General features: G+C 69.8%; 57 protein-coding genes, 4 tRNA genes and 2 pseudogenes (2 of these 63 cut by a window edge). 33 read left to right on the forward strand and 30 right to left on the reverse strand.

All coding sequences use genetic code 11. The annotated features are described in order from the left end of the window. Positions 1–267, reverse strand: partial view of a hypothetical protein gene (locus AC0L5F_RS00470; RefSeq protein ID WP_473314643.1) — the 5' portion only. It extends 138 nt beyond the left edge of the window; 267 of the gene's 405 nt are visible here — the first part of the coding sequence; its start codon is at positions 265–267; its stop codon lies beyond the left edge, outside the window. A gap of 364 nt (positions 268–631) precedes the next feature. Beyond that, a pseudogene (locus AC0L5F_RS00475) lies at positions 632–1,114 on the reverse strand (NAD(P)/FAD-dependent oxidoreductase); the annotation flags it as partial. A 65-nt stretch (positions 1,115–1,179) separates the two neighbouring features. On the opposite strand from AC0L5F_RS00475, the gene AC0L5F_RS00480 reads away from it, so the two are divergent. Then, on the forward strand, positions 1,180–1,893 hold the full coding sequence (locus AC0L5F_RS00480) for a queuosine precursor transporter (protein WP_473314645.1): 714 nt from the start codon (positions 1,180–1,182) through the stop codon (positions 1,891–1,893). 104 nt (positions 1,894–1,997) lie between these two features. Here AC0L5F_RS00480 and tgt read toward each other — a convergent pair whose 3' ends face one another. Both tgt and AC0L5F_RS00490 read right to left on the reverse strand, forming a co-directional pair. Then, positions 1,998–3,185 carry a tRNA guanosine(34) transglycosylase Tgt gene (tgt, locus tag AC0L5F_RS00485; protein ID WP_473314646.1) on the reverse strand — a complete coding sequence of 396 codons (1,188 nt, stop codon included), beginning with the start codon at positions 3,183–3,185 and terminating at the stop codon, positions 1,998–2,000. A 4-nt stretch (positions 3,186–3,189) separates the two neighbouring features. Then, positions 3,190–3,864 (reverse strand): M50 family metallopeptidase, encoded by a 675-nt coding sequence (locus AC0L5F_RS00490; RefSeq protein WP_473314647.1) that lies wholly within the window; start codon positions 3,862–3,864, stop codon positions 3,190–3,192. Between the two features lie 87 nt (positions 3,865–3,951). On the opposite strand from AC0L5F_RS00490, the gene AC0L5F_RS00495 reads away from it, so the two are divergent. From AC0L5F_RS00495 to AC0L5F_RS00510, 4 genes are all read left to right on the forward strand, one after another. Continuing rightward, positions 3,952–5,334, forward strand: coding sequence for a DNA recombination protein RmuC (locus tag AC0L5F_RS00495; protein ID WP_473314648.1), 1,383 nt, complete (start codon positions 3,952–3,954; stop codon positions 5,332–5,334). Positions 5,335–5,368: 34 nt separating this feature from the next. After that, the gene (locus tag AC0L5F_RS00500; protein WP_473314649.1) at positions 5,369–7,051 is read left to right on the forward strand and encodes an NAD(P)/FAD-dependent oxidoreductase; all 1,683 of its coding nucleotides are present in this window, start codon (positions 5,369–5,371) and stop codon (positions 7,049–7,051) included. A gap of 93 nt (positions 7,052–7,144) precedes the next feature. After that, a complete protein-coding gene (locus tag AC0L5F_RS00505; RefSeq protein WP_473314650.1) occupies positions 7,145–8,632 on the forward strand; it encodes an APC family permease in 1,488 nt (495 codons plus the stop codon). Position 8,633: 1 nt separating this feature from the next. Further along, positions 8,634–9,050, forward strand: a complete 417-nt coding sequence (locus AC0L5F_RS00510; RefSeq protein WP_473314651.1) for a universal stress protein — start codon at positions 8,634–8,636, stop codon at positions 9,048–9,050. 28 nt (positions 9,051–9,078) lie between these two features. Here the strand turns inward: AC0L5F_RS00510 and AC0L5F_RS00515 are convergent, their stop codons facing one another. From AC0L5F_RS00515 to AC0L5F_RS00545, 7 genes are all read right to left on the reverse strand, one after another. Beyond that, entirely contained in the window at positions 9,079–10,248 is a 1,170-nt protein-coding gene (locus tag AC0L5F_RS00515; RefSeq protein ID WP_473314652.1) for a cystathionine gamma-synthase, read from the reverse strand. Continuing rightward, positions 10,245–11,618: a cystathionine beta-synthase gene (locus AC0L5F_RS00520; RefSeq protein ID WP_473314653.1), complete on the reverse strand. Its 1,374-nt coding sequence runs from the start codon at positions 11,616–11,618 to the stop codon at positions 10,245–10,247. The genes AC0L5F_RS00515 and AC0L5F_RS00520 overlap by 4 nt, the downstream gene beginning before the upstream one ends. Positions 11,619–11,648: 30 nt before the next feature. Then, positions 11,649–12,365 (reverse strand): hypothetical protein, encoded by a 717-nt coding sequence (locus tag AC0L5F_RS00525; RefSeq protein WP_473314654.1) that lies wholly within the window; start codon positions 12,363–12,365, stop codon positions 11,649–11,651. Next, a complete protein-coding gene (locus tag AC0L5F_RS00530; RefSeq protein WP_473314655.1) occupies positions 12,362–12,898 on the reverse strand; it encodes a DUF6318 family protein in 537 nt (178 codons plus the stop codon). The genes AC0L5F_RS00525 and AC0L5F_RS00530 overlap by 4 nt, the downstream gene beginning before the upstream one ends. Positions 12,899–12,962: 64 nt before the next feature. Next, positions 12,963–13,445: a TM2 domain-containing protein gene (locus tag AC0L5F_RS00535; RefSeq protein ID WP_473314656.1), complete on the reverse strand. Its 483-nt coding sequence runs from the start codon at positions 13,443–13,445 to the stop codon at positions 12,963–12,965. 31 nt (positions 13,446–13,476) lie between these two features. Then, the gene (gene secD, locus AC0L5F_RS00540) at positions 13,477–15,771 is read right to left on the reverse strand and encodes a protein translocase subunit SecD (RefSeq protein ID WP_473314657.1); all 2,295 of its coding nucleotides are present in this window, start codon (positions 15,769–15,771) and stop codon (positions 13,477–13,479) included. A gap of 55 nt (positions 15,772–15,826) precedes the next feature. Then, positions 15,827–16,183, reverse strand: coding sequence for a hypothetical protein (locus tag AC0L5F_RS00545; protein WP_473314658.1), 357 nt, complete (start codon positions 16,181–16,183; stop codon positions 15,827–15,829). Between the two features lie 273 nt (positions 16,184–16,456). On the opposite strand from AC0L5F_RS00545, the gene AC0L5F_RS00550 reads away from it, so the two are divergent. After that, positions 16,457–17,416, forward strand: coding sequence for an aldo/keto reductase (locus AC0L5F_RS00550; RefSeq protein ID WP_473314659.1), 960 nt, complete (start codon positions 16,457–16,459; stop codon positions 17,414–17,416). A gap of 193 nt (positions 17,417–17,609) precedes the next feature. On the opposite strand, the gene AC0L5F_RS00555 is transcribed toward AC0L5F_RS00550, so the two are convergent. The 4 genes from AC0L5F_RS00555 to AC0L5F_RS00570 all read right to left on the reverse strand — a co-directional run bounded on the left by AC0L5F_RS00555 (position 17,610) and on the right by AC0L5F_RS00570 (position 21,324). After that, on the reverse strand, positions 17,610–18,200 hold the full coding sequence (locus AC0L5F_RS00555; RefSeq protein WP_473314660.1) for a hypothetical protein: 591 nt from the start codon (positions 18,198–18,200) through the stop codon (positions 17,610–17,612). After that, positions 18,197–19,390: a serine hydrolase domain-containing protein gene (locus AC0L5F_RS00560; protein WP_473314661.1), complete on the reverse strand. Its 1,194-nt coding sequence runs from the start codon at positions 19,388–19,390 to the stop codon at positions 18,197–18,199. Before AC0L5F_RS00560 ends, AC0L5F_RS00555 begins: the two co-directional genes overlap by 4 nt. Before the next feature lie 96 nt (positions 19,391–19,486). Next, positions 19,487–20,749 carry an HRDC domain-containing protein gene (locus AC0L5F_RS00565; protein WP_473314662.1) on the reverse strand — a complete coding sequence of 421 codons (1,263 nt, stop codon included), beginning with the start codon at positions 20,747–20,749 and terminating at the stop codon, positions 19,487–19,489. Further along, entirely contained in the window at positions 20,746–21,324 is a 579-nt protein-coding gene (locus AC0L5F_RS00570) for a DUF3000 domain-containing protein (RefSeq protein ID WP_473314663.1), read from the reverse strand. The genes AC0L5F_RS00565 and AC0L5F_RS00570 overlap by 4 nt, the downstream gene beginning before the upstream one ends. Positions 21,325–21,420: 96 nt before the next feature. Between AC0L5F_RS00570 and hemE the strand changes: the two genes are divergently transcribed. From hemE to hemQ, 3 genes and pseudogenes are all read left to right on the forward strand, one after another. Beyond that, on the forward strand, positions 21,421–22,476 hold the full coding sequence (hemE, locus tag AC0L5F_RS00575) for a uroporphyrinogen decarboxylase (protein ID WP_473314664.1): 1,056 nt from the start codon (positions 21,421–21,423) through the stop codon (positions 22,474–22,476). Continuing rightward, positions 22,473–23,834, forward strand: a complete 1,362-nt coding sequence (gene hemG / locus AC0L5F_RS00580; RefSeq protein WP_473314665.1) for a protoporphyrinogen oxidase — start codon at positions 22,473–22,475, stop codon at positions 23,832–23,834. The genes hemE and hemG overlap by 4 nt, the downstream gene beginning before the upstream one ends. A gap of 59 nt (positions 23,835–23,893) precedes the next feature. After that, a pseudogene (gene hemQ / locus AC0L5F_RS00585) lies at positions 23,894–24,472 on the forward strand (hydrogen peroxide-dependent heme synthase); the annotation flags it as partial. A 101-nt stretch (positions 24,473–24,573) separates the two neighbouring features. Here the strand turns inward: hemQ and msrB are convergent. Further along, positions 24,574–24,978, reverse strand: coding sequence for a peptide-methionine (R)-S-oxide reductase MsrB (msrB, locus tag AC0L5F_RS00590; protein WP_473314666.1), 405 nt, complete (start codon positions 24,976–24,978; stop codon positions 24,574–24,576). Positions 24,979–25,046: 68 nt separating this feature from the next. After that, complete coding sequence (locus AC0L5F_RS00595; protein ID WP_473314667.1) at positions 25,047–25,391, reverse strand: hypothetical protein; 345 nt, start codon at positions 25,389–25,391, stop codon at positions 25,047–25,049. On the opposite strand from AC0L5F_RS00595, the gene AC0L5F_RS00600 reads away from it, so the two are divergent. Together AC0L5F_RS00600 and AC0L5F_RS00605 are read left to right on the forward strand one after the other, a co-directional pair. Next, the gene (locus tag AC0L5F_RS00600) at positions 25,390–25,593 is read left to right on the forward strand and encodes a hypothetical protein (protein ID WP_473314668.1); all 204 of its coding nucleotides are present in this window, start codon (positions 25,390–25,392) and stop codon (positions 25,591–25,593) included. The genes AC0L5F_RS00595 and AC0L5F_RS00600 overlap by 2 nt on opposite strands. Before the next feature lie 9 nt (positions 25,594–25,602). Then, on the forward strand, positions 25,603–26,442 hold the full coding sequence (locus tag AC0L5F_RS00605; RefSeq protein WP_473314669.1) for a PPK2 family polyphosphate kinase: 840 nt from the start codon (positions 25,603–25,605) through the stop codon (positions 26,440–26,442). Between the two features lie 20 nt (positions 26,443–26,462). Here the strand turns inward: AC0L5F_RS00605 and AC0L5F_RS00610 are convergent, their stop codons facing one another. Beyond that, a complete protein-coding gene (locus AC0L5F_RS00610; protein WP_473314670.1) occupies positions 26,463–27,206 on the reverse strand; it encodes a sirohydrochlorin chelatase in 744 nt (247 codons plus the stop codon). A 291-nt stretch (positions 27,207–27,497) separates the two neighbouring features. Beyond that, the gene (locus AC0L5F_RS00615; protein ID WP_473314671.1) at positions 27,498–28,124 is read right to left on the reverse strand and encodes a hypothetical protein; all 627 of its coding nucleotides are present in this window, start codon (positions 28,122–28,124) and stop codon (positions 27,498–27,500) included. 110 nt (positions 28,125–28,234) lie between these two features. Here AC0L5F_RS00615 and AC0L5F_RS00620 point away from each other — a divergent pair, with 110 nt between their 5' ends. Both AC0L5F_RS00620 and AC0L5F_RS00625 read left to right on the forward strand, forming a co-directional pair. Next, the gene (locus AC0L5F_RS00620; protein ID WP_473314672.1) at positions 28,235–29,137 is read left to right on the forward strand and encodes a YihY/virulence factor BrkB family protein; all 903 of its coding nucleotides are present in this window, start codon (positions 28,235–28,237) and stop codon (positions 29,135–29,137) included. Then, positions 29,134–29,535: a DUF4333 domain-containing protein gene (locus tag AC0L5F_RS00625; RefSeq protein WP_473314673.1), complete on the forward strand. Its 402-nt coding sequence runs from the start codon at positions 29,134–29,136 to the stop codon at positions 29,533–29,535. Before AC0L5F_RS00620 ends, AC0L5F_RS00625 begins: the two co-directional genes overlap by 4 nt. A gap of 40 nt (positions 29,536–29,575) precedes the next feature. On the opposite strand, the gene AC0L5F_RS00630 is transcribed toward AC0L5F_RS00625, so the two are convergent. The 3 genes from AC0L5F_RS00630 to AC0L5F_RS00640 form a co-directional block, all read right to left on the reverse strand. Continuing rightward, a tRNA-Val gene (locus tag AC0L5F_RS00630) sits at positions 29,576–29,650 on the reverse strand. Positions 29,651–29,696: 46 nt separating this feature from the next. Then, positions 29,697–29,767 (reverse strand) — tRNA-Cys (locus tag AC0L5F_RS00635). A gap of 27 nt (positions 29,768–29,794) precedes the next feature. Next, positions 29,795–29,866: transfer RNA gene (locus AC0L5F_RS00640), tRNA-Gly, on the reverse strand. Between the two features lie 81 nt (positions 29,867–29,947). Between AC0L5F_RS00640 and AC0L5F_RS00645 the strand changes: the two genes are divergently transcribed. Both AC0L5F_RS00645 and AC0L5F_RS00650 read left to right on the forward strand, forming a co-directional pair. Further along, positions 29,948–30,781: an aminotransferase class IV gene (locus tag AC0L5F_RS00645; protein ID WP_473314674.1), complete on the forward strand. Its 834-nt coding sequence runs from the start codon at positions 29,948–29,950 to the stop codon at positions 30,779–30,781. Between the two features lie 56 nt (positions 30,782–30,837). Further along, positions 30,838–30,909: transfer RNA gene (locus tag AC0L5F_RS00650), tRNA-Val, on the forward strand. A gap of 50 nt (positions 30,910–30,959) precedes the next feature. Here the strand turns inward: AC0L5F_RS00650 and AC0L5F_RS00655 are convergent. Then, entirely contained in the window at positions 30,960–31,136 is a 177-nt protein-coding gene (locus tag AC0L5F_RS00655) for a hypothetical protein (protein ID WP_473314675.1), read from the reverse strand. Between the two features lie 117 nt (positions 31,137–31,253). Here AC0L5F_RS00655 and AC0L5F_RS00660 point away from each other — a divergent pair, with 117 nt between their 5' ends. After that, the gene (locus tag AC0L5F_RS00660; protein WP_473314676.1) at positions 31,254–32,351 is read left to right on the forward strand and encodes an acyltransferase family protein; all 1,098 of its coding nucleotides are present in this window, start codon (positions 31,254–31,256) and stop codon (positions 32,349–32,351) included. Positions 32,352–32,398: 47 nt separating this feature from the next. Next, positions 32,399–33,193: a potassium channel family protein gene (locus AC0L5F_RS00665; RefSeq protein ID WP_473314677.1), complete on the forward strand. Its 795-nt coding sequence runs from the start codon at positions 32,399–32,401 to the stop codon at positions 33,191–33,193. Between the two features lie 7 nt (positions 33,194–33,200). On the opposite strand, the gene AC0L5F_RS00670 is transcribed toward AC0L5F_RS00665, so the two are convergent. From AC0L5F_RS00670 to AC0L5F_RS00690, 5 genes are all read right to left on the reverse strand, one after another. Further along, complete coding sequence (locus AC0L5F_RS00670; RefSeq protein WP_473314678.1) at positions 33,201–33,632, reverse strand: hypothetical protein; 432 nt, start codon at positions 33,630–33,632, stop codon at positions 33,201–33,203. Positions 33,633–33,722: 90 nt separating this feature from the next. Further along, positions 33,723–34,133 carry a hypothetical protein gene (locus tag AC0L5F_RS00675; protein ID WP_473314679.1) on the reverse strand — a complete coding sequence of 137 codons (411 nt, stop codon included), beginning with the start codon at positions 34,131–34,133 and terminating at the stop codon, positions 33,723–33,725. Positions 34,134–34,154: 21 nt separating this feature from the next. After that, the gene (locus AC0L5F_RS00680; protein ID WP_473314680.1) at positions 34,155–34,769 is read right to left on the reverse strand and encodes an acetoacetate decarboxylase family protein; all 615 of its coding nucleotides are present in this window, start codon (positions 34,767–34,769) and stop codon (positions 34,155–34,157) included. A 29-nt stretch (positions 34,770–34,798) separates the two neighbouring features. Then, positions 34,799–36,232: a flavin-containing monooxygenase gene (locus tag AC0L5F_RS00685; protein WP_473314681.1), complete on the reverse strand. Its 1,434-nt coding sequence runs from the start codon at positions 36,230–36,232 to the stop codon at positions 34,799–34,801. Next, positions 36,229–36,822, reverse strand: a complete 594-nt coding sequence (locus tag AC0L5F_RS00690; RefSeq protein ID WP_473314682.1) for a TetR/AcrR family transcriptional regulator — start codon at positions 36,820–36,822, stop codon at positions 36,229–36,231. The genes AC0L5F_RS00685 and AC0L5F_RS00690 overlap by 4 nt, the downstream gene beginning before the upstream one ends. Before the next feature lie 55 nt (positions 36,823–36,877). Between AC0L5F_RS00690 and AC0L5F_RS00695 the strand changes: the two genes are divergently transcribed. Continuing rightward, on the forward strand, positions 36,878–38,605 hold the full coding sequence (locus AC0L5F_RS00695) for an FAD-dependent oxidoreductase (RefSeq protein ID WP_473314683.1): 1,728 nt from the start codon (positions 36,878–36,880) through the stop codon (positions 38,603–38,605). Here the strand turns inward: AC0L5F_RS00695 and AC0L5F_RS00700 are convergent. Then, a complete protein-coding gene (locus AC0L5F_RS00700; protein WP_473314684.1) occupies positions 38,598–40,067 on the reverse strand; it encodes an APC family permease in 1,470 nt (489 codons plus the stop codon). The genes AC0L5F_RS00695 and AC0L5F_RS00700 overlap by 8 nt on opposite strands. Next, positions 40,042–40,602, reverse strand: a complete 561-nt coding sequence (locus AC0L5F_RS00705) for a hypothetical protein (RefSeq protein WP_473314685.1) — start codon at positions 40,600–40,602, stop codon at positions 40,042–40,044. Before AC0L5F_RS00705 ends, AC0L5F_RS00700 begins: the two co-directional genes overlap by 26 nt. Positions 40,603–40,710: 108 nt before the next feature. Between AC0L5F_RS00705 and thrS the strand changes: the two genes are divergently transcribed. The 15 genes from thrS to ruvA all read left to right on the forward strand — a co-directional run. Beyond that, positions 40,711–42,699 carry a threonine--tRNA ligase gene (gene thrS, locus AC0L5F_RS00710; protein ID WP_473314686.1) on the forward strand — a complete coding sequence of 663 codons (1,989 nt, stop codon included), beginning with the start codon at positions 40,711–40,713 and terminating at the stop codon, positions 42,697–42,699. 2 nt (positions 42,700–42,701) lie between these two features. Continuing rightward, complete coding sequence (locus AC0L5F_RS00715; RefSeq protein ID WP_473314687.1) at positions 42,702–43,277, forward strand: HIT family protein; 576 nt, start codon at positions 42,702–42,704, stop codon at positions 43,275–43,277. After that, the gene (gene pgsA / locus AC0L5F_RS00720; RefSeq protein ID WP_473314688.1) at positions 43,277–43,915 is read left to right on the forward strand and encodes a phosphatidylinositol phosphate synthase; all 639 of its coding nucleotides are present in this window, start codon (positions 43,277–43,279) and stop codon (positions 43,913–43,915) included. Before AC0L5F_RS00715 ends, pgsA begins: the two co-directional genes overlap by 1 nt. 91 nt (positions 43,916–44,006) lie before the next feature. After that, entirely contained in the window at positions 44,007–45,071 is a 1,065-nt protein-coding gene (locus AC0L5F_RS00725; protein WP_473314689.1) for an AurF N-oxygenase family protein, read from the forward strand. Positions 45,072–45,074: 3 nt separating this feature from the next. Then, positions 45,075–46,733 carry an FAD-dependent oxidoreductase gene (locus AC0L5F_RS00730; RefSeq protein ID WP_473314690.1) on the forward strand — a complete coding sequence of 553 codons (1,659 nt, stop codon included), beginning with the start codon at positions 45,075–45,077 and terminating at the stop codon, positions 46,731–46,733. A gap of 155 nt (positions 46,734–46,888) precedes the next feature. Continuing rightward, a complete protein-coding gene (gene pdxS, locus AC0L5F_RS00735) occupies positions 46,889–47,737 on the forward strand; it encodes a pyridoxal 5'-phosphate synthase lyase subunit PdxS (protein WP_473316226.1) in 849 nt (282 codons plus the stop codon). Between the two features lie 791 nt (positions 47,738–48,528). Next, positions 48,529–49,116, forward strand: a complete 588-nt coding sequence (locus AC0L5F_RS00740; protein ID WP_473314691.1) for an alternate-type signal peptide domain-containing protein — start codon at positions 48,529–48,531, stop codon at positions 49,114–49,116. A gap of 112 nt (positions 49,117–49,228) precedes the next feature. Then, positions 49,229–49,831: a signal peptidase I gene (locus AC0L5F_RS00745; RefSeq protein ID WP_473314692.1), complete on the forward strand. Its 603-nt coding sequence runs from the start codon at positions 49,229–49,231 to the stop codon at positions 49,829–49,831. Continuing rightward, positions 49,828–50,529 carry an LPXTG cell wall anchor domain-containing protein gene (locus tag AC0L5F_RS00750; protein WP_473314693.1) on the forward strand — a complete coding sequence of 234 codons (702 nt, stop codon included), beginning with the start codon at positions 49,828–49,830 and terminating at the stop codon, positions 50,527–50,529. The genes AC0L5F_RS00745 and AC0L5F_RS00750 overlap by 4 nt, the downstream gene beginning before the upstream one ends. Beyond that, positions 50,516–51,142, forward strand: a complete 627-nt coding sequence (locus AC0L5F_RS00755; RefSeq protein ID WP_473314694.1) for a TasA family protein — start codon at positions 50,516–50,518, stop codon at positions 51,140–51,142. Before AC0L5F_RS00750 ends, AC0L5F_RS00755 begins: the two co-directional genes overlap by 14 nt. Then, positions 51,139–52,245, forward strand: a complete 1,107-nt coding sequence (locus AC0L5F_RS00760) for a signal peptidase I (protein WP_473314695.1) — start codon at positions 51,139–51,141, stop codon at positions 52,243–52,245. The genes AC0L5F_RS00755 and AC0L5F_RS00760 overlap by 4 nt, the downstream gene beginning before the upstream one ends. Before the next feature lie 412 nt (positions 52,246–52,657). After that, a complete protein-coding gene (pdxT, locus tag AC0L5F_RS00765; protein ID WP_473314696.1) occupies positions 52,658–53,266 on the forward strand; it encodes a pyridoxal 5'-phosphate synthase glutaminase subunit PdxT in 609 nt (202 codons plus the stop codon). Positions 53,267–53,311: 45 nt separating this feature from the next. Beyond that, a complete protein-coding gene (locus tag AC0L5F_RS00770; RefSeq protein ID WP_473314697.1) occupies positions 53,312–54,040 on the forward strand; it encodes a YebC/PmpR family DNA-binding transcriptional regulator in 729 nt (242 codons plus the stop codon). Between the two features lie 438 nt (positions 54,041–54,478). Next, positions 54,479–55,000: a crossover junction endodeoxyribonuclease RuvC gene (gene ruvC / locus AC0L5F_RS00775; RefSeq protein ID WP_473316227.1), complete on the forward strand. Its 522-nt coding sequence runs from the start codon at positions 54,479–54,481 to the stop codon at positions 54,998–55,000. Continuing rightward, a protein-coding gene (gene ruvA / locus AC0L5F_RS00780) for a Holliday junction branch migration protein RuvA (RefSeq protein WP_473314698.1) crosses the window boundary here: on the forward strand, positions 54,997–55,057 show its beginning. 539 nt of this gene lie beyond the right edge of the window; only the first 61 of its 600 coding nucleotides appear in the window; it begins with the start codon at positions 54,997–54,999; its stop codon lies off the right edge, out of view. Before ruvC ends, ruvA begins: the two co-directional genes overlap by 4 nt.

The raw sequence follows: 55,057 nt of genomic DNA on the forward strand, positions 1-55,057 counted from the left end.
CGAGCGCATGCCCACCGGACCGGCGGTCGGCAGCAGCCGCGGAACGGTGAGCAGACCAGCGAGACGGCGGGCGATCGAGAACGCCTCGCCGTAGTGGCGCGTGAGCAGTGCGGGCCATGCGTCGGACAGGTCGTTCTCGGTGGACAACAGCTCGGCGCCGACGCGTCCGGTCTCGAGGCCGTAGTCGATGCCCTCGCCGTTGAGCGGGTTGACGCAGCCGGCGGCGTCGCCGATCAGCATCCAGTTGGGGCCAGCCACGCCGGACACGGCGCCGCCCATGGGAAGCAGGGCGCTGGTGGGGATGCGGAGCTTCTCCGCTCAGGTCCCACTCGGTGCGCCGCAGCGAGGCGTAGTACTCCATCAGCGGCCGGATCTGCAGGTCGGCCGGGCGCTTGGCGGTGGCCAGCGCGCCCACGCCGAGATTCACCTCGCCGTCGCTGAGCGGGAAGATCCAGCCGTAGCCGGGCAGGAGATCGCCTTCCTCTCCACGGAGCTCGAGGTGGGAGGAGATCCACGGGTCGTCGCTGCGGCCGGACTTCACGTACGAGCGACCGGCGACGCCGTATGCGGTCTCGCGGTGCCACTCGCGACCCAGCACCCGACCGAGCGGCGATCGCACGCCGTCGGCGATCACGAGCCGGTTGCAGCTGATCGTGTGCAGGGTCTTGTCGGGACCGACGCGGAAGACGACGGCCGTGACCCGGCCGGACGCATCGCGCTCGGCGTCGACGGCGCGCGCGCCCTCCAGCGGCGTGGCGCCCCACTCGATCGCGGTGCGGAAGATCTTGTCGTCGAGCTCGGTGCGAGGCACCGCCGAGCCCCAGTCGGGCAGCGACCCTCCCGGCCAGGGGAGGAGCAGCTCCTGGCCGAAGCCCGCGGCTCGCAGACCACGGTTCGTGCCGTGGGCGCGCACCCAGTCGCCGAGGCCGAGTCGGCTCAGCTCGTGGATGGCACGCGGGGTGAGGCCGTCGCCGCAGGTCTTGTCGCGGGGGAAGGTGGCCGCGTCGGCCATGACGGTCTCGTGGCCGAGCCGGGCCGACCATGCCGCAGCCGCTGCTCCGGCGGGGCCGGCGCCGACGACGAGCACGTCGGCGTGGCTGGGCAGATCGGTCATGGCTCCAGTGTCCCAGAGGGATGCGCGGGCGTCCGGCGAGGTCGCCTCCGTGGGACCATGGCGCCATGAGTTCCCAGGCAACCTCACCAAAACCTGACGTGCGCTTCGCGAGCCGGGGATCGTCGTACTTCGACGTGATCCTGGCCCTGTTCTGCGTGGTGCTGGTCGTCTCCAACATCGCCGCGACCAAGGGCATCGAGTTCGACGTCGGCTCGTGGTCGATCGGCTCGGTGCAGATCCTGCCGATCATCACCGACGGCGGGGCGTTCCTGTTCCCGCTGGCGTACATCCTCGGCGACGTGATCTCGGAGGTCTACGGGTTCAAGGCAGCCCGACGTGCGGTGTTCACCGGCTTCGCGATGGCGCTGCTGGCGGCCGGCACCTTCTGGGTCGTCGAGCAGGCGCCGGCCGCGTCGTTCTACGAGAACCAGGCGGCCTTCGAGTCCGTCGCCGGCCCGGTCGGACGCATCGTGCTGGCCAGCGTCATCGGCTACGTCGTGGGGCAGCTGGTCAACAGCTACGTGCTGGTGCGGATGAAGCAGCGCACCGCCGAACGGGGCCTCTGGGCCCGTCTGATCGGCTCCAGCGGTGTGGGCGAGGCCGCCGACACCCTGCTGTTCTGCGCCATCGCGGCCGGCGCCATCGGCATCACCGACATGGGTCAGTTCTGGAACTACTTCATCGTCGGCTTCGTCTACAAGGTCGGCGTCGAGGTCGTCATCAGCCCCCTGACCATGGCCGTCATCGGCGTCCTGAAGCGCCGCGAGCCGACGTACTGACGCGTTCGGTTTACCAGCAGGCCCCGGATTCTTGTCACTCCTGTGGGCAAATTTGCCCACAGGAGTGAAGACTTGCCGAGGCCTGCTGGTAAACCGAGAGCGGCCTAGGCCCGGTAGCGGGCGAGGAAGTCGGTCTTGAGGTCGGTGAAGGTGCCGTCGGTGACGGCGTCGCGCATGCGGTCGACCAGGCGCACGATGAAACGCTCGTTGTGGATCGTGCAGAGCGTGGCCGCGTTGTACTCCTTGGCCTTGAACAGGTGGTGCAGGTAGGCCCGCGAGTAGTGGGTGCAGGTGTGGCAGTCGCACTCGGGATCGATCGGCCCGAAGTCGCGGCGGGACGCGGCGACCAGCAGGTTCTCTCGGCCGTCGGGCGTGTAGACCCGTGACGACCGGGCGACCCGCGACGGGCCGACGCAGTCGAACGTGTCGCAGCCGACCTCCACCGCGGCGAACAGGTCCTCGGGCTCGCCGATGCCCAGCAGGTGACGCGGCTTGTCGTCGGGCAGCTCCTCGGTGACCCATCGCACGATGGTGGCGAGATTCTCCTTCTCGATGGCGCCGCCGATGCCGAAGCCGGCGAAGTCCAGGTCCGCGAGTCCGCGCGCGGCCTGCCGCCGCAGGTCCTCGTACTGCGCTCCCTGCACGACGCCGAACAGCGCCTGCGCGGGCTTGTCGGTCCGCTCGGCGCTGAGCCGCCGGTGCTCGGCCACGCACCGTTCGGCCCACGCCTGCGTGCGCGCCAACGACATCTCTTGGTAGGGCCGGGTGTTCATCAGGGTCGTCAGCTCGTCGAAGGCGAAGATGATGTCCGCGCCCAACCGGTGCTGGATCTGCATCGACACCTCGGGGGTGAAGCGGTGCGTCGATCCGTCGAGGTGGGACTTGAAGGTCACGCCCTCGTCGTCGACCAGCGCGAGGCGGTCCTTGCCGTCGGCGATGACCTCGTCGGAGGTGGCGCGCGCGGAGTCCATCGACAGCGTCTTCTTGAACCCGGCACCGAGCGACATCACCTGGAATCCGCCGGAGTCGGTGAAGGTGGGGCCGGGCCAGTTCATGAACGCGCCCAGGCCGCCGGCCTCCTCGACGATGTCGGATCCGGGCTGCAGGTAGAGGTGATAGGCGTTGGCCAGCAGTGCCTGGGCCCCGAGGTCGCCCATCTGCTCGGGCAGGACCGCCCGCACGGCGGCGCGCGTCCCGACGGGGATGAACGCGGGTGTGCGGATCTCGCCGTGCGGGGTGCTGATCACCCCGGCGCGGCCTCCGGTGGGCAGGTCGCTCGTGGGGGTGAACACAGGCCTATCCAACACCCAGGGTCGCGGGGTCCAGCCACCCGGCGATCCAGGTGCCTCCGGCGAGCGCCGCCACGGTGGCGACGATGAACACCAGGTTCCACACCGCCGCGGGCAGGTGGGTGAGGCGGGCCAGCACGTCGGCGTCGCTGGTGCGGGTGCGAGACCTGCGGCGATGGCCCCAGAGGTCGACGGCGGTCCGCGGGCCGGCGATCAGCAGGAACCACGCGACCACCGTGGAGGCGAACACCTGCACCTGCTCGTCGGCCCGGTAGGCGAGCGCGGCCACGGCCGCGGCGCTGAGACCCACCACGACCAGGCCCCACCAGTTGCGGATGAACACCAGCATCCCGGCGAGCACGACGAGTGCCGCCCAGATGGCCCAGGTCGTGTGTCCGGCGTCGATCAGGGCCAGGCTGCCGAGGCCGAGTGCCGACGGCGCGAGGTAGCCGGCCATCGCCGTCGCGATCATGCCGGGGCCTGAGGGTCGGCCGCTGGAGACGGTCAGGCCCGAGGTGTCGGACTGCAGGGTGATCGCGTTGAGCCGCCGACCGGTGGCGACGGCCACCAGCGCGTGTCCCGCCTCGTGGACGAGCGTCACCACGTGGCGGGTGTACGGCCAGACGAACGGCAGCAGGGCCAGGGCGGCGCCGGTGAGTGCTGCGGCCTGCTGGGTGTCCATGTCGGGACCAGCCTAGGAGGCAAGGCACGGCGTCGGCCCTCGGCACGGCTCCACGATTCTGTCCGACCCACTTGCGAGACTGCAGACATGGACTTGGTCATCGTGCTGCTCATCGGTCTGCTGCTCGGCGTCGCGCTCGGCGGTGTCGTCGGGTGGTTGGTGCGCGGCCAGCAGGTTGCCGAGATGCCGGCCGAGGAGCTCGAGGTCCGTGAGGACCCCGCACTGGTCGAGGCGCGTCACCAGCACGTCGTGGCGCAGATCCGTGCCGAGGAGGCGTCCGCCCGCGCTCGGGTCGAGAGTGACCTGGCCGCGGCCAACGCCTCGATCGTCGGTCTGCGAGAGCAGCTGGAGTCCACCCAGCAGCAGTTCGGCGAGATCGTCGCCCAGCACCGTCGCGAGGCCAAGGAGCGCGAGGTCGCCGGGCAGAACGAGAGCAAGGTCCTGCGCAAGCTCGCGCCGGTCGAGTCGCAGCTGACCACCTTGCAGCAGAAGATCATCGACCTCGAGAAGCAGCGCAGCACGCAGCACGGGGCCCTGGCCGAGCAGATCAAGGCCACCCGCGAGAGCGCCGAGCAGTCCCGTTCGGCTGCCCAGACCCTCTCGGCGGCACTGCGCAACAACGCCGTGCGCGGCGCGTACGGCGAGACCCAGCTCAAGACGCTGGTCGAGTCCGCCGGCCTGCTCAACCGCATCGACTTCACCACGCAGGAGTCGATCTCCGCCGACTCCGGCGCTCGCCGGCCGGACATGGTCATCAAGCTGCCGGGCCGCAAGCAGGTCGCCATCGACGCCAAGGTGCCCTACAACGCCTTCATCGACTCCCACCGCGAAGAGCTGAGCGACACCGAGCGCTCCGCACTGCAGACCCAGCACGCCAAGGCGGTCAAGGCGCACGTCGATGCTCTGTCGGGCAAGCAGTACTGGACCGGCCTGAGCGCCAGCCCGGAGTTCACCATCGCCTTCATCCCCAGCGAGGCCATCCTCAACGCCGCGGTCGAGGCCGATCCGAGCCTGCTGGAGCACGCCTTCAGCAAGGGCATCGTGCTGGCCACGCCGGCCAACCTGTGGGCGCTGCTCAAGACGGTCGCCATCACCTGGAAGCAGGAGGACCTCGCCGACAACGCCCAGGAGCTGGTCGACCTCGGCCGCGAGCTCTACAAGCGGCTCGGCACGTTGACCGACCACGTCTCCAAGCTGGGACGTTCCATCGAGCGCACCGTGGCCGACTACAACAAGTTCACCGGATCGCTCGAGGGCCGGGTGCTGGCCACGGCTCGCAAGCTCGATGCTGTCGACGAGGCCAAGCAGCTTGGACACGTCGAGCCGGTCGAGTCGAACCCGCGACCGCTCACCTCTGCCGAGATGACCAGCATCGAGGCGGGAGCGTTCGAGGATCTGCAGCGTCCGGAGATCGATCCGAGCCTCGTCGAGGGCGAGACCTTGTTCTCGGCCGACGAGCAGACGGGCTGACCCACGCCGGACGCATCTCAGTAGGCTCCCGTCCATGGAGCACGCATCGGCGAGTTCGCTGCCCGTGATCGTGGCCTGCATGCCGGAGGACGGGCCCGTGCTGGCCGACGAGCTCGGCCGGTACTCGCGCGACTACGACGTCCGCACCACGACCACCCACGCCGACACGGCCGCGCTGCTGCGCGAGCTGGTGGCCGACGGTCGTCGCATCTGCATGCTGATCGGCGACTCGAGGCTGCCGGACGCGACCACGTTCGAGGCCTTCGCCGACTGGCGCTCGGTGGTGCCGACGGCCAAGCGGCTGATCGTCTCGCCGTTCCGCCACTTCCTCGAGGACGCCCCGGCCTTCCGTGCCGGACTCGCGCGCGGCAAGTTCGACGCCCACCTGCTGCTGCCGCGCGGTGTCCGTGACGAGGAGTTCCACGGCGCGATCACCGAGCTGCTGTCGGACTGGGGCTCCACGGTGGCTGATCCTGAGTCGGTGACCGGCAAGATCATCGCCCACCCTGGTGATCCGCTCGTCGCGTCGATGCGTGACTTCCTGGACCGCATGGGCCTGCCGCACCGCACCTACGCACCGGACTCCGACGTCGGCAGGCACGTCATCGAGGCGTTCGAGGCGACCGATGCCGGAGCGGTCGAGCTGCCCCTGGTGATGGCTGCCGGCCGCCCACCGTTCGTGGTGCGGTCGGTGCGCCAGCTGGCCCGCCAGTTCTTCCAGCGTGGTGCCGGGCTGTCTGACGAGGGCGTCGTCGACGTCGCGATCGTCGGGGCAGGGCCGGCCGGGCTGGCAGCGGCCGTCTACGCGGCGTCGGAGGGCCTCGCGACCGTCGTGCTGGAGACCGGTGCCGTCGGGGGACAGGCCGGCAGCAGCTCGATGATCCGCAACTACCTGGGCTTTCCGCGGGGGATCTCCGGGATGCGGCTGGCCCAGCGAGCCCGCAACCAGGCCATCCGGTTCGGCACGCAGTTCCACACCGGTGTCTCTGTCGAGGGCCTGCAGATCGGCGGCGAGGGCCGTCCGCACGTGCTGCTCACCGACAACGGCGAGCTGCAGGCCCGCGCGGTGGTGGTGGCCAGCGGGGTCGACTACCGGCGCATCGGTGTCGAGTCGATCGAGGCTCTGGTCGGTCGGGGCGTCAGCTACGGGGGAGCGATCACCACGGCACGCGAGATGCAGGGCCGCGACGTTTATGTCGTCGGTGGCGGCAACTCGGCGGGCCAGGCCGCTGTGCACCTGGCCCGGTTCGCGCGGTCCGTGACGGTCGTGGTGCGTCGTGCGTCGCTGGCCGAGACCATGTCGGACTACCTGATCCGCGAGATCGAGACCAACGCCAACATCGCGGTCCGCACCCACACGCAGGTCGTCGACGGCGGGGGAGCCGAGGCTCTGGAGTGGATCACGGTGCGCGGCGCTGACGGCACGCAGGAGACGGTCGATGCCGGTGGTCTGTTCCTGCTGCTGGGAGCCGAGCCGCACTGCGACTGGCTGCCGGAGCAGATCTGTCGCGACGATGCAGGTTTCGTGCAGACCGGACGCGACGTGCCCGCCCGGTTCTGGGTCGACGGGGTGCCGCCGGCCAACCTGGCCACCACGGTGCCCGGGATCTTCGCCGCCGGCGACGTCCGCAGCGGGTCGATGAAGCGCGTCGCCGCGGCCTCCGGGGAGGGTGCGTCGGTCGTGCCGCTGGTGCACGCCCACCTGCAGGACGGGTGAATTCGCGCGTCGCGGACGAGCAGTTCTGGCATTCCGTGGACGCGGAGGCATTTTCGCGGTTCTATGAGTCCCTCATCTACGAGGGAGACGCGCATGGCGGTCGAGGAGGAAGCACCCAGCGAGGGGCTGAAGGCCGGCGCGATCGGATTCTTCGACGCCCTGGTGATCGGCATCAACTCGACGTCGCCGGCGTACTCGCTCGCTGCCGTCATCGGTGCCATGGCTGCCGCTGCCGGGGTGTACGCACCCGGTCTGCTGCTGGCGTCGTTCGTGCCGATGCTGCTGATCGCCTCCGCGTTCTTCTACCTCAACAAGGTCGACCAGGACTGCGGCACGACGTTCAGCTGGGTGACCCGCGCGATGGGCCCGTGGGCCGGGTGGCTCGGCGGGTGGGCGATCGCCATGACCGGCGTGCTGGTCATCGGCTCGTTGGCCGACACCGGCGTCGCCTTCGGTCTGCGCGGCGTCGGGCTGGACAACCTGGCCGACAACACGATCGTGCGCCAGGTGCTCACCGTCCTGCTGATCCTGGGCATGACGTACGTGTGCGTGATCGGCACCGAGGGCTCAGCCAAGCTGCAGAACCTGCTGATCGTGCTGCAGGTGATCTTCCTGCTCATCTTCGCCGGAGTCGCCCTGTACCGCGTCTACACCGACAACAGCAGCCTGGACTCGATCCGGCCGTCGTTGACCTGGTTGAACGCCTTCGGCGCGGGCGGTTCGGCGCTGACGGCGGGTCTGCTGCTCGGCGTCTTCGCCTACTGGGGCTGGGAGTCGGCGGTCAACCTCACCGAGGAGACGCAGGACTCGGCATCGGCTCCCGGGCAGGCGGCGATCTGGTCGACGGTCATCCTGCTGGTCACGTACCTGTCGGTGAGCATCGCGATCGTGGCATACGCGGGAACCGCCTTCCTGGCCGAGAACGCCGACGAGGAGGAGTACATCTTCCCGCTGCTGGCCAATGAGGTGCTGGGCAACTGGGACTGGATCGTGTACTTCGCGGTCGCCACCGCGGCTGTCGCGTCCACCCAGACCACGATCATCCCGGCCTCGCGGACGGCCCTGTCGATGGCTCGTCGCAACGCGCTGCCGAAGCGGTTCGCCAGCATCCACCCGCGCTACCGGACCCCGGACGTGAGCACCTGGTGGGTCGCGGGCATCGCGATCGTCTGGTACCTGGTGATCAACCAGATCAGCGAGAACGCGGCCTTCGACTCGTTGACCGCGCTGGGCCTGCTCATCGCGTTCTACTACGCGCTGACCGGCATCGCGTGCGCGGTCTACTACCGGCACCACCTGCTCGACAGCGCCAAGAACCTGTTCCTGATCGGCATCGGGCCCGTGACCGGATCCATCCTGCTGGTGTGGTTGCTGATCGCCGCCGTGCGGGACCAGGCCGATCCGGAGAACTCCTACAGCGGTGTCTCGTGGTTCGGTCTCGGGCCGCCGCTGGTCATCGGTCTGACGATCGCCGCCGTGGGTGTCGTGGTGATGTTCGTCTGGCGGTTCATGAGCCCGGCCTACTGGGACGAGCGGCCCAGTGTCGTCGATCCCGCAGACGTTCCCACGAAGGGGGCCTGAGATGTCTGTCGTGCTCGGCTACGACGAGTCGCCCGGCGCCGAGCGCGCCCTGTCGGCTGCCATCGAAGTCGCCTCGGCCTTCGGTGAGCCGCTGGTGCTGGTCTACGGCACGGCGCCGCCGGGCTCGCTCGGCGAGGAGTACAAGAGCCAGCGCGCTGCCATCGAGTCCCTCGGCCGCACGGTGCTGGAGCACGCGGTGCAGATCGCCACCGAGGCTGGTGTGCCGACCACGGTGGAGCTGATCGACCAGAAGCCGTCGCAGGCGTTGCTCACCGCCGCCGATCGTCACGACGCACGGGTGATCGTGGTCGGGTCGTGGGGCGAGAGCCCGCTGCGTGGCGCGATGCTGGGTTCGACCCCGCACAAGCTGTTGCACCTGTCGCGGCGGCCGGTGCTCTGCGTTCCGGCCTACGAGTAGCCGATCAGACGCAGCCGGGTCCGTCCCGTCAGCCGAGGGCGGTCTCGAGGTCGCCGATCAGGTCGGCGGCGTCCTCGATGCCCACTGACAGCCGCACGAGGTCGTCGGGGACCTCCAGCTGCGATCCTGCGGTGGAGGCGTGCGTCATGGCGCCGGGGTGCTCGATGAGTGACTCGATGCCGCCGAGGCTCTCGGCCAGCGTGAACAGCTCGGTGCGAGCGCAGAACTTCAGCGCGGCTTCGCGGCCACCGGCGACCCGCAACGAGATCATGCCGCCGAATCGACGCATCTGGCGCGCGGCGACCTCGTGGCCGGGGTGCTCGGGCAGGCCCGGGTACAGCACCGTGTCCACCTGGGGGTGGCGAGTGAGCATGTCGACGATGGCCTCGGCGTTGCTGCAGTGCTGCTCCATGCGCACGGCCAGGGTCTTGGCGCCCCGCATGGTCAGGTAGGCGTCGAACGGACCGGGCACGCCACCGGCGCCGTTCTGCAAGAACGCGAATGCGGCGTCGAGGTCTTCGTCATCGGTCACGAGGACACCACCGACCACGTCGGAGTGTCCGCCGAGGTACTTGGTGGTCGAGTGCAGCACGACGTCGGCACCGAGCGACAGCGGTTGCTGCAGGTACGGCGAGGCGAAGGTGTTGTCGACCACGAACGTCGCGCCGGCTGCGTGCGCGATCTCGGCGATGGCGCTGATGTCGCCGACGTTGAGCAGCGGGTTGGTGGGGGTCTCGATCCAGACCGCCTTGGTCTGCGGCGTGATGGCGGCACGGACAGCATCGAGGTCGTTGACCGCAGCGATGCTGTAGGTGATGCCCCACTGGGTGAAGACCTTGTCGATCAGCCGGAACGTGCCGCCGTAGGCGTCGTCGGGGATGACCAGGTGGTCGCCGGGCTTGAGCAGGGCGCGCAGAGCGCAGTCGGTCGCGGCCATGCCCGAGCTGAACGCGCGACCGTGGATGCCGCCCTCCAGGGCGGCGAGCTGGCCTTCAAGCGCGCGGCGGGTGGGGTTGCCGGTACGGGCGTACTCGAAGCCGTCGCGCATGCCACCGACGCCGTCCTGGGCGAAGGTGGAGCTGGCGTAAATCGGGGCGTTGACGGCGCCGTTCTGGGCGTTGGGCTCGTACCCGGCGTGGATCGCCCGGGTGGCGAACCCCTGCCCCGCGTGGTCGTCGCTGCTGTGGTGGCTGCTCATACGTGCACTCCGAGAAGATCGTGACGGGTGAGGACGCCCAACGGCTTTCCGTCCTCGATGACCATGACGGCGTCGCTGTCGCTGAGGGCCTGCAGGGCCGCGTCGAGGCTCTCGCCGGAACCGAGAAGCGGCAGGGCGGGCTCCATGTGCTGCCCGACGGCGTCGGTCAGCTGGGCGCGGCCCTCGAAGACGGCGCTGATCAGGGCGCGCTCGTTGACGCTGCCGGCGACCTCGCCGATGACGACGGGCGGTTCGGGCCCGACGACCGGCATCTGCGAGACGTTGTACTCGCGCAGGATCTCGATGGCGTCGCGGATCGTCTCGGACGGGTGAGTGTGCACCAGCGCGGGCATCCCGCCGGTCTTGCTGCGCAACAGGGCGCCGACGTCCATCTGGGCCCGGCCCGCCTCGAGCGGCGCGCGCAGGAATCCGTACGAGGACATCCAGTCGTCGTTGAAGATCTTCGACAGGTAGCCGCGGCCACCGTCGGGAAGCAGCACGACGACCAGGGCGTCGGGGCCCACGCGCTCGGCGATCTGCGCGGCGGCGATGGCCGCCATGCCGCACGAGCCTCCCACGAGCAACCCTTCCTCACGGGCGAGGCGGCGGGTCATGTCGAAGGAGTCGGCGTCGCTGACGGCGATGATCTCGTCCGGGATCGACGGGTCGTACGCCGAGGGCCAGAAGTCCTCGCCGACACCCTCGACCAGGTACGGACGACCCGTGCCGCCGGAGTAGACCGACCCCTCGGGGTCGACGCCGATGACCTTGATGTCGGGGTTCTGCTCCTTGAGGAAGCGCCCCACGCCGGTGATGGTGCCGCCGGTGCCGACGCCGGCCACAAAGTGGGTGACCTTGCCGTCGGTGTCGGCCCAGATCTCCGGGCCGGTGGTCTCGTAGTGGCTCTCGGGGCCCATCGGGTTGGAGTACTGGTCGGGCTTCCAGGCGCCCTCGGTCTCGCGCACGAGCCGGTCCGAGACGTTGTAGTAGCTGTCGGGGTGCTCCGGCGGCACGGCGGTGGGGCACACGACGACCTCGGCGCCATAGGCGCGCAGCGTGTTGCGCTTGTCCTCGCTGACCTTGTCCGGGCACACGAAGACGCAGTGGTAGCCGCGCTGCTGGGCCACGAGCGCGAGGCCGACGCCGGTGTTGCCGGACGTGGGCTCGACGATCGTGCCGCCGGGCTTGATCTCGCCTGCCTTCTCGGCGGCGTCGACCATCTTGACCGCGATGCGGTCCTTGGCGCTTCCGCCCGGGTTGAGGTACTCGAGCTTGGCCGCAACGGTGCCCGCACCGGGCGGGACGACCGAGTTGAGGCGAACCAGCGGCGTGCCGCCGATCAGGTCGACGACATGCTCAGCGATACGCATGTCGTCATTCTTGCACTGACGATCTGAAGGTCAGGGGGCGGTGAGGACAGGGGCTGCCTCGTCGACACGCAGGTCCGCTGGCGGTCCCTGCGCCGTGAGCGTCTGACCGATCGTGGCCCATTCGCCCCCGTCGACCCGATAGCGAACCCGGTAGACGACGTCGACCCGCGGTCGGACGAGGTCGGCCGGCTCGCGGTAGCGGTGGGTGACGTCGAGGTTCGGGTACGGTCGGCCCGGCTGGGTGGTCGCTGCCTGCGTGCCGTCGCCGTGCACCCACACGTACCGGACCGGCTCGGCCCGCACGTCGACTGCGAACCCGAGCAGGGTGATGCTGCGCGCGAACGCCTCGGGATCGGTGTGGAAGTTGGTGCGGGCATTCACCAACGTGGCCTCGCCCGGCTCCACCGCGACCGCCAACCGCGGCAACCCGATCTGCCGCACCGCCCGCAGGACGTCGCCCTCGGTGAGCTCGGGTCCGTCCGGGTCGGGCTCGGCCGGCTGATAGGTCCGGCAGCCGTAGGTGCCGACTTCCTCGTCAACCTTGCAGATCCGAGTTGGCCTGTAAGTAGAGCGCGATGCGCTTCCGAGGCGGTTCTGATTCGAACCGGCAACTTCTCTCCACTTGACTCGATCGGCATGAATCTTGACTTGGGCTTCGATGGGCGACGGCTCTACGTCGACATCTGCGAACGCACGCTGAGAAGGCAGAAAGAGAAATAGGGCGGACAGGGCAATCAGGCGCTTCATTCGACACCGCCTAGACCAAGCTGTGTGGCGATCCAACCAGTACCATCCCATCGCACAGCCAGTGAAACTTCGTTGTCTTGCCCAGTGCTCCGCTTCTCAGGCGAGTCTGCGCTGGTGCGGTATTTGCCTGGCGTGGTGGCCGCAACAAAGGTGGCGTATTCCTCTTCCGGACCACTTCGAAGTTGTATCTCGCCTGGGTCCCAGTCGGCGTCACGGAAGTAACCGCCAGCCTTGTATGTATTGCGAAACGTGTCGATGTATTTCTGGCAGGCGTCACATGAAGGCGACGAGAGTTCCTCTAGAAGGTCGCTGTTGCCGGTCGCTGCGCCGTAGTTCAGGGCAGCGACCCAGTAAGCGACGAAGGCCGCGGCGCCCTCGGGGGAGTCCTCGGACGCCTGGGCAGGCATCGAGGGCGGTGTGGCCGTGCTGGACGGCGCGGATGTGTCGGGCGGATCGGGCTCGCGTGGCTGCGGGTCGCTCGAGCAGCTGGCCAGAGCGAACACGAGTGCGATGAAGAATCCCCCGAGCTTCATGGCTCGAAATTACCCGCGCTGCCGCCGGATGTCGATCTTCGAGAAGCAGCCTGTGGACAGCCCGTCACGGACGTAGAGGGAGTCCGTTCCCGTCCTTGGAGTCGCCGGCGAGGATCACGATGCCGTCGATGAACGGCCACAGGGCGCCGATGCCGCAGGTGAGGATCGTGACGACGAGCTGCCCGATGCCGAGGCCCACGTGGCCCGCGTACATGCGCCCGATGCCGAGCGGGATCAGGATCTGCAGCAGCCCCGCGATCAGCTTCTGCTTGTCCGAGTACGGCAGCCCCGACTTCGGGTCGTAGCCGTACGGCGCCGACGGGTTGGCGCCGTAGGCGAACGGGGTGCCGGGCGGACCGTAGGCCTGAGCCTGGCCGTACCCCGGTGGAGGGGGCGCCTGTCCGTAGCCCGGAGGCGGGCCATAGCCCGGTGGGGGAGGTGCCTGCCCGTAGCCGGGCGGGGGTGGAGGCGATGACGCCGGGCCCGACTGCGGCGACGAAGGGGCGCCGAACGGGTCGGGCTCGCCGGAATCGGGAGGGACGGTCATGGCCGCCACCCTAGTGGAGTCGCGGATCGCTTCACCTGACCCCGCTCGGCGTCTCGCGGCCGTCGTCGATGTCGGCGTAGGGATCCACCGCGGCCGGTCGCTTGACTGGGTTCGCGGGCCAGCGCTCCTCCAGCACCACGGCGATGGCGGACGCGGTGAACACGGTCGAGACGATGCCGACGCCCAGGCCGATCAGCAGGGCCAGCGCGAAGTCGGTGAGCGAGTCGCCGCCGAGCACGGCCAGCGCGGCGAGGATGAACATCGCACCGAGGCCGGTGTTCACCGTGCGGGGAATCGTCTGGACGATCGCCTCGTTCACCACCTGGCGCAGAGGTCGGTCACGCCGCTGCGCCAGGTGCTCGCGGATCCGGTCGAACACCACGATGGTGTCGTTGACGGCCAGGCCGATGATCGAGAGGACCGCGGCGAGGAAGACGCCGTCGATCGGCTTGCCCCACCAGGCGAAGGTGCCGACGACGGTGAGGACGACCGACGACATCGACAGCACGGCCGCCAGCGCGAAGGTCCAGCGGAACCGCCAGGCGAGGTACAGCATCTGCGCCGCGATCGCGATCGCGAACGCGATCAGTGCCTTGGTGCGGAGCTCGGCGCCGAGGCTCGGACCGATCAGCTCGTCACGCTCCTTGGTGACGTCGCCGGCGACCGAGCCGAGGGCCTGCTCGATCGCGAAGGCCTCGTCGTTGGTGACGTCGTCGACACGGATGCTGATGTTCTCTGTGCTTCCCTCGCCCGACGACGACTGGACGACCGCCCTCGGGAAGCCGGCGTCCGAGACCGCGGTGCGGGCGACCTCGGGATCGACCGTCGCGGACGTGGAGTACTCCAGCAGTCGGCCTCCGGTGAACTCGACGCCGAGATCGAGCCCGCGCAGGACGATGCCGCCGATCGAGATGGCGGCGACGACGAGCGTCGCGGCGATCCAGGTGCCGCTGCGCCGGACGAGGTCGGGCTGCTTCTCGGCCAACCAGGTACGAACCCGCCCCGCTCCGGCCAGACCGCTCACCTCGGGGTGGCGGCGCACGACACTGCGCCTGGCAGCCCACTCGCTCAGCACCCGTGCCACGACCAGCGCCGAGATCATCGAGGCGACGACGCCGATGGACAGCGTCACGCCGAATCCCTTGACCGGTCCCGACGCGAACAGGAACAGCAGTCCCGCCGCCAGCAAGGTGGTGACGTTCGAGTCGATGATCGCCGTCCACGCCTTGGAGAATCCGGTGCTGAGCGCCGACGGCATGCCTCCGGTCGGGCGGTCCGCCAGCTCCTCGCGAGCGCGCTCGAAGACCAGCACGTTGGCGTCGATGGCCAGTCCGACGGCCAGCACGAAGCCGGCCAGGCCGGGCAGGGTCAGGGTGGCGCCGAACCACACCAGCATCGCGTAGGCGATCAGGGCGTAGGCGGCCAGAGCGATCGTGGCCATCAGGCCCATCAGTCGGTAGACGAACATGATGAACAGCCCGGTCAGCACGATGCCGATGATCGCTGCCTCGATCGATGCGTCGATGGCGGCCGCGCCGAGCGTCGGTCCGACGGTGCGTTGCTCGATGATCTCGACGCCGACGGGCAGTGCGCCGCCCTTGATCAGCACGGAGAGGTCGGTGGCGCTCTGCTGCGTGTAGTCGCCGGTGATGCTGGTCTGGTTGCCGCCGCCGGCGGCGCACAGTGCCGGCACGACGCCGGGGGAGGAGATGATCGTGTCGTCGAGCACGATCGCGACCCGGTTGCCGGCCGACGGGTTGGCGCAGGCGTCGGCGACGAGCTGGCGCCATCCGTCGCGCCCGCTGCCGTTGAAGTCGACGTTGACGCTCCACTCGCCGAGGCGCTGGGGGTCGGTGGCAGCGTTGGCGTCGCCGACCCCTTGCCCGTCGAGGAGAGGCGGAGCGAGCAGCAGCGGCTGTCCGGACTCGTCGGGCAGGACGAGCTGGCCGTCCGTCGGCTCCTGACCGGGCGAGGCGGGCGCGAGGACCTCGTGGAAGGACAGCTGGGCCGTCTGCCCGATGACCTCGGCGGCCTCGCGCGGGTCCTGCAGGCCGGGGAGCTCCACGATGATCCGGCGCTCACCGGACCGGGCGATCGTGGGCTCGGAGACGCCGAGTGCGTCGACACGTCCGCGGAGCACGTCGCGCGCGCTGTCGGTCGACTCGGCGTCGGCCTTGACGCGGTCGGTGTCCTGGGTCTCCAGGACGATCTGGGTGCCACCCCTCAGGTCGAGGCCGAGGCGGGCCGAGCTGGTCAGGGCGATCAGGAGGGCGATGGCGACGGCTGCGAAGGCGGCCACCGCGCGCCACAGGGGTGCGCGAGACATGAAGGATCTTTCGGGAATGACCGCGATCAGCGGTCGACGACGGGTCGGCGGAGGCTCACGCCGCCGTCGGTGGTGCCCGTCCGTGTCGAGTGATCGGCGTCGCCGGCGCGAGCACGCCCGGCTCGTCCGGAGACGGTGCGGCAGCCCCGGTCGGCCAGTCCAGCGGTGCGGCCGGCCCGGTGGTCGCGAGATCGAGGTGGGGGAACGCGGTCGACGGCGCAGCAACGTGGTTCAGCTGGGCGGGTGCCGTCGAGATGCCCACTTGCGGGTGTGCCGCGTGCGCAGCGGCGCGGCCGACCGAGGAGGTGCGGCCGAACCCGGCGATCGACCCCACGGAGATGGCGGAGACGGCGATCACGAGCGCCGCGAGCACCAGTACGTGCCAACGTGGTCGTCGCGCCGGCCCGAACATGCCGGTCAGTCTAGGGCCCGGCCTTCAACGACCCCTGTCTCTCATCGGAGGCGGCGAACCGACCGTGAATGTCGAAGGTCGCCCCGCCGGTCCCCCTGGACGATCGGCGAGGCAACGAAGGCGAGACGGTCTCACCGCCGATTCATGACACCAGTGCAACGTCCATCACACCCGAAAGTTCTCTCGAGGAGACAAAATGACTCGAGATGACTATGCCGCATGGTCAGGACGGTCGTGTGCGTGTCGTCGTGGCCGGGTTCGTAGTCTGGGCACATGCCTGCCCACCGCACCATCGGATCGTTGACCCTGCCCACCGTCGGGATCGGCTGCAACGCCTTCGGCAGCCGCATCGACGCCGACCGGGTGACCTCGATCGTCGACGCGGCCATCGAGCACGACGTCGCCTTCTTCGACACCGCGGACGCCTACGGCACCGGCCAGAGCGAGGAGCTGCTGGGCCGGGCCATTCGAGGCCGTCGTGACCAGGTGGTCGTGGCCACCAAGTTCGGCATGGACATGCAGGGCGTCAACGGCGACGACGGTGGACGTCGCGGCTCGGCCGAGTACGTGCGCACGGCGGCGGAGGCCAGCCTGCGCCGGTTGGGGACCGACCACATCGACCTGTACCAGCTGCACACGCCCGATCCGGCCACCCCGATCGCCGAGACGCTCGGGGCGCTCGACGAGCTGGTGACCGCCGGCAAGGTGGGCGCCATCGGCTGCTCGAACATGCAGGCCTGGCAGGTCGTCGACGCCGACTGGACCGCCCGGGCGGCTGGAGGCGCGTCGTTTGTGACCGCGCAGAACGAGTACTCGCTCTACAACCGCAGCGCCGAGGTCGAGCTGACGCCGGCGTGCCTGGATCGCGGCATCGGGATCCTCCCGTACTTCCCGCTCGCCTACGGCCTGCTGACCGGCAAGTACCGCCGCGGTGAGGCCGCGCCCGCAGGAAGCCGTCTCGAGGCCCAGGCAGCACGGCTGGCCGGAGCCGACTGGGAGCGCATCGAGGTGCTGGAGGCGTTCGCTCGACGCCACGGCATCTCGATGCTCGAGCTGGCGATCGGCGGGCTGGCAGCTCAGCCTGCGGTGCTCAGCGTGATCGCGGGGGTGACGTCGGCCGAGCAGGTCGCCGCCAACGCCGTCGCGGGGCAGTGGGTGCCCTCGCAGGACCAGGTGGACGAGCTGGCCGAGGTCGGACGCCCCACGATGTCGTACACCACCTTCGCCCCGTAGGGCCTGGCCTGCCACCGGCTCGGGTGAAGTGTTGCGCCGGACCGGGAGCACCTCACGGTGCGTGGCCGCTCGAGGCGGCTGATGTTGGGACCCGGGGCTGCCGCGGCCCGGCGCTGGACCAGCCTAACCCCGCGGCGGTCGAACTCAAGCCAGGCCGAACACGCCGTCGTGGAGGTCGTGTCTCGACGGTCGACTAGTGCAGACCGACGGTGCGCTCGATGTCGGCTGCGTGCCGCAGGGCCTTCGCGGTGTCGACCAGTCGGACCGCCGAGTCGGGGTCGCCCGACTCGAGCTGAGCGCGACCGATCCCCACGATGTGCGCGAAGGCGGCAGCGCGGTCGAGGGTCACGTCGAAGGCACGTCCGACGATGCCGCGCACCACGGTGTTGACCAGCTCGATGACCTCGGTGGGTCCCGGCGGATCGACGACGCCGGCCAGCACCTCGTGCACCGGGGCGAACGGCTTGCCCGTGGCGAACTCGTGGGCCGCCGTCTCGGGGTTGCGGTGCACCCACGTGCGCAGGGCGTACAGGCGCCACAACGATCCGGCCAGGGTGTCGGACGGAGCGTGCGACCACAGCTCGGCGATCGTCGACAGGCCCTCGTTGTCGGCGAGGTGCAGCACGCGATCGACCAGGTGCTGGTCCGCCCCGCTACGGGGACCGCGCACCAGCAGAGTGGCGATGCGGTGACCCGCCGCCAGCGTCTCCGCAGGGTCGGTCTGGTCCGGCTGGGCCTCGAAGTGCTGGCCGCCGGGCAGCTGGGGCTTGTGGAAGTCCCTCACGCGAGCGACGCGTCCTTGGTCGCGCTGCCGCTGAGGGCTCGGTCGACGGCGGCGAGGTAGGCGTCGCTGCGGCTGTCCCCGCACGGTCGGGTCAGACGGGAGTCGGGCGCGTACTCGAACAGCATCCGATTCATCGTGTACGCGAACGTCAGGCGGCGCTCGAGGTCGTTCACCACCACCGAGCCACCGAGGCCGCCCCAGTAGCACCGGCGGCCCGGTGCCACGGACGGCATCACGGCAGGCTGCGGCAGGGCCCAGCCGAGTCCGAACGCCGACGGCGTGCCCAGCACCACGTCGGTGCCGACCGCCCGAGGCTCGAGGATGCGCTCGACGGTGTCCTCCGAGAGCAGACGGACGCCGTCGATCTCGCCGCCGTGCGACACCAGGGCCTGGATGCGTGCGACCGATCGAGCGTTGCCGTGACCGTTCGCGGCAGGAATCTCGGCACGACGCCAGCGCTCGGTGTTGGCCTCGCGAGCGTGGAGGAACGGCCCGGTGAAGGTGCGCACGGAGATCCCGTCGGGCTCGAGGCCCAACGGGTCGAGATCCAGCGGGCGCGGCGGGCTGACGGGGGAGACCCGGTGGTCGTCGTCGGGGCCCAACCCGATGTGGAAGTCGGCGTCGAGCGGCCCGGCCACCTCGCGGGCGAACCAGGTGCCGATCGAGTCGCCGGTGACGCGCCGCAGCACCTCGCCGACCAGGTGGCCCTGGTTGAGCAGGTGGTACCCGGGCGCGCTCCCGGGCTCCCACCACGGCGCCTGGGCGGCGAGCATGGCAGTGGAGCGATCCCAGTCGAACAGGTCGTCGGCCGACACCGGCTGGTCCCAGCCCGAGACGCCGGAGGAGTGGCTCAGCAGGTGCGCGACGGTGACGGCGTCCTTGCCGGCTGCGGCGAACTCGGGCCAGTAGCGGGCGACGGGTGCCTCGAGATCGATGAGGTCGCGGTCAGCGAGCATCAGCAGGCAGAGGTTGGACATCACCTTGGTGATCGACCACACGGGCACCAGGGTGTCGCGCTCCCACGGGATGTCGCCGTCGAGGTCGGCCGAGCCCGCCCAGATGTCGACCACGACCTCGCCGTCGTGGATCACGCAGATCGACGCGCCACGGTCCGTCCCCTCGCGCACCGACTGGTCGAGGAGGTAGGCGACCTCCTCGAAGCGAGGATCGACACCGCCGCAGACACTCATGGCGCCAACGATAACTCCGCGCTGGGCGCAGTCGAGGACGTCAGGACGTCGGCGCCAGCGCCTGCGGGCACCGGCTGACGACGCCGACCTCGGCGGTCAGTCGACCAGTGCGACGGCCAGCTGCGAGGCCACGAGACCGACCTGCCAGCGCCTGGCGCCCTGCTCCTCGAGCGCATCGACCACCGAGCCCTCGGTGACCGTGTCTCCGCTGAGCGGCGGCTCCCAGGCCAGGTTGCGCACCAGCTGCGGCGAGATGAGGTTCTCCGGCGGCAGGTCGTGCTCCTCGCTGAGAGCCACCACGACCGATCGGCATCGGGCCAGCCGGGCGGCGGCCTCGGGGTGCTTGTCGCCCCACGCCCGCGGCGGCGGCGGTCCGTCGGTGCGCAGACCCGTGGTGGGAAGGTCGGAGTCGGGCAGCGCGAGGCCGCGCTCGACGGCGTCGAACCACTCGCTGAGGAATCGGCGCGGGCCCCGGTTGCGCATGGCGCGCAGCTGCTTCAGCTCGCCGACCGTCGGGGGAGCCGCGATCGCGATCTCGACCAACGCGGCGTCGGGCAGGATGCGTCCCGGTGTGGTGTCGCGCGCCTCGGCGATCTGGTCGCGGGCGTACCAGAGCTCGCGCACGACGGCGAGGGCTCGACGGCCGCGTGCCTTGTGCATGCCCGAGGTGCGACGCCACGGGTCGACGCGTTCTGGCGGACCGGTGAAGGACAGCAGCGCCTCGAACTCCTCGGCGGCCCATCCGCGCTTGCCGGCAGCGGTGAGCTCGTCGTCGATGAGGTTGCGCAGCTCGACGAGCACCTCGACGTCGAGGGCGGCGTAGACCAGCCACGGTTCGGGCAGCGGCCGGGTGGACCAGTCGGCCGCGGAGAACTCCTTGGCCAGGCTCAGGTCGAGGTAGTGCTCGACCAGTGACGCGAGACCGACGCGGGGCAGGTTGAGCAGGCGCCCGGCCAGCTCGGTGTCGAACAACGAGGTGGGCCGCAGCCCGATCTCGGCCAGGCACGGCAGGTCCTGGGTGGCGGCGTGCAGGATCCACTCGGCATCGCCGAACGCGGCAGACAGCTCGCTGTGGTCGTCGAAGGCGATCGGGTCGATCAGGTGGCTTCCCGAGCCCTCGCGCCGCACCTGCAGCAGGTAGGCCCGCTGGGAGTAGCGGTACCCGGAGGCTCGCTCGGCGTCGAGGGCGAGCGGGCCGGTGCCGGCCGCGATCCGTTGGCAGGCATCGGTCAGGGCCGGGGCGGTGTCGACGACCGGCGGCAGTGGGTCGCGCAGCTCGAGTCGGGGCAGCGGGACACGGGGCACGGCCTCGGGGGGCGTCCCGTCGGTGCCGTCAGGTGTCGCGGAGTCGGGGGTCAACGGTGACCGCGCCTGCGCTGGAGGGGGACCACCCCGGGCGCGAGTGGCGGCAGTCCGGCGATGGCGCACAGCAGGTTCGACCAGGCGGCCGCGTGGTTGCCCTTCTCCGACAGGGGAGTCCAGGACGCGCGGACCTCGATCTGGGCGTCGGAGCCGTCCTCGGTCATCTGTCCGAACCCCTCGGACCGCACCACCGTGACGCTGCCACTGGCAGCGGCGTGGTCGGCGTCGTGGGCCTCGAGCGCCTCCATCAGCCAGCTCCACCCGACGCTGGGCAGCAACGGATCGGCCGCCATGTCGGCCTCGATCTCGGCGCGTGCGAAGGTGACGCAGCGGAACGTGCCGCCCCATGCGTCGTTGCCGGCAGGATCGTGCAGCAGGATGAATCGACCGGTGCCGAGGTCGTCGGGTCCGACGCGCACGTCGCCGCTGATCGCGTGGGCGTGCGGCGCGATGCGCTGGGGGGCCGGCATGTCGTCGACGACCACCTCCGGGCGCATCACCGCGTGCTGGATCTGGCGGACGGCGTCGGTGAACGCCGCAGGCGCCTGATCGGTCTCGATGCGTGGAACCACCCCACGACTGTAGGCGTCGACCGGCGTTCCAGCCGTTCACGACACTCGGTTCATCCTCCGGGGTTCGGTCCGAGGGGCGCCTGAGACACTGACGGCATGACCGTCGACGCGCCGTCCGCCACGGCGTCCAGCCCGTTCCTCGCCGCCTGTCGCGGTGAGCGCCCCGAGCACGTCCCCGTGTGGTTCATGCGGCAGGCCGGGCGCTCGCTGCCGGAGTACCTCAAGATCCGCGAGGGCACGAACATGCTCGACTCGTGCTTCGAGACCGACATGGTCGTCGAGATCACCTTGCAGCCGGTGCGGCGTCACGGCGTCGACGCGGCGATCTTCTTCTCCGACATCGTGGTGCCGCTCAAGGCCATCGGGGTCGACCTCGACATCGTGCCGGGCACCGGACCCGTCGTGGCCGACCCCATCCGCAGCGCCGCACAGCTCGACCAGCTGCGCGACGTGGAGCCCGACGACGTCGCCGCCGTGCTGGCCGCGGTCACGGCGCTCACCGGCGAGCTCGGCAGCACGCCGTTGATCGGGTTCGCCGGCGCACCGTTCACCCTTGCCTCCTACCTCGTCGAGGGCGGGCCGTCGCGCGACCACCGCCTCACCAAGCAGCTGATGTACTCCGACCCGGACCTGTGGCACGCGCTCCTGGGCCGTATCGCGGCGATCGCCGGGCAGTTCCTGCGGCTGCAGGTCGAGGCGGGAGCATCGGCGGTGCAGCTGTTCGACTCGTGGGCCGGCACCCTGTCGCTGGCCGACTACCTGACCTACGTCCAGCCCCACTCGGCCGCGGTCCTGTCGGCCGTGGCGGACCTGGACGTGCCGCGCATCCACTTCGGGGTCGGCACGGGCGAGATCCTGGGTGCCATGCACGATGCCGGCGCCGACGTGATCGGCGTCGACTGGCGGGTGCCGCTCGACGAGGCGGTACGCCGGCTGGGTCCGGACACCGTCGTGCAGGGCAACCTGGACCCGACCACCCTGTTCGCGCCCACCGAGGTGGTGCACGCCCGGGCAGCCGAGGTGATCGCCCAGGGCTCGGCCGCTCGCGGCCACGTGTTCAACCTCGGCCACGGGGTGCTGCCCGCCACAGATCCTGACGCGCTGACCCGGCTGGTGGACTTCGTGCACGCCCAGCCGGTTCCTGGATCGTGACACCGCCGCCCCAGACCGTCGCCGTGATCGGCGGAGGGATCGCCGGTCTCGCCGCCGCGTTCGACCTGGCGCGCGCCGGGTGCCAGGTGACGGTCCTGGAGAGCACCGACCGCGTCGGTGGCAAGCTGCGCAGCGGCGAGGTCGGTGGGGTCGCGGTCGACCTCGGCGCCGAGTCGATCCTGGCGCGGCGCCCCGAGGGGCTCGACCTGGTGCGCGACGTCGGGCTGGCCGACTTCATCGAGCATCCGCTCACCCACTCGGCGTCGATCTGGACGCGCGGCGCCCTGCGGGCCATGCCGCCGACGGTGCTGGGTGTCCCGGGCGACCTCGATGCGATGGTCGCCTCGGGGATCGTGGGGGATCGACCCGTGTCCACGCCGTCGCCGGTGCCCGACGAGGACCTGTCGGTGGCCGCGTTCGTGCGCGAGCGCCTCGGCCTTGAGGTGGTGGACCGACTGATCGAGCCGCTGCTGGGCGGGGTGTACGCCGGCCACGCCGACCGGCTGTCGTTGCACGCCGCGGCTCCGCAGATCCGGGCTCTGGGTGCCAACCTCGTGACCGGGGCCTCCGCGAGTCTCGCCGAGCGGGCCGACCAGCCAGCCACCCCGGTGTTCTTCGCGCCCACCGGCGGGGTCGGAACGCTGCCGGACGCCGTCGTCGCCGCTGGCGACTTCGCGGTGCGCACCGGCACGACCGTGAGGGCGCTCGAGCGCACCACGGACGGCTGGCGCCTCACGATCGGGCCGACCACCGACCTGGAGGTGCTCGACGTCGACGCCGTCGTGGTCGCGACGCCTGCGTCAGCGGCCGGGCGGCTGCTGTCCGACATCGCCCCTCACGCCGCGTTCGCGCTGGCCGGGATCGACTACGCCAGCGTCGCGCTGGTCACCTTCGTGCTGGAAGGAGCCGCGGAGACCGACGGTTCGGGATTCCTGGTGCCGCCGGTCGACGGCACGGCGATCAAGGGCGCCACCTACTCGACGTCGAAGTGGCGCTGGTCCAGCGAGGCGGCCGGTGACCTGACCATCGTGCGCACGTCGATCGGCCGCGCGGGCGAGACCCTGCTGCTCCACCACGATGACGCCTCGGTCATCGACCTGGCCCGTGCAGACCTGACCGCTGCGGTCGGACCGCTCGGGAGGGTCGTCGACGCGCAGGTGCATCGGTGGGGAGGGGGACTGCCGCAGTACGAGGTGGGCCACCTCGACGTGGTGGACACCATCGACCGCGACATCGCCACGGTGGCCGGGCTCGAGGTGTGCGGCGCCGCCTACCGAGGCGTCGGCATCCCGGCCACGATCGGCACCGCCCGGGCGGCCGCGGCGCGACTTCTCGGACGGGAGACAATGAAGCCGTGACCACGATTGCGAACAAGGGCAAGCTCGCCAAGGAGATCAACGAGACCATCCGCTACACGATGTGGTCGGTCTTCCGGCTCGATCGGGTGCTGGGGGACTCCGACCGGGCCGCCGAGGCCGCCGAGGTCGACGAGCTGATCGCCCGGCTGGCCGACGACGACGTCGTGGTGCGCGGGCTGTACGACGTCAGTGGGCTGCGCGCCGACGCCGACCTGCTGGTGTGGTGGCACGCCGCCGACAGCGGCCAGCTGCAGGACGCCTACAACCGGTTCCGCCGCACGGCACTCGGCTCGCGCATGGCGCCGGTGTGGTCACAGCTGGCCCTGCACCGACCCGCGGAGTTCAACCGCTCGCACATCCCGGCGTTCATGGCCGAGGAGGAGGTGCGCCGCTACGTGTGCGTGTACCCGTTCGTGCGGTCGTACGAGTGGTACCTGCTGCCCGACGACGAGCGCCGAGAGATGCTCAAGGAGCACGGCATGCAGGCGCGGCCGTACCCGGACGTGCGGGCCAACACGGTGGCGTCGTTCGCGCTCGGCGACTACGAGTGGATCCTGGCGTTCGAGGCCGACGAGCTGCACCGCATCGTGGACCTCATGCGTGAGCTGCGCGCCAGCAAGGCGCGCATGCACGTGCGCGAGGAGGTCCCGTTCTACACCGGCGAGCTGCTGACGGCCGCCGAGCTGCACCGCGCGCTGGCCCTGAGCTTCCCAGCGGGAACTGTCAGACAGCGAGGATCTCAGTCGGGGGTCTGGGTGAGGGCGATGCCGTTGATGCAGAAGCGCTGGTCGGTGGGGGTCGGGAAGCCCTCGCCCTCGAAGACGTGGCCCAGGTGCGATCCGCACCTGGCGCAGCGGACCTCGACCCGCTTCTGACCGAACATCGAGCGGTCCTCGATGTACTCGACGCGGTCCTCGGCCAGCGGGGAGTAGAACGCCGGCCAGCCGCAGTGCGCGTCGAACTTGGTGTCGCTGCGGAACAGCTCGGACCCGCAGGCGCGGCACGAGTACACCGAGGGCGTGGTGTCGGTCTCGAACTCGGACGTGAAGGGGCGCTCGGTGCCGGCCTTGCGAAGCACCTGGTACTCCTCGGGGCTCAGCTCGGCCTTCCACTCGGCGTCGGTCTTCTCCACGTCGTAAGCCATGACGACAGCCTACGGTGACGGGCAAGACCCGCCAGCCGACGCCGCAGGCACTGCCAGCGTGGAGCCGTTCAGCGTTGGGCGTCGAACGGGACGTGCTCGAGCAGGTGCAGCGTCGGGACGTCGAGCACGCGCTTGGCGCGCGACGTCCAGTCCATCTGGAAGAACTCCTTGACGATGTGCGACTCGGTCAAGATGATCACCTCGGTCGAGCCCGTGCTGGCCACCAGGTCCTTGAGCGTGTCGATCGGGTCGTCCTCGGTCAGCTGGCTGGTCGTCTGCTGACCGCGATCGGCGAGCAGAGCGGCACTGGCGTCGAGCTCGGCCTGGCCGGCGCTCACCACCTCGTTCTGCACCTCGTCGACCGTGGCCGGATCGGGCATCGCGGCGATCTGGCCGCCGCCGATCGCACTCATGGACGACGTGAGGATGGCGGTGGAGCTTCTCCACCGGCAGCAACAGGTGGTACCGGACCGTGTCCTCCAGGCCCTCGTGCAACGCGATCACCTGATCGGCGTCGAGGGCTTCCAGCTGGCGTTCGATGAGCAGCGCGACGTCATACATGACTCCACCGTACGCCGCGCCGTCGTGGCGCTGCCTGCAGCGCAGCCGTCGTAGGCTGCCGACATGACGTCCTTGTCCTCCCAGCTCACGACCACCGGTCCGATCGACGTGTCGTTGCTGGACTCGCGCGACATCATCGGCTTCGACGGCGACAAGGAGGATTCGGTGCCCGCCATGGAGGCTCTGGGCGAGGAGCTGTCGGACCTGCAGGAGCGCCTGTTCGCCCGCGCACGGGCCGAGGTCGGCACCGAACGCGTCCTGCTGGTCATGCAGGGGATGGACACCTCCGGCAAGGGCGGGATCATCCGTCACGTGGCCGGCCTGGTCGATCCGCAGGGGCTGGCGATCACGGCGTTCAAGAAGCCGACGCCCGAGGAGCTGGAGCACGACTTCCTGTGGCGCGTCGAGCGTGCTCTGCCGCAGGCGGGGGAGATCGGCATCTTCGACCGGTCCCACTACGAGGACGTGCTGATCGGCCGTGTGCGTGAGCTGGCGTCGGAGGACGAGATCGAACGCCGCTACGACGCGATCAACGCCTTCGAGAAGGCATTCGTCGACGACGGCGGCACGGTCATCAAGTGCTTCTTGCACATCAGCCCCGACGACCAGAAGGATCGCCTGGCCGAGCGGCTCGACGACCCCACGAAGTACTGGAAGTACAACCCCGGTGACATCGACGAGCGGCTGCTGTGGTCGGACTACGCCGTGGCCTACGGCATCGCGCTGGAGCGCTGCTCCACCGATCACGCCCCGTGGCACGTGGTGCCGAGCGGCCGCAAGTGGTACCGCAACTGGGTGGTCGCGACCCTGCTGGCCGAAGCATTGCGAGGGCTGGACCTGCAGTGGCCGGACGCCGATTTCGACGTCGAGGCGGAGAAGGCGCGGCTCGCGGCGTCCTCGTAGCGGTCAGTCGGGAGCGCCGGTCAGCCGGCCCACGCCTCGAGCGGGACCAGGTTCACGGCGCCGACGGCGTAGCGGGCCAGCACCACGCGTGCGATCTCGGCGTCGGGGCCGAGCGGCTCGGCCACGGCGACCGCGCCGGCCTCCAGGGCGAGCTCGGTGACGCGGTCGGTGTGGTGGTCCGGTCCGAGGAAGAGCAGTCCCACGGCGACGTGGCGGCGGCCCGCGGCGCGGTGGGCCCGGACGGCTTCCCCAGCGGCCGGAGGAGCGGCGGTGGCGAACGCGGCGATGGTCGGCAGCTTGTGGTGCTGGCCCCAGGCGCGAGCGGCGCGGGAGATGGTCGCGCGGACGAGTGGGTCGGCCGATCCCTCTCCGGCCAGCACGAGGCCGTCGAGCTCGCGGACGCGCTCGCGTGACAGCACCTCCCGCAGGCGCTGGTCGAGCACGTGCAGGAATGCCGCCTCGATGCCGAGCACGTCGGTGACGTGGATCAGCAGACCGTCGTGAGGTGCCGCCGCGCGCGCTGCCGCATCGGCGATGTCGGGGCTGTCGCTGGTCGTGAAGGCCAGCGGGACGATCACGATCTCGCGGTGGCCCTCAGCCACGAGGTGATCGATCACGTGATCGAGGTCGAGGTCGACGGAGGCAGCCGCGACCCGCAGGTCGGGCCGCTGCCGGGCGATGCGCTCGGTCAGTGCCGTCACGGTGTCGGCGGTGCGGGGGTCGGTGGTGTCAGGTGCCAGGGTGATCAGTGCCGGTGCAGTCATGGGATGTCCTCAAGGGGAGGGCACACGGCGATCTGGGCGCTGGCCAGGAGAGTCGCCGCGCGCCGGAGAAGGGGTCGTGGGTGCGCGCTGATCAGCGACACATCATGCTGCGGGCACGCCCGAGGTCCACGTGGAGACGCTCCACGAGACGCAGGTCCTGTGCGGCAAGCATGAGATCAGTGTGCAGAGGGGTGCGTGGGCGATCAAGCGCAAGTCTCAAATGGTGAGATATGTATCCATATGTTGATACGCGAGCGAGGAAAGAGTCCAGATCAAGCGGTCAGAGACGCCTCAGGCGTCTGGCGGCAGCAGGAAGCCGACGACCCAGCCGCCGACGGCAGCAGCCACGAGTGCCGCGCCTGCCGCGACCAGGGCGACCGGCCAGGTGATGAGGTTCGCGGTGGCCAGTCCGATCACGACGGCAGGGGAGAACGCTCCGAGCAGGCCGATCGGCAGGATCGCTCCGGCCACGGCGACGGGGACGGCCGCCAGAGCCTCAGGGGCTGCAGCGTCGAGGGCGAGGGTCGTCCACGCGGTCAGCAGGCCCACCACTGCGGCGCCGACGCCCGCCACGACCAGGTCGTCGGCGTCGAACAGCAGGGGCTCGCCCCAGCGGTCACCGAGCGCCAGGGCGCCGGCGCCCGCGACGACCGCTCCGAGCACGTGCGCGGTCCAACCGGGCAGCACGCTCGACCAGCTGAGCCGACCGACGGCAGCCAGCGTGGCCGATGACGCCGGGTTGGCGAGTCCGAGGGCCGGCTGTTCGTCGAGGTCGTGCAGGCGGGCGTACCAGGTCAGCAGAAGCACGACGGCTGCCACGCCGATGACGGCCACCGTGGCGTCGGTGGCGCGCAGCGCGGCCGCCGTGACGATCGTGATGATCGCCGACACGACGGCGCTGACACCGAGCGGCCGCATTCAGGCGACCTCGCCGATGACCGACGACGCGACGAGCAGCGCGGCGAGTGCCACGACGGAAGGGGTCTCGGGTGCACGATCGCGGGGATCCATGTCGCTACCGTAGGGGCATGGTGGCCGAGTCGGTGGATCGACCGCGGGCGCTGGCGTCGTGTCGCCAGTGGGTCGCGCGCACCGTGGCCCGCACCGTGTCCAGCTGCTTCCGGTACCGCGTCACCGGCCTGGCGGCCGAGGCGGCGTTCTTCGCCATCTTGTCGCTGCCGCCCCTGGTGTTCGGTCTCGCCGGCACGATCGGATTCATCGCCGAGCGGTACGACGTCACGCAGGTCGACGTGCTGCGCTCACGCATCATCGACCTGTCGTCGCAGGCGCTGACGCCCGAGACCGTCGACCAGGTCATCACACCGACGCTCAACGACGTGCTGGACTCCGGGCGCATCGACGTCATCTCGATCGGCTTCGTGCTGGCCCTGTGGTCGGGGTCGAGGGCCCTCAACGTCTTCATCGACACGATCACGATCATCTACGGGATGGGTGGGCAGCGCGGGATCGTCAAGACCCGCGCACTGTCGTTCCTGATGTACGTCGTCGCGCTGGTCATCGGCATCGTCCTGGTGCCGCTGGTGCTCGCAGGACCGGAGTTCGCAGCCGCGCTGCTGCCCGAACGGCTGGCGATGCTGCGGCCGCTGTACTGGCCGGCGGTGGTGGCCCTGTCGATCGGATTCATCGCCACGCTGTACCACTCGGCCGTCCCGGTGCGGCGACGCTGGCGCATGGCGTTGCCGGGTGCCACCTTCACCCTGCTGATGTGGATCTTCGGCAGCTACTTCGTGCGGTGGGCTCTGGGATACTCGACCGGCGGCACCTCCATCTACGGCCCGCTGGCGGCCCCCATCGCGGTGCTGCTGTGGTTGTACGTCATCTCGATCGCCGTGCTGATCGGGGCTGCGATCAACGCGGCCATCGACGACCAGGTGCGTCACGAACCGTCACCCGAGACTGGAGCCCCATGAGGAAGAAGATCATCGACCTGCTGATCGTCGTCGCCGTGCTCGCCTTGATCGGCGCGGGCGTCATGTGGTGGTTGCTGCGGGACGGCGATCCGTCCGTCACCGACCCTGCCGGCCGGCCCCGCCAGGAGGACCCGGTGAGCCTGATCTCGACGAAGGGGGTCGAGAAGAACATCGCCCGGCGCCTCACGGCCCGCACCGGTCGCGATGTCGAGGTGGTGTGCCCGCCGAAGGTCAACGAGCTCGTCGGCACCACCTTCGAGTGCGAGGCGTCCTTCGCCGGCGACAAGACCGTGCAGACCATCGCGTCGGTGAAGATCACCGGCGGCGGGGGAGCGTTCGAGTGGACGTCGAAGAACGCGCCCCAGCCTGACGACCCGGAGTCCGGCTCCGGCGGGTGAGACGACAAGACCCCCGGCTGGGCCGGGGGTCTCGTGGTGATGGTGGGCGATACTGGGATCGAACCAGTGACCCCCTCCGTGTCAGGGAGGTGCGCTACCGCTGCGCCAATCGCCCGTGTTGTTCAGTTGTGTCCGGCCGTGGTGCTGACCGGAGGCCTGCGAGGTGGGTACGGGATTCGAACCCGTGTGCACGGATTTGCAGTCCGTTGCCTCTCCTCTCGGCCAACCCACCGTTGGATGGGTGACGAGACCCGCTCCGAGCGGACGACGGGATTCGAACCCGCGACCCTCACCTTGGCAAGGTGATGCGCTACCACTGCGCCACGTCCGCGAAGCCTCGATTGGAGGCGACACGAGACTCTATCCGATCTCGGCGGTGGGTCCCAAACCGGGGTGGGACTAGCGTGGGGGCATGAAGGCATGGGCGAACGGTCGGGTGCTCGAAGCCCCTGAGACGCCAGTGATCAGCGTGCTCGACCACGGCATGATCGTCGGCGACGGTGTCTTCGAGACCATCGCCGTGAACCACGGTGAGACGTTCGCGCTGACCCGCCATCTCGAACGGCTCTCACGGTCGGCCCAGGGTCTCGGAATCGGACGCCCCGACCTCGCTGCGGTGCGCGAGGGCATCGCAGCGACCATCGAGGGCCAGGACCTGCCGTTCGGTCTCGTGCGGGTCACGGTCACGTCCGGGATCGGGCCCCTCGGCTCCCCGCGCGGTGATCTCGGCCTCACGCACACCGTCGTCACCGCGCCGTTGATCAAGCCGCCGGCCGTCAGCCAGATCGTCACCGCGCCCTGGGCGCGCAACGAGAAGGGCGCGCTCGCGGGCCTCAAGACCACCTCGTACGCCGAGAACGCCGTGATGATCGAGTACGCGAAGGCGCGGGGGGCCACTGAGGCGGTCATGGCCAACACGCAGGGGCAGCTGTGCGAGGGCACCGGGTCCAACGTGTTCTACGCGATCGGCGACCAGCTGGTCACGCCCACGCTCGCAGCGGGCCCCCTGGCCGGCATCACCCGTGCGCTGGTGCTCGAGTGGTGCGCAGGCGAGATGGACGTGGTGGAGCGCGACGCGCCGCTCGACGTGCTGTTCGAGGCCGACGAGGTGATGCTCATCGGCACCTCGCGCGACGTGCAGGCGGTGTCGCGCGTCGACGACCACGAGGTGGCCGCTCCCGGCCCGGTGACACGCGCTGCGCAGGCCATCTGGGACCGCGAGGCAGCCAGGAGCAACGACCCCTGATCGACCTCGATTCGGGGCCGGTGGACGCGGTGCGATATCGTGTGCAGGCACATCCGGGGCGATTGGCGCAGTGGTAGCGCACCTCGTTCACACCGAGGGGGTCACTGGTTCGAACCCAGTATCGCCCACAGCACGACGAAGCCACCTGGCCGGCGCAATCGCGGTCAGGTGGCTTCGTTCATTCTCGTCCCAGCCGCGACAGCTCGTCGGCGATCGACAGCAGGGCGGCCACCTGGGCCACCTGCAGCTGCTTGTCGGGCGGCAGGTGGCTGATGTCGTCGACGGTCCCGCGGGGCTTCCTCTTGTAGGCGCCGATCGCGCGTTCGAGCACGTCGCGTGCGGTGTCGTCGCTCATGGGTGACCTCTTTCCCGGGTCGTGGCCGCACGAGTCCGGCCAGCTGATGGCCATGATGGACCGGCGAGGTCACGAAATCGTGTGAAATGCCGGGGCCCGGTGCCGTATCGTTGGTTCGTGACGAAAGTCCTGGGTGGTCGTGACGTCGAGATCGACACGTTGCGCGGCATCGCCATCATCGCGATGGTGGCCGGTCACGTCATCGGCTGGACCAGCGCGACGGGGATGCAGGTCGCCGACGACTCCGGCTGGCGCTACTACGACCTGCTGTTCGCCGACCTGCGGATGCCGCTGTTCGCGTCGCTGTCCGGATTCGTCTACGGCGTGCGGCCCCTGTCGACGTCGTCGGGCTACGGCCGCTTCGTGCACCGCAAGGTGCGGCGCCTGATCGTCCCGCTGGTGACGGTCGGCACCCTGTTCCTGCTGGTGCAGGCCGTCGTGCCCGGATCGAACGAGGCCCTGCCCGTGCGCGAGGAGTGGCACGTCTACGTCTACGGAGTCGCCCACTTCTGGTTCCTGCAGGCGATCTTCCTGATCTTCCTGCTCGTGGGGCTCCTGGACGTCTGCGGTTGGTTGAGGACGCGCTCACGGCTGACGTGGGCCGTGGCGGCGGCGAGCCTGGCCGCGGTGGTGATGTCGTACCTCAGCACCGACCTGCCACCGGCCTCGGACGTGTTCTCGTTCGTCAACGCGTTCGCGCTGCTGCCGTGCTTCCTCCTCGGCTACCTGGTCGCCGCGCACGGGCGCGACGTCGTCGCGCCGCGCTGGGCGATGCTGGGGATCACCGCGGTGCTGTTCACGGTGAACGCGCTGGCGGTGGTCGGGAGGATCGACCTGACGAGCGTCCAGGCACCGGTGGTGCACGTGCTGCTCGGGCTGTCCGGCGTCGCCACGTTCTTGATGTTCCGGTCCGTCCTGGCGTGGCGCCCCCTGGCCCGCCTGGGGTACTTCTCGTTCGCGATCTACCTGTTGCACGTGTTCGGCACCGCGTCGATGCGCATGGTGCTGTCCCGCGCGGGTCTGGACGACCCAGCCGTGATCTTCGTCGCGTGCCTGGCCGCCGGACTCGCCCTGCCGATCCTCTTCGAGATCACGGCCGGACGCCGGCCCTGGGTGAGCTGGACGTTCCTCGGGCAGAAGGCCTACCGCAGCCCGTGGCGGCAGGAGCCCCCAGCTGCACCAGTGGACCCGGTTCCGCCGCTGCAGCAGGCCTGACCGCACGGGCGGCTCGCGGTTCTACGGGTCGCTGAGACGATGGGGGCATGGCTGACGTCACCAACCACCACGCCGAGTCCATCAGCACCGAGCGAGAGTCCGAGGAGAACGAGGTACGCGTCGCCCGGTGGGAGCGCGCCTCGGAGCTTCCCTTGACCGTGGCAACGCTCGCCTTCCTCGGCGGCTACGCCTGGCCGATCCTCGATCCGGACCTCGGCCGCGGCCTGGTCGCGGCGTGCGAGACCGTCGTGTGGGTCACCTGGGTGCTCGTGCTGGTCGACCTGGCGGTTCGGGTCGCCCTGGCCAGGCACCGATGGCTGTTCGTGCGCCAGCACCCGCTCGACGTCGCCGTGGTGGTGCTGCCGATCCTGCGACCGTTGCGACTGCTGCGGCTGATCACCCTGCTGAGCGTGCTGAACCGGTACGCCGGCAGCTCGATGCGCGGCCGGGTCGGGATGTACCTGATCTCGTCGACCACGCTGGTCGTCTTCGTCGCCGCCGTGGCGGTGCTGGACGCCGAGCGCGGGGGAGACGGGCCGATCCAGACCTTCGGCGACGCGATCTGGTGGGCCCTGACCACGATTACCACCGTCGGGTACGGCGACATGTATCCGGTGACCACCACGGGGCGCTTCGTCGCGGGAGGACTCATGTTCGCCGGCATCGCCATGCTCGGTGTCGTGACGGGGTCGTTCGCCTCGTGGCTGGTCGACCGGGTGTCGGAGGCGGACGAGCAGTCCGACGCCGTCACCCGCCGAGACATCGCGGCGCTGAGCCACCAGATCCGGGTGCTGAGCGATCGCCTCGGCCAGACCGACGGCGAGGACCAGACCAGGACGTAGTGCGCCGTCAGGAACCGATGGCGAGCAGGGCGTCGCGCAGCTGGGCGGCGGCCTCGACCGGCGTCATGCTGAGCAGGTGCCCAGCGCGCACGTAGGTGTAGCCGCCGAACAGGCACAGTGCGATCAGGCCGAGCTGGAGGTCGGACAGGTCGTGCAGTCGCGCCTTCAGCGAGGTGTCGTCGGCACGTCGAGCGCCACGAGGCGCGTGCGTGGTCACCCAGCGCTCGTGCAGCAGGCCGGCCATCTGCTGGTGGTCGTCGGACTCGTCCGGATGCGAGGACCCGTGCGCGTGTGCAGCCATGGCGTCCACGGTGAGCCGCTCGGCGCGATCCCGGGTGCTGGTGAGGAGCCCCGCCATCGCCAGGAGGCGTTCTGAGGACGCCTCGAACAATCGGGCGGCTCGGCGTTGACGCCGTCGGCGAGTGCTCTTCATCGTCATGTCCCGTCGTTGCGGTGGTGCCGCCTGGGAGAGGACGACGTGGTGCGCTCCCACCCTACGGGCGAGGTCAACCCGGGGCAGATCTGCCGACTACTCGCCGGTGCAGGCCGAGTACGCCGAACCGTAGGCGGCCGTGTCCTGGAGGGGAGCGATGTCAGGTCGCACGATCTTCTGGCCGGTGACAGCCCAGAACGCGTCGTCGAACACGATCAGGCTCGAGCCGTCGCGGCACGCGGTCACGTCCTGGTTGCCAACGGCCGAGCCGTCCGCGCACTCGGTGTAGTCGGAGGGAAGGTCTTCGCCGACCTTCCACACCGACGAGCACGACGGTGCGCCGGCTGCCGGGGCGTCGCTCCCGCCGGACGAACCGCCGTCGGAGCTCGGGCCCGATCCGATGGTGGGGTCAGCGCCATCGGCCGGGCTGTCCGACGAGGTGCATCCGGCAGTCAGCAGCAGTGCCGTGAGGGCCGCCGTGACGAGTCCACGCGCAGTGCGGTGCATGCGGGCCACGCTAGTGCGGGGTCAGCTCGAAGGCGAGGTGCGGTCCCCGAAGACCAGCCGGAAGGGACGCAGAGACACGGTGACGAGCGGACGCCGGCCGTGCAGAAAGCGCAGCGGTCCCTCGGAGTCGACGGCCCACGTGCCACTGACGAGTCCGAGACGGGCGCGGCCCCGAACACGCGCCACCACGAGGGCCCCGCGCCGGTCCTGAGCCGTGCGAAATCCCAGGGGAAGCCGGAACGGCAACCGTCGTTCGTTCCGCACCCGCAGAGAGGCGATGTCGGTCGCGGTGTACGACCGGTACGACTCGCGTTCGAAGTGGGCCAGGTCCTTGGGGATCGCCCACAGGGCTCGGCCACCATCACGAGAGGCTTCGCTGTCGACCCAGATGTGGGTGATGCAGACCCGCGGCCGCCAGCCGTGCCGGACGAGGACCGTCGACATGACCTCGTCGTAGGTCAGAGGGCTCGGAGAGTCGTAGCGGAAGAAGGCCGCGGCGACGATGGCGCGGCCGAACACGCGGATCGTCGTCGTGCTGGCGGACGCCGGGGCGGGGCTCGCGTGGCGCGGAAGCAACCAAATGCCCACGTAGGCATGGCCGTGCAGGTGCCACGGCTCGTCGGGGTAGGTCGCCATCAGGACGCTCCTGTCGGTTCCACTCGAGATCAGCGCCACTCGAAGGCGGTGGGATCCAGCGTGCGGGTGCGCTTGGCGTAGGGGTGGGTCGATCCGGGCCAGTTCGACGTGATGCGGCCCGAGCGGTGGCGGTACCAGTTGTCGCAGTGCGCCCACGTGGAGTGCTCCAGCTCGCCCTGCACCTCGTGGTCGTAGGCCGCTTCGGCCTCGGCGGTGACCTCGATCGCGCGGTACTCGCCGGCGCGCATCCGGTCGAGCGCCTGGCGCATGTGCCGGGCCTGTGCCTCCAGCATGTAGATGATCGAGCCGCCACCCAGGTTGGTGTTCGGGCCGTAGGACACCAGCAGGTTGGGGAAGTGGGGCACGTAGATGCCCAGGTAGGCCCGTGCTCCGTCCACCCACTGATCGGCCAGCAGGCGACCGTCGCGGCCGGAGATCTGGATCGACGACAAGAAGTCCTGGGAGTCGAACCCCGTGCTGTAGACGATGACGTCGACGTCGTGTGCGGTGCCGTCGACCGTGACGAGCCCGGACTCGGTGACGCGCTCGATGCGGTCGATCTCGAGATGCACGTGCTCGCGCGTCAAGGTGGGGTAGTAGTTGTTCGAGAACAGGATTCGCTTGCATCCGGCGGGGTAGTCGGGCGTCAGCTTCTGGCGCAGGAGCGGGTCGTCGACCTGGCGACGCAGGTGCGTGCTCGCCACGGCCTCCTGCAGTCGCCCGACCCGCGACGTGCTGTCCAGGCCCCGCGAGAACTGCTCGCCGGCCAGCCAGAACAGCGGTCGCTCGAAGCGAACCCCGGGGGAGTACCACCGGGGGAACGGCCCGTCCGGCTTGGGCAGGACGTGGTTGGCCGAGCGCTGGAACACCGTGACGTGAGCGGCACGGTCGGCCAGGTGCGGCACGAACTGGATGGCGCTCGCTCCCGCGCCCACCACCGCGACCCGCAGGCCGTCGAGCGGCACGTCGTGGTCCCACTCGGCGGAGTGGAACGACGGACCGGTGAAGTCGTCGATGCCGGGGATGGGCGGGAGGGCCGGACGCGACAGCTGACCGACGGCCGGCACGAGCACGTTGACGGTGCTGCTGGTGCCGTCGGCGAAGCCGACCGTCCAGGTGGCGGCGGCCTCGTCCCACGCGGCGGACACGACCTCGTGGCCGAACCGGATGCGCGGGGTGATCCGGTACTTCTCCGCGACGTCCTGCAGGTACTCGAGGATCTGGTCCTGCAGGGCGTAGCGACGGTGCCACCGCGTGGTGGGCTCGAACGAGAACGAGTACAGCGGCGACGGCACGTCGCAGCCGGCCCCGGGATAGGTGTTGTCACGCCAGACGCCACCGAGGGCATCGGCGCGCTCCCACAGCACCACGTCGTCGTGACCGGCACGGATCAGCTCGATCGCGACGGCCAGGGCGCCGAAGCCGGAGCCGATGATGCCGACCGAGGGTGAGGCGGGGGTCACGCGTGATCCTCGACGAACAGCACGATCGCGGAGGTCAGCAGCGTCGCTGCTTCGTCGCGGGTGAACGTGTCGCGCTGGAGCCATTCGCGACACACCGCCTTCGTCAGCGCCGCGATGGGGCGCAGGCGGGCGCGCAGGTGCCGGTCGTCCGGCAGGCCGATCGCGTCCAGCACCAGCCGGGCTGCGCGGTCGTCGGCTTCGTCCACGATCGCCTGGATGTCGGAGGCGCCGTGCAGGTTGGCCGCCCCGCTGGCGTTGACCCAGGCCTCTCCGTAGGTGGTGGCGGCATCCAGGATCCAGTCGACGATGCGGCGGGTGCGGGCCGGCAGGTCGAGCCCGTCGACGTCCGGGAGGGCCTCGGCGGGCATCATGACCGACTGCCGCATGGCCTCGAGGAACAGCTCGCGCTTGTTGGCGAAGTAGTGGTTGATCAGCCCTCGCGCGACACCGGCGGCGGCGGCGAGCTCGGCGGTCGAGACCTGGTCGTACGGACGGTCGGCGTACAGCCGCTGGGCGGCCGCGATGATCTGCTCGCGACGAACCTCCGGGGCCAGGCGGACCCGCGCGCCGGGCGCTCCTGCAGTGCTCATGGGAGCAGCGTGGCAGCCTGTTGGCAGAGTGTCAATAAGGCTCTATGCTGCTGGCATGACCTCTCGCGACTACGACGTCCTCGTCATCGGCTCCGGTTTCGGCGGCAGTGTCGCCGCGCTCCGGCTCACCGAGAAGGGCTACCGGGTCGGCGTGCTCGAGATGGGGCGCCGGTTCGCCGACGACGAGCTGCCGCAGACCTCGTGGCGGGCGCGCCGCTACCTCTGGGCGCCGTGGGCCCGATGCTTCGGCATCATGCGGATCACGCTGCTCAAGGACGTGCTGATCGCCAGCGGCACCGGTGTCGGCGGCGGCTCGCTGGTCTACGCCAACACGCTCTACGAACCCCTCGACGCCTTCTATCGCGACCAGCAGTGGTCGCACATCACGGACTGGAAGGACGAGCTGGCGCCGCACTACGCGCAGGCCAAGAAGATGCTCGGCGTCGCCACCTACCCCGGCAGCTCGCCGGCCGATCGACTGATGTCGGAGATCGCCGACGACATGGGGGTGGGCGACACCTTCCATCCCGCCGACGTCGGCGTGTTGTTCGGCCAGGACCACGGAGCCGCGCCCGGCGAGGAGATCGCCGACCCGTACTTCGGCGGCGCGGGTCCGACCCGCAACGCCTGCATCGACTGTGGAGCCTGCATGACGGGCTGCCGGCACAACGCCAAGAACACCCTGGTCAAGAACTACCTGTACCTCGCGGAGGCCGAGGGTGCGGTCGTGCACGAGCGCACCACCGTCACCGACGTGCGGCCGACCCGTGACGGCGGCTACGAGGTGCGCACGCACCGCACCGGCAACCGTCTGCGCCGCCGCAGGTTCACCGCGGAACAGGTGGTCTTCGCCGGGAACGCGCTGAACACGCAAGACCTGCTGCACCGGCTGCGTCGGCGGTCGCTTCCCGACCTCTCGCCGCGCATCGGTGAGCTGAGCCGCACCAACTCCGAGGCCGTGCTGAGTGCGCGCTCGGCCGACCCCGACGCCGACTACACGCCTGGCGTCGCCATCACGTCGTCGTTCCACCCCGACGCCGACACGCACGTCGAGCCGGTGCGGTACGGCCACGGGTCGAGCGCGCTGAGCCTGATGAACATGGCGTTGCCACTGCGCGATCCCGAACGGCCCGTGGGACGTCTTCGTGCCGTGCTCCGCGGCTACCGGGCTCTGGGGCTCCGGGGCACGTGGCGCATGCACGCCCCCCGTCGCTGGGCCGAGCAGTCGATCGTCGTGCTGGTGATGCAGTCGCTGGACAACTCGATCACGACGTACCTCACGAGGGGGTTGTTCGGGTCCCGGATGACCAGTCGGCAGGGCGTTGGCGAGCCCAACCCGGCCTTCATACCCGCCGCGGACCGGGTCACGAAGGACCTGGCCGAACGCATCGGCGGCTATCCCGGCAGCTCCACGGGTGAGCTGGTCGGCGTGCCGCTCACGGCGCACTTCATCGGTGGATGCGTGATCGGGGAGTCGGCGGCCACGGGAGTCGTGGACCCCTATCAGCGCGTGTTCGGGCACCCCGGCCTGCACATCAGCGACGGCTCGACGATCACCGCCAACCTCGGCGTCAATCCATCGTTGACGATCACGGCCCAGTCCGAGCGTGCGATGTCGTTGTGGCCCAACCGCGGAGAGCCCGACCCGCGTCCGGCGCTGGGGGAGGCGTACCGGCGGATCGCCCCGGTGCCGCCGGCCCACCCTGCGGTGCCGCCCGGAGCGCCCGCCGCGCTCGTGCTGCCGGTGCCCGTGGTCCCACCGCGGGCCGAACCGGTCAGGTGACCTGGCCCACCTCGGACTCACCGACGGCCGACCCGACGCCCTGTGGCCGGCCAGCCCTGACCCACATCCGGTGCAGACCTGCGGCGATCAGCAGCGAAGCGGCGAGGCTCACGATCGGCAGACCCCGGCCGAGGTTGACCACCAGCGTGAAGGCCACCACGGCGGTGCCGACGAGGTTCAGGACCAGCATGCGGGTGTTGCCGTCGCGGTGGGCGAAGCGCGCCATGGCCAGCAGCCCGGCCAGGAAGCTGATGAACACCGACACGGCGTAGAACAGCACCAGCCGCTGGTCCCGGCCGCCGGCCGCGGCCACCACGACCAACGAGGCCGCGGTGAACACCATCACGCCCCGGTACGGCGTGTGGTGCCGGTTCGTCCCGCCGAGCAGCGCGGGCAGGATGCCTGCCTCGGATCCCGGTCGGCGCGACAGCGCCTTGAGCAGACCCGGTCCGGCCTGGAACGACGAGCTGGCCGCTGACAGCAGCAGGAGAGCGGTCACCAGCTGGAACGCGACGAACAGTCCGTGCGGCGCTGCCACCCGGGCCAGCTCGGCGATCTGCGTGGAGTCCTGGCGCGGCACGCCGACCCTGAGGTGGTGGGCCTCGGCGGCCAGCCCCAGGGTGATGGTGCCGACGATGCCGAGCGTCAGCCACAGCGTGACGCGGCCGAAGAGCTTGCGACCCTCGTCGTCGAGCTGGCCCAGCTGGGCAATGGCCGACGACGGCGCCTCGACGCCGGTGGCCAGGGCCATGGCCACCGGGAAAGCGAGGACGATCGCGACCGGTGCCGCGTGCCCGGCGGTCGAGGTGAAGGTCGTGGTGCTGCTGCCCGGCTCGGCGCCGAGCCCGAAGATCAGGACCGCAGCCGTGACGCCGATGAACGCGATCGCGAGCAGCGCGAAGAACAGGCGGCCGAAGTGGCCGAACCAGGTGATCGCGCCGACCAGCAGGGTGAGCCCGAGCGCAAGGGGGAGTCGTGACCCGGACAGCTGCGGCAGGTAGGCGATCAACGCCGACGCGCCCGCGGACACGCTGATCGAGATCGTCAGGACGAAGTCGACCACCAGGGCGCCGATCGGCAGGAACGCCCACCCGTCACCGAAGGCCTCGCCGCTGGCGGCCGCAGCGCCACCACCACGGGGGTAGCGGCGGATGAGCTGCTGGTAGTTGACGATGACCAGCGCGATGATCGCCACCACGAGGGCCATGGTGGGCAGGAGCAGGCCGAGGTCGCCGTCGAGCGCCCGCAGCGCTGCCTCGACCGCGTAGGCCACCGAGGACACCGGATCGGCCATGACCGCGAACGCGAAGGCGAGCAGCAGGATCGGGCGAGAGCTGAGCATGCCCCCGCGCGAGGCGCGGGACGTGCGTGGAGTGGTGGGCACGATCTCCAGCATGGCACCGCGGTCGGCGTCCGCGACCTCGACCGCCAGAAGTTCAGTCGTGGTGGGGCGGCGGGGCACTCGGATCCGGCGGGGCGTGCTCGCCGACGGCCTCGTGCTGGCGGTCGCGCACCGCGTGCTTGATCTGTTGCAGGTTGTTGCGCAGCAGGTCCGAGATCAGCTCGTCCATGCGGGGATCGGCCAGCATCTCGATCACGACCCGCAGGGTGGTCTCGGAGACCTCGGCGACGATCAGGTCGTACCCGGGCAGCTTCTTGACGAGTCGCACGTTCGGGTCGGCCTTCACCTTCTCGGCCACCAGCGCCTTGAGCTCGTCGTGGTTCTCGACCAGCGCGTCGGAGATGTTGCGGGTGTAGCGGCCGGTCTGGATCACGGCGGCGACCTCGTCGAGCACCACGATCGTCAACGGGCGCTTGATCAGCTCGACGGCCTGCATCACCAGCCGGCTGGCCAGCCGCACCACCCACGGACGACGCATGCCCAGGCGCACCAGGACCGCGCCGACGATCGCCGCCAGCACCGAGGTGCCGACGATCAGGGCGGCCACGAGCAGGAGCACCTGCAGCGTGCTGAGGCCTTCGAGCCAGGCGGACACGGAAACTCTCCTCGGGGCCGGCGGATGCTGCCCAACGTATGGCCTAGGCTGCCATCAAGCAGCACTCGCCATCCGTAGGGCGGGTCCATCAACAAGCAGAGGTGCCGCATGCCCGAGATCCAGATCAGCGTCGAGAACCAGCAGCGGTCCGTCGAACCGGGCACCAAGGTGTGGCAGCTGTTCACCGAGACGCCCGACGTCATCGCGGCCCGCATCGGGGGAGACCTCGTCGACCTGTCGCGCGAGCTCGTCGAGGGCGACGACGTCGAGCCGGTCGCGATCGACTCCGCCGACGGGTTGGACATCCTGCGGCACTCGACCGCGCACGTCATGGCGCAAGCGGTGCAGGACCTGTTCCCCGACGCGAAGCTCGGCATCGGACCGCCGATCACCGACGGCTTCTACTACGACTTCGACGTCGACGAGCCGTTCGTGCCCGAGGACCTGGTCAAGATCGAGTCCCGGATGAAGAAGATCATCAAGGAGGGGCAGAAGTTCGATCGCCGCGAGGTCAGCGACGACGACGCGCGCAGCGAGCTGGCCGACGAGCCCTACAAGCTCGAGCTGATCGGCCTGAAGTCCACCGCCCCCCAGGATCTGCACGGCGCCGCCGAGGGCGCGAGCGTCGAGGTCGGCGCCGGTGGCCTGAGCATCTACGACAACCTCAAGCGCGACGGCTCGAGGGCCTGGGGCGACCTGTGCCGCGGGCCGCACCTGCCCACCACCAAGCGCATCCCGGCGTTCACGCTGATGCGCTCGGCCGCCGCCTACTGGCGCGGCGACGAGAAGAACAAGCAGCTGCAGCGCATCTACGGCACCGCGTGGCCGACCAAGGAGGCGCTCGACGAGCACCTGCACCGCATCGAGGAGGCCCAGCGTCGCGATCACCGCCGTCTGGGCACCGAGCTCGACCTGTACTCGTTCCCCGACGAGATCGGCTCGGGCCTGCCGGTGTTCCACCCCAAGGGTGGCGTGATCAAGCGCGAGATGGAGGACTACGTCCGCCGCCGGCACATCGAGGAGGGGTTCCAGTACGTCGGCACCCCGCACATCGCCAACGAGCAGCTGTTCTACACGTCGGGCCACCTGCCGTACTACGGCGAGGGCATGTTCCCGGCGCTCGACGTCGACGGCCAGGACTACCGCCTCAAGGCGATGAACTGCCCCATGCACAACCTGATCTTCCGCTCGCGTCAGCGCTCGTACCGCGAGCTGCCGCTGCGGCTGTTCGAGTTCGGCCACGTGTACCGCAACGAGAAGTCCGGCGTCATCCACGGACTCACCCGGGTGCGCGGCTTCGCGCAGGACGACTCGCACTCCTACGTCACGCCCGAGCAGGCGCCGGACGAGATCCGTCACCTGCTGGGATTCGTGCTCAGCCTGCTGCGCGACTTCGGGCTCGACGACTTCTATCTCGAGCTGTCCACCCGCGACGACTCCAAGCCCGACAAGTTCATCGGTTCCGACGACGACTGGGCCACCGCGACGCAGGTGCTCGAGGAGGTCTGCCTCGAGTCGGGTCTCGAGCTGGTGCCCGATCCGGGGGGAGCGGCGTACTACGGCCCCAAGGTGTCGGTGCAGGCACGCGACGCGATCGGTCGCACATGGCAGATGTCGACCATCCAGTACGACTTCAACATGCCGTCCGCCGAGCGCTTCGACCTCGAGTACGTCGCGCCCGACGGATCACGGCAGAAGCCGGTGATGATCCACTCGGCCAAGTTCGGCTCCATCGAGCGGTTCATGGGCGTGCTCGTCGAGCACTACGCCGGTGCCTTCCCGCCGTGGCTCGCGCCGGTCCAGGTCGTGGGCATCCCGGTGGCCGAGCGTCATGCCGCCTACCTGCACGACCTGGCCGCCCGACTCACGCCGCTGGGCATCCGCGTGGAGGTCGACGCCTCCGACGAGCGCATGCAGAAGAAGATCCGCACGGCGCAGACGCAGAAGATCCCCTTCATGCTGATCGCCGGCGACAACGACGTCGAGGCCGGCGCCGTGTCGTTCCGCTACCGCAGCGGCGACCAGGAGAACGGGGTCCCGGTCGACGACGCGATCGCCCGCATCATCGCGGCCATCGAGTCGCGCGAGCAGGTCTAGACGTGGCTGACCAGCGACCGGAGGGCGAGCCGGAGCAGGAGGGAGTGGGGGAGGCTGACGCCTTCCAGCGCCTGTGGACCCCGCATCGCATCCGGTACATCAAGGGTGAGAACAAGCCGGAGTCGTCGGCAGAGGCCGACTGCCCGTTCTGCCACATCCCGCACCTGGACGACGCCGAGGGCCTGATCGTCCACCGCGGCGAGGTCGCCTACGTGGTGCTCAACCTCTACCCGTACAACGCCGGTCACCTGCTGGTGTGTCCGTTCCGGCACGTGGCCGACTACACCGACCTGACGCCGGCCGAGACCGACGAGGTCGCGCGTCTCACCCAGCACGCGATGCGCGTGGTGCGACAGGTGACGAGCCCCGCCGGATTCAACCTCGGCATGAACCAGGGCAGCGTGGCCGGCGCCGGCATCGCGGCCCACCTGCACCAACACGTCGTGCCCCGCTGGGGTGGCGACGCCAACTTCATGCCCGTCATCGGGCAGACCAGGACGATGCCCCAGCTGCTCGGTGACACCCGCGAGATGCTCGCCGCTGCCTGGGACGCCGCCGGGGTCGACGAGGAGGACTGATGCTCGAACGTTTCCGCCAGTTCTGGACCAACGTGTGGTCCCCTCTGGCCGACTGGCTGCTGCGCCGGGGTGTGACACCCGACCAGGTCACGATCGTGGGCACGATCGGCGTGTGCTTCGGCGCACTGTTCTTCTTCCCGCGGGGCCAGCTGCTCGCGGGCGTGCTGGTGATCACGGCCTTCGTCTTCAGCGACATCATGGACGGCTACATGGCCCGCGCGTCCGGGCAGGCGTCGAAGTGGGGCGCCTTCCTGGACTCCACGCTCGACCGGGTCGGCGACGCCGCGATCTTCGGCGGCCTCGCGATCTACTACGTCTCGGTGCACGCCGAGTCCGACCTCGGGCCGACCCGGATCTACTTCTACCTGAGCCTCGCGTGCCTCGTGCTGGGATCGGTCACGTCCTACGCCCGGGCCAAGGCCGAGAGCCTCGGCATGACCGCCAAGGGCGGCATCGCCGAACGCGCCGATCGACTCGTCTCGATCCTGGTGCTGACCGGGTTCAACGGGTTGCTCGGCTGGGACTTCCTGACCGAGATCATGCTGTGGATCCTGGCGGCGGCCAGCCTGATCACGGTGTTCCAGCGCATGATCATCGTGCACCGGCAGGCCGTGGCGGATCCCGAGCTCGGCAGCTGATCAGGCGGGCTTCCCACCAGTGAGACGTATATGACACGCCGAATGTCACATAGCCCTTGACACATAGGTCGGGGGTTCACATACTGCAGGTATGACCATTCAGGACCTCCCCACCGACGTCCCCTTCCGCGCGGCCACGGATCTTCCCGAGCTGCCCGAGATGGAGCCCGGCATGTCGCGCGAGAAGTACGCGCAGGTGCTCGAGGACCTCTCGCAGGCCTCGGTCGACCGCCACTTCGACGCGTTCCGTGACATCGCGTGGGACCACCCGGACTTCCAGGTCGACCCCACCGACACCCGATGGGTGCTGCCGAAGGCCGACCGCCTCGGAGCGTCCGAGTGGTACCAGCAGCAGCCCCTCGACAAGCAGATCGCCATCGGGATGTGGCGCCAGGCCAACATCATGAAGGTCGGCCTGCAGTTCGAGAACATCCTGATCCGCGGCATCATGCAGTACGTCTTCACCCTGCCCAACGGTTCGCCGGAGTTCCGCTACCTCACCCACGAGGCCACGGAGGAGTGCCACCACACCCAGATGTTCCAGCGCGGCGTCAACCGCATCGGCGTCGACGTGCCGGGCATGAAGTGGTGGATGCGCAAGGTGGCGACCTTCCTGCCGTGGGCCGGATCGTTCGCCCCGTTCGCGTTCTTCGTCGGCGTCCTGGCCGGCGAGGAGCCGATCGACCACACCCAGAAGCGGGTGCTGCGTGGTGCCGACGAGATGCCTCCGGTGATCAAGCGCATCATGCAGATCCACGTGGCCGAGGAGGCCCGGCACATCTCGTTCGCGCACCACTACGTGCTCACGAACGCGCCCCGCCTGAGCTGGGCCGAGAAGCACCTCATGACGGTGCTGTTCCCGCTCATCATGCGCGTGCTCGGCGATGCCATCTTGGTTCCGGCCAAGGAGATGCGTCGCGAGTTCGACATCCCGAAGAAGGTCATGAAGGACCTGTACTGGCGGGCGCCGGAGTCGCGCGAGCACCTCAGCGAGGTCTTCGCCGACGTGCGCATGCTGGCCGAGGAGGCCGGCCTGATGACGCGCCTCGGTCGGTTCATGTGGCGGATCCTGAAGATCGACGGTCGCTCGTCGCGCTTCCGCAGCGAGCCTGCCGTCGAGTACAGCACGCCGCTCGAGGGCACCAGAGCCGCCTGAGCCATGCCCCACGTCGTCACCCAGGCGTGCTGCGGCGACGCCTCGTGCGCCTTCGCATGCCCGGTCAATGCCATCCATCCCACGCCGGACGAGCCGGACTTCGCGACCGCCGAGATGGTCTACATCGACCCGGTCTCGTGCGTGGACTGCGGTGCCTGCATCACGGCCTGTCCGGTCGGCGCCATCTCGCGTGACTACCGACTGACCGACAAGCAGCTGCCGTTCGTCGAGATCAATGCGATGTTCCACCAACCTGCGCGCGAGTACCCGCCGCAGGCCCCGGTCACCCCGATCGTGCGCAAGAACGACGCCTCGGCGCCGCTGCAGGTGGCGATCGTGGGCGCCGGTCCGGCTGCGCTCTACGCGGCCGACGAGCTGCTCAAGCGCCCGCGCACCGAGGTCACGGTCATCGACCGCCTGCCCACGCCGTACGGGCTGGTCCGAGCGGGTGTGGCTCCCGACCACCCCGACACCCGCACGATCACGGGCCTGTTCGGGCAGATCGAGCAGCAGCGCGGGTTCTCCTACGCCCTCGGCGTCGAGGTCGGGGTCGACGTCACGCACGGCGAGCTGGCCGAGAGGTTCCACGCCGTCCTGTACGCCACCGGCGCCTCGGCTGATCGCTCGATGGGCGTCCCGGGGGAGGACCTGCCCGGCAGCACCACCGCCACGGAGTTCGTGGCCTGGTACAACGGGCATCCCGATCTCGCCGACGCCGTCTTCGACCTCTCGCACGACAAGGCCGTGGTGGTCGGCAACGGCAACGTCGCGCTCGACGTCGCTCGGATCCTGCTGAGCGACCCGGAGCGCCTGGCACGAACCGACATCGCCGACCACGCACTGGCGGCCCTGCGCGACAGCGCGGTCCGTGAGGTCGTGCTGCTCGCGCGCCGAGGCCCGGCCCAGTCGGCGTTCACGCTGCCCGAGCTGATGGGACTGGTCCAGCACGACGACATCGACGTCGTGGTCGAGGGCGACCTGCTCGACGACCTCGCGGCCGGAAGCGACGACCCCATGACCCGGATCAAGGTCCAGGCATTGCGTGATCTACCTGCGCCCTCCGGCAAGCGGCGGCTCGTCCTGCGCTACCAGGCCTCGCCGGTGCGCGTCGTCGGCACGGACGCCGTGACAGGTCTCGAGGTCGCGCAGACGCGTCTCGTCGATGGTCCGACCGGCGTTCGAGCCGAGCCGACCGGTGTCACCGAGGTGATCGAGACGGGTCTGGTCCTGCGCTCCATCGGCTACCGCGGACGTCCGGTGGCCGGCCTGCCGTTCGAGGAGAGCCGCGCCGTGGTGCCGCACGACGCCGGAAGGGTCGAGGCGATGCCCGGCACCTACGTGGCGGGCTGGATCAAGCGGGGACCCACCGGGTTCATCGGCACGAACAAGTCCGACGCCCAGGAGACCGTCGACTCTCTCGTCGAGGACTTCAACAGCGGTCTGCTCATGGCACCCACCTCGCGCCAGGCTCTCTCCTCGCTGCTGCGCGACCGCGGCGTGCACGTGGTCGACCGGGCCGGCTGGCGCCGCATCGACGAGCTGGAGCAGCGGCGGGGTCTGGCTCAGGACCGCCCGCGGGTGCGGTTCACGACGACGAACGACATGCGAGCCGCGGCCGAACAGCCGCGTCGTCGTCGAACCGGCCGTCGCGCCGGGGTCTGAGCCTCCCGTCCGTGTCCTGGACGGCCCGCAGCGCGCTCTCGGGCGGTGAGTAAACTCGGAACGTTCGACCACCTCGACGAAGGACACCCGTGAGCAACGACAGCACCACTTCCGACAGCGGCACCGGCACCGGCACGTCTCGTGTGAAGCGTGGCATGGCCGAGATGCTGAAGGGCGGCGTCATCATGGACGTCGTCGATGCCGAGCAGGCGAGGATCGCTGAGGACGCTGGCGCTGTCGCGGTGATGGCGCTGGAGCGGGTGCCTGCGGACATTCGTTCGGAGGGTGGCGTGGCTCGGATGAGCGATCCGGACCTGATCGACGGGATCATCGAGGCGGTCTCGATCCCGGTGATGGCCAAGGCTCGGATCGGTCACTTCGTCGAGGCGCAGGTGCTGCAGAGCCTGGGTGTGGACTACATCGATGAGTCCGAGGTGCTGACTCCGGCTGATTATGCGCATCACATCGACAAGTGGAAGTTCACTGTCCCGTTCGTGTGTGGTGCGACGAATCTGGGTGAGGCGTTGCGGCGCATCACCGAGGGTGCGGCGATGATCCGTTCGAAGGGTGAGGCGGGTACGGGTGACGTGTCGAACGCGACGACGCACATGCGCACGATCGGTGGGGAGATCCGTCGGCTCAGCAGCTTGAGCGAGGACGAGCTGTACGTGGCGGCCAAGGAGCTGCAGGCGCCGTACGACCTGGTCAAGGAGGTCGCCGAGGCTGGCAAGCTGCCTGTGGTGCTGTTCACCGCTGGTGGCATCGCGACGCCCGCTGATGCGGCGATGATGATGCAGCTGGGTGCTGAGGGTGTGTTCGTGGGCTCGGGCATCTTCAAGTCCGGCAACCCCGCCGAGCGGGCGGCCGCTGTGGTCAAGGCCACCACGTTCTTCGATGATCCCGACGTCATTGCCAAGGTCTCGCGTGGGCTGGGTGAGGCCATGGTCGGCATCAACGTCGACCAGATCCCCGAGCCGCACCGGTTGGCGGAGCGCGGTTGGTGAACCCGGCGTAGCCGGGGGTCCGGCCGCGATCGGGCCAGGCCATCGGGCACCGGTTGGCGGAGCGCGGCTGGTAGGGCGCGCGGCTCCTTCGTCGCCGCTTCACCGGTTCGTTCCTCACCGGTGCCACGCTTCGCGTGGGCGCCTTGCCTCGCTGCGCTCGGCCCATGGTTGCGTCAGGCTGAAGGACACCGTTCGATTGACCGCGGCTCGCGCCTCGACGCTGTCTCCGCTGGGCTCTTGTCGGTGCCACATTTCGCGTGGGCGCCTTGCCTCGCTGCGCTTGGCCCTTGGTTGCGTCGGGCTGGGGGCGGCTGTCTAGCCGGCTTTGCTGCGCTCGGCTGATTCCTGCATGCCCGGACCGCGTTGCTGCGGGTGTGGCAATGAGCCCGTTTGACGGTCGCGAATGTGGGACTGTGTGCGCCTTGTGAGGCTCTCGAGCGGCTTCTCGCGGTCGGAGTCGGGACCCCGAGAGCGGCTGTCTCGTGCCTCTGAGGCCATGATTTTCGTGACTAGTCCCGGGTCATTTTTCCCTAGTCACAACGGGTAACACGAACGACCGATCCTCGTTACGCCCTGAAAACAGTGGAAATTAATGACTGCAATTGCAATGAAAAATTCCACGCCACAGAAACGGTCCCGAAAAGGTCCCTGCATCGACCGTGACGAAAGTCCTAAACGGTCGTTACATGTGCGAGACAAAGCGGTCGCGATCGGTCACACTCTTGGTCGGGACCAAGGTCCTAGACCAACCGCGGCCGCACCGTGCGGCCAGACCACAAGGGAGAAGTCAGATGAAGAAGTCAACCAAGGGCGCAGTCGCGGCAGCCGCTGCCGGCGTGCTGCTGCTGGGCGGCGCCGGATCGCTCGCCTACTGGACCGCCGAGGGCACCGTGTCGGGCGGCAACATCACCGCCGGCGACCTGAAGCTGTCGAACGCCGACTGTGACACCAACTGGGTCTACGACGGCACCACGACCACCGTGACCAAGTTTGTCCCCGGCGACGTCATCACCAAGCAGTGCACCTACACGCTGGACGCGTCCGGCGACAACCTCGAGGCCGAGCTCACCACGCCCGACACCACCGACGTCGTCTCGACCAACCCGGCAGGAACGTCGTTCACCGCCACCGTCGCGGGCAGCTACACCCTGCTCCCGTCCGGCGGCGACCCGGCGACCGACGAGGTCGCTCTCGCCGACGGCGACACCGTCAGCTCGGCCGACGACGGCTCGACCGTCACGGCCACGATCAAGGTCACCATCCCGTTCGGCACCGACGAGGACGGCGATCCGAAGATCAACGCGAACGACACCCAGGACATCGTCGCGACGCTCGACGACCTGACGGTGAAGCTCACGCAGGTCGACCCGAACGCCTGATTCATCCACTCCCGGTCTCGCCGGGTGGGCGTCGCTCTCGGGTGGCGCCCACCCGGCTCCGGGCCGGAGACCGTTTCACCCCACGACACCGCTGAAGGAGGACATCGACATCATGGGAAGCCGCCGCGCAGAACGCAGCGCCACGCTCCACGGATGGATCGGCCAGGTCATCGCCTGGGCCGTCATCGCCGGAGTCGTCGCGCTGCTGGCTGTTGCCGTCGTGATCCCGCGAGCCGTCGGTGCCACCCCCTACACGATCCTGACCAGCTCGATGGAGCCGTCGATGCCTCCCGGCACCCTCGTCGTCGTCAAGCCGGTAGACCCTGACTCCATCAGCGTCGGGGACGTCATCACGTACCAGCTGCAGTCCGGCAACCCGACCGTCGTCACGCACCGCGTGGTCGACGTGTCGACCACCATGAAGGGCGAGCAGCTGTTCCAGACCCAGGGCGACGCGAACGAGTCGCCCGACACCGAGCTGGTCCGCCCCGTGCAGATCCGCGGAGAGCGGATGTACGCCATCCCTCACGTCGGTCGGGTCACGTCGTTCGTCACCTCGTCGCAGCGCGGCATCGCGACGGCCATCGTCGTGGTCGGCCTGCTCGGGTACGCCGCCTCGATGTTCGTCGGTGCCGTCCGCGACCGCCGCAGACGTCCCGGCGAGCCGGTCGACCAGGCGTCGACCGAGCCGGTCAAGGACGAGGTGCTCGTATGAGGATCCTCGGTCTCGCAGCCGTCCTGATCGCCTCGCTGACGCTGTTCGCCGCCCCGGCCTCGGCCGACGACTCACGCCTGGGCCTCAGCCCCGACGGCGTCACCTGGTCGACGTCGCTGCAGGCGCCGTTGTTCGACTCCGACGTCCGGTGGGTTCCGGGCGACACGCGGATCCGGTCGTTCTACGCACGCAACCAGTCCATGGAGACGGCGCAGCTGTCGATCGACGTCCTGGCGTCCAGGATCGACGACCTGATCCGCACCGGTGAGCTGGTGGTGTCGGCTCGAGCCGGCTCGGGCCCGTGGGGAGACATCTCCACGGCCGGCCAGCACCAGCTGGTCCGCTGGGTGCCGACCACCGACGGGGACGTGATCCGGATCGACGTCCGAGTGGCGTTCAGGCCCGGCGCGACCAACCAGTCGCAGGTGCTGGCGCTCGATCTGGCCTTCCGGGCCTCCCTGCGCGAGGACATCCCCGTGGGCCCGACGCCCACTCCGGGTCCCACACAGACCACTGGCCCCGGTGGTGCTCGTCCGCCTGCCGCCGTCGGTCACCCCGACATGTCGGGAGTGCTGCTGCCCAACACCGGAGCACCGGTGTTCTGGGCCGGTTTCGCCGGCATGGCGCTGGTCATGGCCGGAATCATCGTGGCGCTCTCGCGCCGTGAACAGGAAGAAGAAGCTCATGTCTCGTCGTAGTCACCGCGTCGCACGTCCGCGTCGTCGCGGCCTGCTGCGCTCCACCCGTCTGCGGGCCCTGCTCGCACTCGGAGTCGTCCTCGGCATCGGCACCACCGGCACGTTCGCCTTCTGGACCGACGACGTCGTCATCTCCGGATCGTCGTTCACCGCCGGCACGCTCGACCTTCAGGTGAACGGGTCGGACGCCTACGCCACGACGACGCTGTCGATGTCGGCCATGGTGCCGGGCAACTCGTCGGCCGAGGTGCTGACCATCAAGAACAACGGCACGGCACCGCTGAAGTACTCGATGATCGGCAGCCTGTCCGGCACCGACGCGGCCCTCTACAGCTCGTCGGCAGGTCTCAACCTGCAGATCCGCTCCGGCGGCACCAAGTCCGGCACCGGAAACAGCTCGACCTGCACCGGTGGCACCTCGATCTACACCGGCACGCTGACGAACACCGCAGGCACCCAGATCCTGGCCCGCCGCCCCACTGCGGCGCTGGCCCAGAACGGCACCGAGGCGCTGTGCTTCCAGGTCACCTTCGACCCCAACGCGGCCAACACGCTGCAGGGCAAGACCGCCACGGCGACGTTCACCGCGCAGGGCACCTCGGACGTGTCATGAGCCGGCGCACACCTCTCCGCACGCTGCGTGAGGCTCTGCTGAGCCTCGCGGCAGTGGTGGGTGTGCTGTGCCTGCTGATCACCGTCGGCGGCGCGGTCGCCGGCGTCAAGCCACTGATGTACCGCTCCGGGTCGATGGAGCCGACCATCAGCACCGGAGACATGTCGCTGTCGCGCACCGTCGCTGCCAAGGACCTGCGGGTCGGCGACGTCGTGTCGGTGATGACCGCGTCGAACCAGCGGGTGACGCACCGCATCGTCGACATCGCGCCGGGCGGCTCGGGCGATCAGCGCGTCCTGAGTCTCAAGGGTGACGCCAACGACTCGGTCGACCAGGAGACGTACGCGGTCTCCGAGGTCCAGCGGGTGGCCTTCACCGTGCCCAAGCTCGGGTACGTCGTGGCCGCAGGGTCGGGCCAGATCGGTCTGTTCCTCATGGGCATCTACGTGATGGGCATGCTCCTGCTGGTGTTCCGGCGCTCGTCCCGCACGGACGACGAGAGCAACGACGGACCTGACGATCACACTCCCGGCGGGGGAGGACGCTCGGGTCCCGGGCGCACCGCTCTCGCCGACCCCCCGACCCGCGCTCCTGCTCCCACGCCACGCAGTCGGATCGGACTGGCCGGGCGGATGGTGCGCGCCGGCGCGCTCGGTGTCGCCGTGGGCATCACGGTGACGGCTGCCGTGGCCGGCGCCGCACCCTGGACCGACCCCGCGCCGATCACCGGTCCGTCGTTCGCGGCGCGGACGGTGCCGGCGCCGACCGCCGTGAGCTGCCAGACCCTCAACAGCAACCCCGACGCGGCCCGGATCAGCTGGACGCCGCCGGCCGGCAGCGGATACTCCTACCAGGTCGTGGTCACGGACTCGAGCGGCCAGGAGGTCAGCAGGTCGACGGTCACCTCCACGACCACCGACGTGACCTACGCCGGGCTCAACCCGGCGCCCGGTGGGAACGAGAACCTCACCGCCACGGTGCGAACGCTCTCGTCCGCCGCCCCGAACTGGCCCTCGGCCGGATCGGTGTCGGTGCCGCTGCGCACGCGCAACGTGTACTTCCTGCTCATCTTCTTCCGGTACACCGAGCTGGCCTGCAACTGACCTGATCGGGGACGGGTCGCGGGCCGGCCCGCTCCGGCGACGCGTGACGCCTGAACCCGCGGCGTCGTAGACTGGACCGGTCGACCGCCGCCGGTATGGGAGTGCCGTGCACGGTCGACGAGGGAGACTCGCCGCTTCGGCGGCAGAGCCCTGTGACCCGACCGGGAGGGATTCCGTGAGGGAGAGACGGCGGTGGCGCTCAGCGCCACCGCCGTCGTCGGCGTTGGAGGTGCTGCCGTCGTCGGCGTTGGAGGTGCTGCCGTCGTCGGCGTTGGAGGTGCTGCCGTCGTCGGCCGCACCGCACCCGCTCCTCAGGCCCCGCGAGAGGCGCAAAGTGGTCGAGATCTGCCGGCCAAACTCGCCAACCTGCGCCACTCGCGGGACACAGTGCGCCACTCGATAGCCTGACGCGGTGACTGCGTCAGCCGGCCCGACGATCGGGGTGTTCGCACTGCAGGGTGACGTGCGTGAGCACGTGCTCGCGCTCGAGGCGCTCGGCATCCGGTCCGTCACCGTCCGTCGCCCGGACGAGCTGGCGGCCTGCGACGCGCTGATCCTGCCCGGCGGGGAGTCCAGCACCATGGACAAGCTGGCGCGCGCCTTCGACCTGTTCGATCCTCTGGTCGAGCAGATCTCCGCCGGCATGCCCACCCTCGGGACCTGCGCCGGGATGATCATGCTGGCTGATCGCATCGAGGACGGCATCGCCGGTCAGCACACGCTCGGGGGCCTCGACATCACGGTGCGCCGCAACGCTTTCGGGCGCCAGGTCGACTCCTTCGAGGGCTGGCTCGACTTCCGCGGGCTCGACGACCCGGTCCACGGGGTCTTCATCCGTGCGCCGTGGGTCGAGCAGGTGGGCGACGGCGTGCAGGTGCTCGCGACGATCCCGTCGGGGGAGGCCGCCGGTAGGATCGTCGCGGTCCGACAAGATCATCTGATGGCCACGTCCTTCCACCCCGAGGTGGGCAGCGACCTGCGCATCCACCGGTACTTCGTCGACCAGCTCGTCCAGTCGTAGAGTGATCCAGTCGTAGAAGGACCCTGTTCAGGAAGGGAAGTGTCCATGTCCGGCCACTCCAAGTGGGCGACCACCAAGCACAAGAAGGCGATCGTCGACGCCAAGCGCGGCAAGATGTTCGCCAAGCTGGTCAAGAACATCGAGGTCGCGGCCCGCATCGGCGGCGCCGACCCCGACGGCAACCCCACGCTTTACGACGCCATCCAGAAGGCCAAGAAGTCATCGGTCCCCAAGGACCACATCGACCGTGCGGTCAAGCGCGGCGGCGGCGTGGGTGAGGACGCTGTCGACTACACCACGATCATGTACGAGGGCTACGGCCCGAACGGGGTCGCGATGCTGGTCGAGTGCCTCACCGACAACAAGAACCGCGCCGCCATGGAGGTCCGGACCGCCATGACGCGCAACGGCGGGACCATGGCCGATCCCGGCTCGGTGTCGTACATGTTCAACCGCAAGGGCGTCATCATCGTTCCTGCCGAGCAGGAGGGCGGCGAGACCAACGAGGACGACGTCCTGATGGCGGTGCTCGACGCGGGCGCGGAGGAGGTCAACGACCTCGACGGCTCCTTCGAGGTCATCTCGGAGGCCACGGACCTCGTCGCGGTGCGGACGGCGTTGCAGGAGGCCGGCCTCGACTACGACTCGGCAGACGCCCTGTTCGTGCCCACCATGACCGTCGAGGTCGACGAAGAGGGTGCGGGCAAGGTCGAGAAGCTCATCGACGCCCTCGAGGACTGCGACGACGTCCAGAACGTCTTCGCCAACTACTGATCGACTGAGGCCGCCCGCGGCCGAACGTCGATCAACGCCAGCGCAGCGTGAGTCGTGCCGCGCCTCACCACGCCTCGGTCGCTCGTTCCTCGCTCCCTCACGGTCGCTGCGCTCCCTGGCGAGCGTGAGCGAAGCGAGGCGACGAGAGGTCGTGTGTCGCTTCCTGGCGGGCGGGCTGGTCGCCAGGGAGGCCGCTTGCGGCCGACCGTGAGCGGAGCGAGGCGACGTGCTGCGGCGAGCCCGTCGGCTCACCGCGCCTCGGTCGCTCGTTCCTCGCTCCCTCACGGTCGCTGCGCTCCCTGGCGAGCGTGCTGGTCGCCAGGGAGGCAACTGCCCACGGGGCTCCGGTCGCTGCGCCTCTGATGACGCCCGGTCCGGCGCGTCGGCGCCGCGACGAGGGCGGCACGTCCTAGGCTGTCGAACATGGGTTCGATCAACATGACCGTGCTCGGGGTGGACCCCGGCCTGACGCGCTGCGGCGTGGGAGTGGTCACCGGGTCGGTCGGTCGTCCGCTCACGTTGGTCGACGTCGGTGTCATCCGCACGCCGGCCGACCTCGACATCGCCCGTCGGCTGCACCAGCTGGAGGCGGCGCTCGAGGCGCGCATCGTCGAGCATCGCCCTGACGTCGTCGCTGTCGAGCGGGTGTTCGCCCAGCACAACGTGCGCACGGTCATGGGCACTGCCCAGGCCAGCGCCGTCGCCATGGTGGTGGCCGCGCGGCACGGCATCGCGGTGCACCTGCACACACCCAGCGAGGTCAAGGCATCGGTCACCGGCAGCGGCCGCGCCGACAAGGCACAGGTCGCGCAGATGGTCACCCGCGTCCTGCGCCTCAGCGAGACTCCCAAGCCGGCCGACGCCACCGACGCGCTCGCACTCGCCATCTGCCACGTCTGGCGCGGCGGCGCCAGCAACCGACTCGCTGCCGCCGTGGTCGCAGCAGGAGCGCGCCGATGATCGCCCACGTCCGCGGCCCCGTCGCCGCCGTCACCCTCACGTCGGCCGTCATCGACG

It is taken from the genome of Aeromicrobium sp. 10G20-16 (assembly GCF_055809665.1).

Coding starts and splice junctions, on each gene's coding strand:
- AC0L5F_RS00510 (WP_473314651.1), top strand. CDS start 8,634: ATGTCTGTCGTGCTCGGCTACGACGAGTCGCCCGGCGCCGAGCGCGCC.
- thrS (WP_473314686.1), top strand. CDS start 40,711: ATGCCCGAGATCCAGATCAGCGTCGAGAACCAGCAGCGGTCCGTCGAA.
- AC0L5F_RS00690 (WP_473314682.1), bottom strand. CDS start 36,822: ATGAGCACTGCAGGAGCGCCCGGCGCGCGGGTCCGCCTGGCCCCGGAG.
- secD (WP_473314657.1), bottom strand. CDS start 15,771: ATGTCTCGCGCACCCCTGTGGCGCGCGGTGGCCGCCTTCGCAGCCGTC.
- AC0L5F_RS00730 (WP_473314690.1), top strand. CDS start 45,075: ATGCCCCACGTCGTCACCCAGGCGTGCTGCGGCGACGCCTCGTGCGCC.
- AC0L5F_RS00740 (WP_473314691.1), top strand. CDS start 48,529: ATGAAGAAGTCAACCAAGGGCGCAGTCGCGGCAGCCGCTGCCGGCGTG.
- AC0L5F_RS00600 (WP_473314668.1), top strand. CDS start 25,390: ATGGACGACGTGAGGATGGCGGTGGAGCTTCTCCACCGGCAGCAACAG.
- AC0L5F_RS00530 (WP_473314655.1), bottom strand. CDS start 12,898: ATGAAGCTCGGGGGATTCTTCATCGCACTCGTGTTCGCTCTGGCCAGC.
- AC0L5F_RS00755 (WP_473314694.1), top strand. CDS start 50,516: ATGTCTCGTCGTAGTCACCGCGTCGCACGTCCGCGTCGTCGCGGCCTG.
- AC0L5F_RS00545 (WP_473314658.1), bottom strand. CDS start 16,183: ATGTTCGGGCCGGCGCGACGACCACGTTGGCACGTACTGGTGCTCGCG.
- pdxS (WP_473316226.1), top strand. CDS start 46,889: ATGGCCGAGATGCTGAAGGGCGGCGTCATCATGGACGTCGTCGATGCC.
- AC0L5F_RS00655 (WP_473314675.1), bottom strand. CDS start 31,136: ATGAGCGACGACACCGCACGCGACGTGCTCGAACGCGCGATCGGCGCC.
- AC0L5F_RS00680 (WP_473314680.1), bottom strand. CDS start 34,769: ATGGCGACCTACCCCGACGAGCCGTGGCACCTGCACGGCCATGCCTAC.
- AC0L5F_RS00480 (WP_473314645.1), top strand. CDS start 1,180: ATGAGTTCCCAGGCAACCTCACCAAAACCTGACGTGCGCTTCGCGAGC.
- pgsA (WP_473314688.1), top strand. CDS start 43,277: ATGCTCGAACGTTTCCGCCAGTTCTGGACCAACGTGTGGTCCCCTCTG.
- AC0L5F_RS00760 (WP_473314695.1), top strand. CDS start 51,139: ATGAGCCGGCGCACACCTCTCCGCACGCTGCGTGAGGCTCTGCTGAGC.
- AC0L5F_RS00645 (WP_473314674.1), top strand. CDS start 29,948: ATGAAGGCATGGGCGAACGGTCGGGTGCTCGAAGCCCCTGAGACGCCA.
- AC0L5F_RS00525 (WP_473314654.1), bottom strand. CDS start 12,365: ATGAAGCGCCTGATTGCCCTGTCCGCCCTATTTCTCTTTCTGCCTTCT.
- ruvC (WP_473316227.1), top strand. CDS start 54,479: ATGACCGTGCTCGGGGTGGACCCCGGCCTGACGCGCTGCGGCGTGGGA.
- AC0L5F_RS00665 (WP_473314677.1), top strand. CDS start 32,399: ATGGCTGACGTCACCAACCACCACGCCGAGTCCATCAGCACCGAGCGA.
- AC0L5F_RS00595 (WP_473314667.1), bottom strand. CDS start 25,391: ATGAGTGCGATCGGCGGCGGCCAGATCGCCGCGATGCCCGATCCGGCC.
- AC0L5F_RS00670 (WP_473314678.1), bottom strand. CDS start 33,632: ATGACGATGAAGAGCACTCGCCGACGGCGTCAACGCCGAGCCGCCCGA.
- msrB (WP_473314666.1), bottom strand. CDS start 24,978: ATGGCTTACGACGTGGAGAAGACCGACGCCGAGTGGAAGGCCGAGCTG.
- AC0L5F_RS00515 (WP_473314652.1), bottom strand. CDS start 10,248: ATGAGCAGCCACCACAGCAGCGACGACCACGCGGGGCAGGGGTTCGCC.
- AC0L5F_RS00550 (WP_473314659.1), top strand. CDS start 16,457: ATGCCTGCCCACCGCACCATCGGATCGTTGACCCTGCCCACCGTCGGG.
- AC0L5F_RS00500 (WP_473314649.1), top strand. CDS start 5,369: ATGGAGCACGCATCGGCGAGTTCGCTGCCCGTGATCGTGGCCTGCATG.
- AC0L5F_RS00620 (WP_473314672.1), top strand. CDS start 28,235: ATGGTGGCCGAGTCGGTGGATCGACCGCGGGCGCTGGCGTCGTGTCGC.
- AC0L5F_RS00770 (WP_473314697.1), top strand. CDS start 53,312: ATGTCCGGCCACTCCAAGTGGGCGACCACCAAGCACAAGAAGGCGATC.
- AC0L5F_RS00490 (WP_473314647.1), bottom strand. CDS start 3,864: ATGGACACCCAGCAGGCCGCAGCACTCACCGGCGCCGCCCTGGCCCTG.
- AC0L5F_RS00625 (WP_473314673.1), top strand. CDS start 29,134: ATGAGGAAGAAGATCATCGACCTGCTGATCGTCGTCGCCGTGCTCGCC.
- AC0L5F_RS00505 (WP_473314650.1), top strand. CDS start 7,145: ATGGCGGTCGAGGAGGAAGCACCCAGCGAGGGGCTGAAGGCCGGCGCG.
- AC0L5F_RS00535 (WP_473314656.1), bottom strand. CDS start 13,445: ATGACCGTCCCTCCCGATTCCGGCGAGCCCGACCCGTTCGGCGCCCCT.
- AC0L5F_RS00520 (WP_473314653.1), bottom strand. CDS start 11,618: ATGCGTATCGCTGAGCATGTCGTCGACCTGATCGGCGGCACGCCGCTG.
- AC0L5F_RS00745 (WP_473314692.1), top strand. CDS start 49,229: ATGGGAAGCCGCCGCGCAGAACGCAGCGCCACGCTCCACGGATGGATC.
- AC0L5F_RS00605 (WP_473314669.1), top strand. CDS start 25,603: ATGACGTCCTTGTCCTCCCAGCTCACGACCACCGGTCCGATCGACGTG.
- AC0L5F_RS00695 (WP_473314683.1), top strand. CDS start 36,878: ATGACCTCTCGCGACTACGACGTCCTCGTCATCGGCTCCGGTTTCGGC.
- AC0L5F_RS00675 (WP_473314679.1), bottom strand. CDS start 34,133: ATGCACCGCACTGCGCGTGGACTCGTCACGGCGGCCCTCACGGCACTG.
- AC0L5F_RS00615 (WP_473314671.1), bottom strand. CDS start 28,124: ATGCGGCCGCTCGGTGTCAGCGCCGTCGTGTCGGCGATCATCACGATC.
- AC0L5F_RS00495 (WP_473314648.1), top strand. CDS start 3,952: ATGGACTTGGTCATCGTGCTGCTCATCGGTCTGCTGCTCGGCGTCGCG.
- AC0L5F_RS00725 (WP_473314689.1), top strand. CDS start 44,007: ATGACCATTCAGGACCTCCCCACCGACGTCCCCTTCCGCGCGGCCACG.
- AC0L5F_RS00560 (WP_473314661.1), bottom strand. CDS start 19,390: ATGAGTGTCTGCGGCGGTGTCGATCCTCGCTTCGAGGAGGTCGCCTAC.
- AC0L5F_RS00750 (WP_473314693.1), top strand. CDS start 49,828: ATGAGGATCCTCGGTCTCGCAGCCGTCCTGATCGCCTCGCTGACGCTG.
- AC0L5F_RS00610 (WP_473314670.1), bottom strand. CDS start 27,206: ATGACTGCACCGGCACTGATCACCCTGGCACCTGACACCACCGACCCC.
- hemE (WP_473314664.1), top strand. CDS start 21,421: ATGACCGTCGACGCGCCGTCCGCCACGGCGTCCAGCCCGTTCCTCGCC.